A 51,794-nucleotide genomic window follows, 5' to 3' on the forward strand; every position below is an offset into this window, starting at 1 on the left:
GCAATGTTTTAATTCTCTTCGATTCAAGATCGAAGACCCTATCACATTTACGAAACTTTGTTCAGTTTTCAAAGGACTACTTTGCCTTGCGACAACTTTTATATTATATCAAGTTGTGCAAGTCGTTGTCAACAACAAGTTTGAAAAACTTATTTGGCGAACGTTATGTTTCGTTCGCGACAACTTTTGTATCTTACCAAGCGCGGCGCCCTCTGTCAAACACTTTTTTTATGTTTTAGAAGGCGGCGCCGGTGTTATCAAAAAGACAACTTTGATATCATACCAAGGGAGGTGGCGTGCGTCAACCACTTTTCATCAAGAAATCAAAGAAGGTGTTTATGTTGGATGATCCTCACACATGGGACGACTTTGCGCCGACCTACGCCGCAGTGCAGCGGGAGTCGCGCCTCCCCATCGAACAGGACGTCACCGCCGCGCTGGCCGCCCGATGGCCGCTGACTGGCTGGACCGTGGCCGATGTCGCCGGTGGCACCGGCCGCTACGCTCGCCCCCTGGCGGCCCACGCCCAGCAGGTCACGCTGATCGATTGGTCGGCCGGGATGCTGAAAGAGGCGCAGCACGCCCTGTCTGATCTGCCCAACGTCCACTACCGCCAGGCCGACTGGCGCACACTGCCCGCCGCGCCACTGGCGGACTTGGTGTTCGTCAGCCAGCTGCCCACCCTGACGGCCGCGCAGCTGCCGCGGCTCACCGGACTGGCCCGGCATGCGGTGGCGCTCAATGTTCAAAGCGCGGCCTGCAACAGCTTGCTGGTCGCCATGGCCGCGGCGCTCGGGCTGCCCGTGCCGGTGACGCCCCAGGCCGACCCACAACATGTCGCTACGCTGCAAGCGGCCCTGCCGGTTGCTGCCGAGACGCGCACCTTCAGCTATCAGCTGACCGACCAATACGCGGTCAGCGACTTACTGGCCGCCTTTGCGCGCCCCTTTTCGCTTCGGGAAGCCCGGGCGCTTGCGCAAGCGGTCAGCAACCAGCCTGACGCGAATCTGTTGTTGCCGGTGACGCTGACCTACACGTTTCAGTTGTGGACCTGGGCCACCGATAAGTGACCGCAAAAAGCTCGCGATGCCGCCAACCACTTGGGCGCACCGCGAGCTTTTTGACTGCTTACTTGTTCTGCAGGTTCTCGATGTTGATGCGGGTATCGACCCAGCTGTCATCGTAGAAGCCTGTTTCATGTGAAACCAGCACCACCGCCCCAGGAAAGGCCTTGAGCCCCGCCTGAAGCGCGTGCTTGGTATCATCGTCCAGGTGGTTGGTCGGCTCGTCCATCACCAAGATGTTGCTGGGCTGCAGCATCAGGTCGGCGAGCTTCACTTTGCTTTGCTCGCCCCCGGACAGCAGCTGAAGCGGCTTATCCATCTCCTCACGGGTCAGGGCGGTGCGCGCCAGCACCTGACGCAGCGGGCGCTGACTCAGCGCCGGGTACTTGCCCATCAAAAACTGCAACGGCGTCTGCTTAGGGATCGCCCAGTCCAGCTCCTGCTCAAAGTACCCGAAGTGAACGTTGTCGGCGATCGACACGCCCCCTCCCAGCGCCTTCAGCTGGCCGAGGATGGTTTTGAGCAGCGTCGACTTGCCGATCCCGTTGAACCCCTCCAAGGCGATCACCTCATCGCGGGCGATGGAAAAATTGATCGGGGCCAGCAACGGCTGATCGTACCCGACCACCAGGTTGTTGACGTCCACCAGGATCTGGCGCTGCCCCTCCTGGTACGGAAAGGTCAGGTGGGCCTTGGCGCGGTTGCCTGGCGGGGTGAGGCGCTCAACGTGGGCCAGCTGCTTCTCGCGGCTGCGCGCCGCGGTGGCGCGGGAACCCGCTTTGAACTTACGGATAAAGGCCTCGGTTTTTTGGATCTGCGCCTGCTGCTTGGCGTAAGCCTTCAGGTAGGTCTCGTGGTCGGCCTCCTTTTGGCGCATCGCCTGGTGCAGGGCGCCCGTGTACTTCGTGATCTGGCCGAACTCGATGTCCAGGATCGCGTTGGTGACGTTCTCCAGAAAATCAAAATCATGCGAGATGACAATGAAGGCGCCCTCGAAGTTCTGCAGCCACTCGGTCAGCCAGGCGATGTGGCTGACGTCTAGGTAGTTGGTCGGCTCGTCCAGTAGCAGCATGGCCGGTTTCTCCAATAGAAGCTTCGCGAGGATGATCTTGGAGCGCTGCCCACCGGACAGCGCGTCCACCGGGTGATCCAGGCCGATGGCATCAAGCCCCAGCCCGGTGACCACGGTCGCGATGCGCGTATCCACTTCATAGAAGTCGTTGGCCTCCAGCTCCTGTTGCAGCGTGCCGGCCTTGGCCAGCAGCTCGTCGTCCATCGTGGTCGCGTAGTCGGCGTAGATCTGATTCATCTTGGCTTCCTTGGCGTACAGGGCTGCGAAGGCCGTGTGCAAAAACGCCCCGACCGTCTGGCCCGGTTGCAGGTTGACGTACTGATCCAGGTAGCCGATGTGCAGGTGCCGCTGCCAGATGATCTTGCCGGCGTCTGGCTCAAGCGCCCCGGTCAAAATTTTGATCAGCGTGCTTTTGCCGACCCCGTTCTGCCCGACAACCCCGAGGTGATCGGCTTGGTTCACTTGAAAACTGGCGTCTTGGTAAAGCTGCTTATCTAAGAAGCGTTGCGATAACCCGGTCACGGTCAAAACACTCATCTTGCGGCCCTCTTTCATTGAAATTTTCAGAAAAACATTCGATCCACCCTACCATACCCCCTGTCACTTTGCAATCGTCCGCGCCTGCAGATGGTCGGCGCCGCCCTTGCCAGCCTTGGCTCAAGCACATTCTTTGCCTTTTTCATTCGTGACTTAAATAATGGCAGTAATCACTGATGAAGGAAGTGGCAAAATGGCTCTCACAGATTCACGCTTGACCCATGGCATCATCGGCGCGGCGATCGGCGATGCGCTCGGCCTCCCGGTGCAGGGGCAAACCGCTGCCGAGCTGGCGCTCGACCCGGTCACCAATATGCGCAGCTATGGCACCTACGCACTGCCCGCCGGCGTTTACTCCGACGAAACGGGGCTCAGTCAGGCCAGCCTGGCGGCGCTTGCCACCGGTTTTGACCCCGAGATCCTGATGGCGGCCTACCGCGACTGGGCCAAGGCCACCGCCTACGCGCCGGTTAACGGGCCCAAAACCGACATCTGGCCCAGTGTGGCCGCGGCGGTCGCTGGTCGCACACCCAGTGCGCCGGACGCCGATCCCGGCGGCTTGATCCGCACCCTACCGCTGGGCTATTACCTGTTTCACCACTACGGCCCGGACCTGTACGCGGACCCCGCGGCCTTGCCGGTCCTCACCGCCTTCGTCGCGCTGACCAACCCAGGCCCAGCCAATCAGCTGGCCAGTGCCATCTACGCGCAAAGCGTTATGCGCCTATTGGCCGGGGACCCGCTGCAGGACGCGTTGAAGCAAAGCCTCGCCAGCGTTTTGGCGCACAACGAGGCGGTGCCCGCCGCGCTCGACTTTCGCATGCTGACCCTGCTGGATGCGCCCACTGCGGCCACCATGGCGGAAGCCGCGCCGACGCCACGCAACGTGCTGGGCGTGGTGCTGTACGCGCTGCAAAGTACCACGGACTACGCGTCGGCCACACTGGCTGCGGTCAATGCGGGGCACTTCACGGATACGTTCGGAGCGCTGACGGGCGGCCTTGCCGGGCTCGGCTATGGCTACCTGAGCATCCCCCACCACTGGTGCCTGCTGCTCACCAAGTACGGCGAAATCGTTGCACGGGTTCGCACCGCAGAGCGCTCCGGCAATTTCCCGCGCTATGATTGACCCGTTAAATTAATCGGCCAATGTGTTATGCTTAAAAAAACTGGTTGTGAGGTGTGGCTTGTGGATAAGGAAAAAGGCGGCTTTGGCCGTTGGTTAATTGAATTCGTCGTCCTGGTTGTCGTGGTGGTGCTGGGCACCCAACTGCTGATCAAGTACGTCATCAGTAAGGACATCGTGCAAGGCACCTCGATGCAGCCGACGCTGCAGGACGGCGACCGGCTGTACTCCCTGCGGCACAAGACCGTGAAGCGCAATGACATCGTGGTGATCGACGCACCGGACGCACCGGGTGAGCTGTACATCAAGCGCGTCATCGCGATGCCCGGTGACACCGTCAGCGTCAAAAACGAGACGCTGTACGTCAACGGCAAAGTCCAAAAGCAACCTTACCTCAACCAAAAATTCATGAAACAGGAGATCGCCGCCTGGGCCAAGGCGCAAGGCGTGATCGCCAGCAGCGTGAAGTTCACGCAGGACTTCAACATCCAGACGCTGGCCGCGACCAAGCGCGCCACCGTGCCGGCCAACAGCTACTTCGTGATGGGCGATAACCGCCTAGTGTCCCACGACGGCCGGGCGTTTGGCTTTATTAAGAAGAACAAAGTGCAATCCGTCGTTGTTTGGCGTTACTGGCCGCTAAACAAGATGACCATTTACTAAAACCATTCAGACGCGCCTCGGAGCGCGTTTTGTTTTGCGCCAAAACCCGGGTCCACCGCAGAAATCCAGCAAACCGCTTTCATTTTTAAGTCAATTCTGCTAAGCTACACCTATCTTAATGACACTAGGGGTGCCGCCATTAGCGGCTGAGATGTGCCTGTTCGGTGCGATCCCTTCGAACCTGTAAGTTAGCACTTACGTAGGAAAGTGTCGCACACGCCTTGGCGCCGCGACTCTTTGTGGCGCCTTTTTTGATGCCGCGCCCCGGGTTCGGGTCACAGCCGCTGTTGTCTCACCACCCTGAGGAGGTTTCCCATGAATTCCGAGTTACTCGCACAATTGCAGGCGCAGCACCCACTCGTGGTCAACTACGCCAACTTCGTCACCCCCGGCTTCGTTGCCAACGGCCTCAACGCCTTGGGGGCCAGCCCCATCATGACCTTGGCTCAAGAGGAGGCGCTGGCCTTGATGATCCCGGCCAACGCCTTGGTCCTCAACCTCGGCACGATCAACACCGCCGATATGCCACTGGTGCTGGCCTTGGCAGAAGCCGCCGCCAGCTTGGCCAAACCCATCGTCTTGGATCCGGTGGCGGTTGGGGCCACCGCGTTTCGCGCCCAGGCGGCTGAGCGCCTGCTGCGCGACTACCCGATCACGGTGATCCGCGGCAATGCCGGTGAGATCGCCTTTTTGGCCGGTATCGAGGCAACCGCCAAAGGCATCGACGCCGGCGCGACCGCCGAGGCACCAGCCACGCTCGCGCAACGCTGCGCCGCACGCTACGACTGCACCGTGGTGGTCAGCGGTCCCATCGATGTCATCGCCACCGGCCACAACTTGGCCACCGTCTACAACCAGACGCCCCTTTTGCCGGCCGTCGTGGGCTCCGGCGACCTGCTCTCCAGTCTCATTGGGGCCTACCTCGGGCTGACGACTGACCCCTTCGAGGCCGCGTTGGTCGGTGCCGCCACGCTGGGGGTTGCGGGTGAAATCGCCGCCAGCCACCTGCAAGCGACGCAGGCCGGCACCTTTGCCGCCAACCTGATGGACGCGCTGGCCGGCATGACCACTGAAACGCTCAACCAGCGGGCCCGCTACGAAGCCGCCCGACACGCCTAACCCCTTGGGCGCAACGCCCACACCAAGAAAGTGTGATCTCGATGAAACAATTTCCGCAAGCATTAACCATTGCCGGTTCCGACTCCGGCGGCGGTGCCGGCATGCAGGCCGACCTCAAAACGATCCAGTCCCGCCACGTCTTCGCGACCACGGTGCTCGTCGCCGTCACCGCGCAAAACACGCTCGGCGTCCAAGATGCGCTCGCTCTGCCCCCCGCGCTGATCGATGCGCAGTTCGCCGCCCTGGCTGACGACCTCGCCATTCGCGCGTGCAAAACCGGCATGCTCGCTGACGTGCCCACCGTGCAGGCCGTGGTCGCCAACCTCAAGCGCTACGATTTTGGCCCCTTAGTCGTTGACCCCGTGATGATCGCCAAGGGTGGGGCCCCGCTTTTGACCGAAGACGCCATTGCCGTGGTGCGAACGGCACTGTTCCCACTGGCAACGCTGGTGACCCCGAACCTACCGGAAGCCGAAAAGCTGGCCGAGATGCCGATCACCAACCGCGCCGCGATGCAGCGCGCGGCCACGGTATTGATGACGCTGGGCCCCAAAAATGTGATGATCAAAGGTGGCCACCTCGATGACGATGATTCCGCCAGCGACTATGTGCGCCTAGCAGACGGAAGCGCGTTTTGGCTCCCGGCCAAGCGCATCGCCACGCGCCGCACCCACGGCACCGGGGACACCTTGTCCGCGTGCATCACGGCCGAGCTGGCCAAGGGGCGGCCGCTGGCCAGTGCGATCCGCACCGGCAAAGCGTACGTCGAGGCCGCGATCCGCGAGGGCATCATCGTCGGCCACGGGCATGGCCCGCTGAATCACTGGGCTTACCCGGAGGCCGCGAATGAAGACTAGCACGCGCGATAATGCCTTACTCTGGTTCGGCGCCGCCATCAGCCTCGCCGAGATCCTGTCGGGCACGTTGTTGGCCCCGCTGGGCATCGCCCGCGGCCTGCTGGCGATCCTGCTCGGTCACCTCATCGGTGGCGGTCTGATGTACGGGTGTGGCCGCATCGGAGCTCAGCGCCAGCTACCCGCGATGGCCACCACCGCGACCGCGTTTGGCCGGCGTGGCGCCCAGTGGTTCGCCGCGCTCAACACCGTGCAGCTACTGGGCTGGACGGCTGTGATGATCGTCACCGGTGCGCAGGCCGCCCAAGTGTTCTGGCCGCTGTCTCTGAGCTTTTGGGCCGTGGCGATCGGGGCGATCATCGCCTTGTGGCTGCTCATCGGGCTACAGGACCTCGGCAAATGGAACACCGTCGCCGTGGCCGCCTTGCTGATCGCGGTCGTGTTCCTCAGTGCCCGCTTTCTCATCCACGGTGGCGCCGTAACGCCTAGCGGTTCATTAAGTTTCGGGGCGGCGCTGGAGCTAACGATCGCCATGCCGCTGTCGTGGCTGCCCCTGATCGCCGATTACACCAGCCAGGCGGCCCACCCCCAGCGCGCCAACACCGTTAGCGTCTGGGTCTACAACGCGACCAGTAGCTGGATGTTTGCCATCGGCCTGGCCGGGGCCGTGCTGACCGGCCAGACGTCGATCGCCGGGCTGATGCAGGGCTTTGGCCTGGGGCTGGTGGCGCTGGTGGTGATCATCCTCTCGACCATCACCACCACGTTTTTGGACGTCTACTCCGCCGGGGTCAGCGCTGCCTTGCTGACCCACCTGCCGGCCAAATGGCTGGCGCTGGCCGTCACCCTCGGGGGCACCGCCATTGCGATCTTCGTGCCGCAATCGGCCTATGCCGACTTTCTGTACTGGATCTCGGCCGTTTTCGTCCCCTTGGCCGTGATCCAGATCGTCTGCGCTGCGCTGCATCAGCGGACAACGGCCGCCTAGGACTGGCCCAACCTGCTGCTGTGGGCAGTGGGCGTGGCCTTGTACCGCTTCTTTCTCGCCCACATCACTCGCCTGGGCAGCACCCTGCCGACCATTGCACTCATTGCAGCATTGACCTTGATTTTGAACTGGAGGCGTCGCCATGTTAGCTGATGATTTGACCCTTTACGCCGTCACCGACCGTCACTGGCTCAACGGCCGCACCCTGGCCGACTGCGTTCAGCAGGCGCTGGCCGGGGGCGCCACGATGATCCAGCTGCGGGAAAAGCACCGCGACGATGCGGCGTTCATTCAAACCGCACGAACCCTGCAGCCGCTGTGCGCCCAAGCGCATGTGCCGCTGATCATCAATGATAACCTCGCCGTGGCACAGGCCGTGGCCGCTGATGGCCTGCACATCGGGCAAAATGATCAGGCCGCCGTAGCGGTTCGAGCGGCTCTGCAACCGCATCAGTTGCTCGGCGTCTCGGCCCAAACCGTGGCGGAGGCGGTGGCCGCCGAAGCCGCCGGGGCGGACTACCTTGGCGTGGGCGCCGTGTTCGCCACCGCCACCAAACCCGATGCAGTGGACGTGTCGCTCACGACCCTCGCGGCGATCACCGCCGCCGTTTCGATCCCGGTCGTCGCGATCGGTGGGATCAACGAAACCAACCTGAGCCAGCTCGCCGGCCGCGGCATCGCCGGCGTGGCTCTGGTCTCAGCCATTTTTGCCGCCACCGATATCCAGGCCCAAACCGCAGCGCTGCGGCAACAGGTCGCCGCGGTACTGGCCTAGCCGAACCACGCCCAAAAAGCCCGTGAGATGTTTCCCGGGTTTGGCCACAAGCCAAATCTAGGGACATCTCACGGGCTTTTTGCGGCCCATTCATCTGGGTCAGGCGCGCTGGTTGCGGTCGTAATCCGCGCGCACGTTGGCGTAGAAACCGGCGGTGACCAGCTGCAGGTACGGGTTGATCAGCAGGTCAAACAGGTGCAGCGTGAGGTTCTTGAGGATGAACCAGCCCAGCAGGGAGAGTTGCAGGACGAACAGCTCGAACTTGTTGCCGCTCATGATGCGCCAGGAATCACCCAGTGCGGTGAAGATGCCGTACGGTTTGCCGGTTTCACGGCCATCGTAGTAGGCGTAGTACGCCATGCTTAACCCGAACGTCAGCAGGATCCCCGGCACGATCAGGGCCACGATCCCCATGCCGATCAGCAGGCTGGACACGAGCCAAAGCCACAACAGACCGAAGAAGTAGCGGCCATTGAAGGTGCGGAACACCGCCTTGAAGGGGCTGAAGCTGGTCACTTTGCCCCGGGCGACGTCCAGCGCCGTGAAGGCCACCCCTTGGGTGAACCAGAGGCCAACCAGACCCTGCATCATCTGGCGGTTCGCGCCATTGTTTTTCCCCGTGTAATAATCGACAAAGTTTTCGGGGTTGGCCGCGATGTTTTGCACCCCAAACTTGGTGATCGTTTCAAATGCCAGCCAGACGCCAAAAACGGCAAAGGCCAGGCCGATCAGCCATGGGATCAGGTTGGCCATGATGAGGTCGCGGTACACCGTGCCCTCGTGCAGCTGTTGCTTCGCGCGGCGCTTGATGTCGCGCCGCGTCAGTAAATGGTCCTCCATGAATTGCGTTCCTCCTCTATATAACTAGCGGTTGACCTTGATCGGCATTTCCGTCGAAACAGGGCGCTTGGCCCGGATCAACTGTTGAATGCGCCACAGCGCGGACAGCTGCTGGGGCAGCGCGCCCAGCACCCCGAGGGACTGCGTGGCGGAGTCGGCCCGCACCACGTGATGGTACCCGGGCCGGCCGCGGAAGAAAAAGCGGCTGGTCATCAGCGCATACTCGGTGGTGAACAGCTCGTCTTCCATAATGGTGACCGTTTCGTCAAACCGCAAGTGCCCCGCCTCAATGACGCTGCGTCGGTAGATTTTGTTCCATAGATAGCCGCGGATCTGCCCCACCGGTGCCAGCATGCCGCGCAGCAACTGCCGCCGGGACAACTCACGGTCCACCAGCAGGCGTTGCGGCAGCGGCTTGGGCTGCGGGGCATCAATGTAGAACGGGCAGGTCACCAGATCGTACGGTCCGGCCTCAAGCGCCGCAACAAACGCCGCAATGGTGTGCGGGGCCAGCCAGTCATCGCCGTCCATGAAGGCCACGTAAACCCCGGTCGCCACCGCCAGGCCCGCATTGCGGGCCGCGGACACGCCGCGGTTTTGCCCCAGGTACACCGGCACCACCCGCTTGTCCGTGGCCGCCAGCTGCGCAATGATGGCCGCCGAGTCATCGGTCGACCGGTCGTCCACCAGAATCAGCTCCAGTGCCGTGTAATCCTGGGCAATCAGGCTTGCCAGGCTGCGCTTGAGGTACGGCGCAAGGTTGTAGATCGGTACGATGACCGAAACCAGAGGGGTCAAATGCCCACCACCATTTCTTTAATCTGCCCAATCAAACTGGGCCTCGCCTCCACTGTACCAGACTCACCTGTCGGCCGTGTTGCCACGCCCTAAACTTAACGCACGGTTAAGCATTCGCGGCCAACAGGCTGGTGTGCGGAGCAAACCAGCCCCGCTCGCTGGCGGTCAGCGGCCGCTCCGTGATCAGCGTGTCGATCGCATCCAGCGCAAAGCCGCGATACGGCGCCTGGATCTGGAACTTCTGCGTCTCCGACACGACCACGACCTGCCGCGCGGCCTCGGCCAGTGTCGCCTTGACCTCGGCATCATCCGCGTATGGGAAGTACACCCCGTCTTGGGCGATCGCGGTGGCCCCGATGAATGCCGCGTCAAAGGCAATGCGGCTCAGCTCAGCGAGGCTTTGTGGCGCAAAGAAGTAGCGGCCGTGGTGGTTAAGCTTACCACCCAACACCCGCAACGTCACGTCACTTTTGACCGACAGCGCGATGGCGTTATCCAGCGAGTGTGTATAGATGGTAACTTCCCCATCGATGCTTTGCGACAGCTTCAACAGCGTCGTCGAATCATCCACGAAGTACACACCACCCGGCTTGATCAGCGCCAAGGCGCGGGAGGCCATCGCGGTTTTCTCCGCCGAAAAAAGCTTCAGGCGCTCGGAATAGCTCGGCACCGTGTGCCCGAACGTCAGCGAAACGATGCCGCCGCGCGTCCGCCGACCGGCGCCGCTGTCCGCCAAGGCGACAATGTCACGGCGCGCGGTGTCACGGGACACGCCCACCGCGTGCATGATGTCTTCGATGCTCAGTTCCTTGCGCTCGGCCAGCAAGCGTTTGATCTCCTCGAACCGTTTTTCCCGGTACATTGTCACCAAAACCACCCCAAATTCGTCAGTCATGTTACGCCCATTATACCTGAAAACGGTCTTGACGGGGCTCTCGACCGGCAGACTGTACAAATTTGCAATGGGCACAGTTCCCACTTTTGTCATCAAATTGACCCATAAGGGGGACGAATCGGCTAATTTAGTCCCGCAATTTAGTTTTGACGCCCCACTTTGACGAAAAAGCGTCGTGATTCCGGTTACAAAAAAATTTCTCCCAAGCTTTATTACGCTGGTGTAACAATGTGTCAGAAAAACCCGTTTTTGTAAAGTCACTGGTATTTGCGTGACATATCAGCTCGATATACTTCAGTCAGTTAATCAGGAGAAACTTATCAAACGCCTATAGGAGTGACTTTTATCAAAATCACAAAACCGAATCTGATCGCCTTGACCTTTATCACGGTTCTCGGCATGCTGTTCGCCGTTTACGCCAGCACGCAACCCGTTGAAGCGATCGAACAACCCACTGCCGCACAACACCAAATCAACCTCGAAAACCAGACCCCGGCTGCCAAGGCAACCGCTAAGACCCTGGTGGCCAGCCAGAAGTTCCAGGCCGGCCCACACGTCGCCGTCATGAACAACGCCGGCAACCCGTTCAATGAGACGGAGAACCGACTCGCCGCGGAAGCCGCCGCTAAGGCAGCCGCTGAGCAGGCCGCCCAAGAAGCCGCCGCCAAAGCCGCCGCGGAAGCGCAGGCAGCCGCCGAGCGCGCCGCGCAACAGGCCGCAGCGCAAAAGGCTGCGCAGGCCAAAGCGGTTCAACTCGCGGCCGTCACCACGGCCGGGCGCACGCTCAGCCAGACCTTCAAGGTTACCTTCTACGATCCCGCCGTACTGGGCTCCAGCATGGGTTACGGCGGCATCGCGGCGAACCTCGGCGTCCTGCCTCGCGGGACCCGCGTCCGCATCCAGATGTCCAACGGTCAGACGTTAGTTCGCACCGTGAACGATACCGGTGGCTTCGCAGCCGGCAACCCTTACCAGATCGATGTCGCCATGCCGAACAACCAGATCCCGTCTGCCGGCGTCCTGAGCGCCACGATCACCATTCTCTAAGCGAATCGAACCCCAGCCGCGGCTGGGGTTTTTTAATGCGCTGCCCCCGCTTGAAACTTTCTGTGAAAAAGCGCAAATAAATTGCTTGACACACACCGAATTTTAATTTAAAGTCATGACAACACTTAAAGAGACGAAGCGTAGCAGAGTAACAGCGTCACGTCATGTCAGTGAGCCGCGGTCAGTGAGAAGCGGTGATGGCAGCGCTGTGAAGGTAGGCTACAAGTTGTCGCGGTGACTGCGGAAGCCGCGAACGGGATTGCGCCCGTTATAGCAATGGCGTCTCACTGGGATCCGGACCCGGTGGCACGCTTAGAGGTCGGTTTGGTGACGAATCGACGAATTAAGGTGGTAACGCGCAATCGGCGCCCTTAGCAAAAATAATTTGCTAGGGGCGCTTTTTTTGTCTCTTGCACCCACATTCTGGAGGTTAAACACATGACACAGTCAAAATTATCCAAAAAACAGATCATCATGCTCGGCTCAATGCTGTTCGGCCTGTTCTTCGGCGCCGGCAACCTGATCTTCCCCATTCACCTGGGGCAACTCGCCGGCGGCAACTGGCTCCCTGCCACCCTCGGCTTCATCATCACCGCCATCATCCTACCGCTGCTGGCGATTCTGGCCATCTCGATGACCGAAAGCGACAGCATGTACAACCTGGCGCGCCCGGTCGGCCACGCCTTCGCCCTATTCTTCCTGATCGCCACCCACGCCACGCTGGGGCTGCTCATCGCCTCCCCCCGCACGGCCGCGACCTCGTTTGAAATCGGCATCCTGCCCTTCATCCCCAAGGGCAGCGAGCAGATCAGCCTGCTGATCTACTCCGCGCTGTTCTTCCTCATCACCTACTTCATGTCCCGCAACCCCAACAAGATGCCCAGCTACGTCGGTAAGCTGCTCAACCCGCTGCTGTTGATCCTGCTGGCCGTGGTGTTCATCGCCGCCTTCCTGATTCGCGGTGACGGTGGGACGCTGCTTTCAACCACCCACGCCACCGCCGCCACCAGCAACCTGACCAATGGCTTCCTGCAGGGCTACAACACGATGGACGCGCTCGCCGGCCTCGGCTTTGGGGTCACCATCGTTGCCGCGCTCAAGGCCTTTGGCATCGCGAACGCCAAGGAACGCTCCAAGGACGTGGCCAAGGTTGGCGCCATCTCGATGGGACTTGAAGCCATCATTTACGCGCTACTCATCATGCTGGGCGTGATCTCCCTGAACTTCACCAAGCTGTCAGCCAACGGTGGCACCGCCTTTTCCACCATCATGACGCACTACACCGGCACGATCGGTACCGGGATCCTCGCGGCCATGGCGATCATCGCCTGCCTGACCACTTCGATCGGGCTGGTCACCTCATTTTCCCAGGACCTCGGGCACCGGTTCCCCAAGATCGGCTTCCACCGCTTCCTGATCGGGACCTCCATTGGCTCCTTTTTGATCGCTAACTTCGGGCTCGATAACATTGTGGCCCTGTCCACGCCGATCCTGATGCTGCTGTACCCACTGGCGATCGCCCTGATCATCCTTGGCATGCTGCACCCGTTCATTGGTAAAAATCGCCTGATCTACCAATGCACCATCGGCCTGACCCTGATCCCGGCCATCCTTGACGCGATCCACGCACTGCCAAGCTTCATCGGCAACCTCGGCCTGTTCAAGGCCATCAACGGCTTTGGCAGTCACTACATTCCGCTGTTTGACCTCAGCATGGAGTTCCTACCGTTCATGCTGGTCGGCCTGATCGGCGGCATCCTGCTCGCCAAGCTGCTGGGCCAGCCGATGCATGACACCCAGCTGGAACCGCTGGAAGCCGGCCACTAGGCCACCGGGCCGCACCGTTCCCTTCCATATGAAGGAGACGGTGCGGTTTTTGTGTGGCGCACTGTGTTAGAATATGAAGCAACGATGAGAATATGGAGATGATCAGTTTGGAACAATTACCCACCCGCGATGCCGTCCCTGAAGCCCTGACATGGGACCTGACGAAGATTTTTGCCACCGATGCCGATTGGGAGGCGGCCTACACCGCCGTCACCGCGCAGGCTGAGCAGACCAGCCAGCTGGCCGGCACGCTCGGTCAAAGCGCCACGGCGCTGGTTGCCGGCCTGGACGCCGTGTTTGCCACCAGCCGCGCGCTTGAGAATGTCTACGTCTATGCGTCCATGAAAAGCGACCAGGACACCGCCAACGCCCAGTACCAAGGCTACAAGGCCAAGGCGCAGGCGCTGATCGCCAAGGTCTCGGCACAGATCGCCTTCTTGGAACCCGAGATCCTGGCCATTCCGGCAGCCACGCTGACCGACTGGCAGCAGGCCACCCCGGCACTGGCACCTTACGCCCACACGTTGGACAAGCTGACCAAGACTCGCGCCCACGTGCTGTCGGCGCAAGAAGAGGCCCTGCTGTCGGCTGCCGGCGATGCCTTGGGTGCCTCCCGAGCAACCTTCAACGTGCTGAACAATGCGGAGCTGCCGTTCGGCGTCGTCACCGATGACAAAGGCAACCAACGCCAGCTTTCCAACGGGGTCTACGGGCAGCTGATCCGCTCGACCCAGCGGCCGGTGCGCAAGGAAGCCTTCCAGACGCTGTTCAAGGCCTACACCGACTTCAAGGGCACCTTTGCGGCGACCCTGGCCGGCGAAACCAAGCGCCACAACTTCAGCGCAACGGCGCACCACTACCCATCCGCCCGCGCGGCCGCCATGGCGCACAACGACATCCCAGAGGCCGTGTTCGACACGCTGCTGGCCCAAGTCAACGCGCACCTGCCGCTGTTGCACCGCTACGTGGCCCTGCGCAAGCGGCTGCTCGGGCTCGATGACCTGCACATGTACGACCTTTACACCCCACTGACCGGTGAAGCCCCGCTGTCATACACCTTCGAGGAAGCCAAGGCTGTGGCGCTTGAAGCGCTGGCCCCGCTAGGTGACGACTACCTGGCGCATGTGCACGAGATTTTTGACAACCGCTACATTGATGTCGTGGAAAACCAAGGCAAGCGCTCCGGTGCATACTCCGGCGGCGCCTACGACACGCCACCGTACGAGCTGCTGAACTGGCAGGACGGCCTGGATGCGCTGTTCACCCTCGTTCACGAAACCGGCCATTCCGTACACTCTTGGTACACCCGCCACAACCAGCCGTTCGTCAGCGGTGACTACCCGATTTTTGTCGCCGAGATCGCCTCAACGTCTAATGAAAACCTGCTGACGGACTACTTCCTGAAGACGCAACCCGATCCAAAAGTGCGTGCCTACGTGCTCAACCACTACCTCGACGGCTTCAAGGGCACCGTGTTCCGCCAGACCCAATTCGCCGAGTTCGAGCACTGGATCCACGAACAGGATGCCGCCGGTGCGCCGCTGACCGCGGACGCCATGGCCACCTTCTACGGCGACCTGAACGCGCGCTACTATGGGCCAGACGTCGCCCGTGACCCTGAGATCGCGCTGGAATGGGCACGCATCCCGCATTTCTACATGAACTACTACGTCTACCAGTACGCCACCGGGTTCGCCGCCGCGTCCACCCTGGCCAGCCGTATCAGCGCCCAGACGCCAGGCGCAGTCGACAAGTACATCGGCTACCTGAAGTCCGGCAGCTCCAAGTACCCGATCGACACGATGAAAACCGCCGGCGTTGACATGACCCAACCGGATTACCTGGAAGCGGCCTTCGCCGTGTTCGAGGCGCGCCTCGACGAGTTCGAACAGTTGATTCAGGCGAGTGAGCAGGCGTAGACTGGCGGCAAGCTGACGAAATATCGGCGGACATGTATACTGGGGTCTGTTTTAGTATGCCGGACTCCAGTCCAGCCAGTGCCGCTTCCAGCTCCGGCGGGTGGCGGCGGAACGCGTGGGGCTCTCTGGAGCTAAAGTGCGGTCTCCAGACCCGCCCTTGCTGTAAGCCGGCAATGTTCGCGGCCTAAGCAATGCTACCCCTCAAGCCTGATCTCAGACGCAATCGTATTTGCGAGCATTCTGACGAAATTGACTTGTTACCGATCTTTCTGCCTTGCTTCCGTTCGGCTGCGCCTCGCTCCGCAGCAGGGCGTGCTTACTTCTTTCCAGTCTTCGTCGAGCGCCGCAAAGCAACGCAGGCGTGTCTAGCTACGCACAAACACTCGCGCCTAAGTACGGGCGCAAGCACCAGTCCTAGGCTAGCCATCCTGCTAAGTGCGCTTTGCTCTGGATTTCTTCGTCGAGCTACGTGGCGCAACGCGGAAGCGGCTAGCTACGCACAAGCACTCGGGCCTAAGTACGGGCCCAAGCACTTGTGCTAGGCTACCCGTCCCGCTAAATGCGCGCCACTTCGCTCTGGATTTTTAGGAGGTCTCATATGCAAATTGGGTTTATCGGCACCGGGGTCATGGGCACCGGGATTATCTCAAACTTACTCAAGGCAGGGCACTCGCTCACGGTTTACAACCGCACGAAGGCCCACGCGCAAACGGTGCTGGACCGCGGCGCGACGTGGGCGGATACGCCCAAAGCCGTTGCCGAAGCCAGCGAGATCGTGATTTCGATCGTCGGTTTTCCGCAAGATGTCGAGCATGTCTACTTCGATGAAGCCGGCGTGTTCGCTGGCGTTCACGCCGGCCAGGTCGTCATCGACATGACCACCAGCACCCCGAGCCTCGCGCGCACGATTGCCGAAACGGCGGCCCAGCGCGGCGCCATCGGCCTAGATGCGCCGGTGTCCGGCGGCGACATTGGCGCCAAAAACGGCACGCTGACGATGATGCTTGGGGGAGATTCGGCCACGGTCAAGCGGCTGACCCCGATCTTTGAGGCGGTCGCCACCTCCATCAACTACTTCGGCCCCGCCGGCCAGGGGCAGCACGCCAAGATGGCCAACCAGATCATGATCGCCGGCACGATGACCGGCCTGACCGAGATGCTCGTGTACGCCAAGGCGGCCGGGCTCGACCAGGCGCAGGTAATCAAAACCGTCAGCGGCGGCTCTGGCGATAACTGGAGCATGGACAACTACGGGCCGCGCATCTTGGCCGGTGACTACACCCCGGGCTTTTTCATCAAGCACTTCGTCAAGGACCTGCGCATCGCGCTGGCCGAGGCTGACCAGATGGGCCTCGACCTGCCGGCAACGAAACAGGCCAAGGCGCTGTACCAGGCGATGGTCGACAACGGCCAGGGTGATCTGGGCACGCAGGGGCTGATCCTCAGCTACTGACCCAACTAAAAAACGGTGACCGCTTCCGCAAAGGAAACGGCCACCGTTTTTTAATTAGTCGCGCCGCCGGTGCACCAGCAGTGCCGCGAAGTAAAACACGCACTCGATGGCGGCGATGAAGAACGTGACCGGCCAATTGGTGTAGTAACCCAGCACTAGCCCACTCCAGACGCCGATCAGCGCGGCGGCCACGGAGATGACCAGCATCTGTGGGAGCGTGCGGCCGAGGTATTTAGCCACGGCCGGCGGTAACGTCAGCAGGATGAAGACCAGCAGGCTGCCGACGATCTGCGCGCCGATGGAGACGGACACCGCCAGGATCAGCAGGAAGTAGATCCCGATCACATTGCGCCGCAGCCCCTGAGCGGCCGCGCCGACCGGATCGAAGGAGTCAAAGGCCAGGCTGCGAAAGGCCACGCTCATCGTCACCAGCACCAGCGCGGCCAGCGCCACCAACTGCCAGACGTCCGCCCGCGAGATGCCAATGATGCTGCCGAACAGGATCGTGGTCGCGTAGCTGGAGCTTTTGGCCGACAGCGCGAGGAACAAGATCCCAAGCCCCGTGAACAGGCTGGACACCGCACTGATGGACGCCTCCCGCCGGCTGGCCCGCACGGACAGCTTGCCCACCGTCACGCTGCTCAAAATGGTGGTCAACAGCATCCCATCCAGCGGCCGAATGCCGACAAACACGGCAAAGGCCGCGCCGGCAAAGCCGATTTCAGACAGCGTGTGGGCCAGAAAGGACATCCCCCGCGCCGTCACGAAGACGCCGACGATGCCGGTGGTCAGCGCGATGAAGGTGCTGGCCAAAAAAGCGTTTTGCATAAAGTCGTAAGCAAACATTAGCGCACCTCCTCAGCCGGTCGCAGCTCCGCCGGCATGTTGGCCGGTTCCATCAACTGGGTGGACCGGAGCTCGTGGCCGGTGGCCGTCAGCAGCAGGTATTGGTCGGTATACTCGCGCGCCAACTCAAGGTCATGGGTGACGAACAGCACCGTCAGGCCGAACTGCTGGCTGAGCTGGCGCACCAGCGTCATCAGCTCGGTTTTCGTGTTGACGTCTAGACTCGCCGTCGCCTCATCAAGGATCAGGAAGTTGGGCTCAGTGAGGAGCGCCTGCGCCAGGTACGCCTTTTGCTTCTCGCCGCCGCTGGCCTTGCCAAGTAGCTGACCCTGGCGCGCGGTCAGCGCGGTTTTCCGAATCACCGCGTCGAGCTGCTGCTTTTCCGCCTGCGTGTGCCACGGGAACCAGTGGCCGCGCTGGTTGAGCTGGATAAAACTGCGCAGCGACAGCGGATACTCCGGATCGATGTTGCGAAACTGCGGCACGTACCCGAGGCGCATATCCGGCGCGTGGGTGATATGCCCGCTTTGCGGCGTCAGCTGCCCCATCAACAGGCGGATCAGCGTTGTTTTGCCCACGCCATTGGCCCCGATCAGACTCGTCATCGAGCCGCGGGCTAGGTTAAAGCTGAGGTCTGAGTAAAGCTGCCGGTCGTGAAAGCCAAAGGTCAAGTGGTCAACGGTCAGTAAAGGTGATGCCATGGCGCCCTCCAATAACAGTAATGATTACGAATAACAGTGTACACGAGCAACTGGCGCGGCGCAAATGTTTCTGAAAACAGGCGGAACTAAATGCGGTTGCCCCTAACAAACAAGCCGACCGTCCCACCACCCCCACACTGAGGGTTGATGAGGCGGCCGGCTTTTCCAGTCAGAGTGTCGTGTTTTGCGGCGGACGATTCAGAAATGGCGGTAACGCTGCCTATCCCTTCAATTCGCTCAGATCGTTGGCCTTGCTAAAGTCGATGTAAATCGCCTTCGGGTTATCCTTCACGATCAGGATGTAGCCGTGGCCGAGGAAGGCACTTTTATCCCCGTCGTAGTCCAGCGGGAACTCCTGCGCCGGGGCCAGGTTGCCTTGGATCAGGAGCGCGTACAGCTCGTTGTCCGTGTAGTCGTCGGAAAAAGCGATGGCCACCGGCGCGGTGACCAGCTGATCAGCCTCATTCATCAGCTTGATGACGCTGAAAATCTGATCGGTGACGGCTTTCGGGAAAACCGCCTCAACGGTCTGGCTGACGTGGCGGCGCTTCGTTGCTTCGTACATGAGAATCCTCCATTGCGTTGTGATGTATCCTTTTACCTTACCACAACCAATGGCGGGCGCAAGCTACTGCTTATCCACCGCGTGCCCCCCGAACTGGTTGCGCAGCGCCGCGACCACCTTGCCGGTCATCGTGTCGTCAACCTCGGAGCGGTAGCGCATCATCAAGGCGCTAGAGATCACCGGCGTTGGGACGTGTAGCCGCATGGCCTCCTCAACCGTCCAGGCGCCTTCCCCACTGCTGTGCATCACGCCTTTGATGCTGTCCAAGTGCGGATCGGCCGCAAACGCCGCCTGAGCCAACTCCATCAACCAGCTGCGCACGACGCTACCACTGTTCCACATCCGCGCCACGGCCTCGTTGTCGTAATCGAACGGGCCCTTGTCCAGCACGTCGAAGCCTTCCGCAATGGCCTGCATCATGCCGTACTCGATGCCGTTGTGCACCATTTTGAGATAATGCCCCGACCCCGCCGGGCCAGTGTACAGGTACCCGTCCTGCTGAGCGATGGCGTCAAACAGCGGCGCGATGCGTGCAAACACCGCCTGGTCGCCGCCGATCATGAAGTTACCATCACGCCGCGCGCCGCTCATCCCGCCTGACGTGCCCACGTCAAAGAAGTGAACGCCGCGCGCCTGCATCAGCTCCGCGTGGCGCAGGGAGTCGCGGTAAAACGAGTTGCCGCCATCGATCACAATGTCATCAGCAGAAAGTGTCTCCGCCAACGTTGCCAGCGTGCTGTCGGTCGGGGCCCCCGCCGGCACCATCACCCAGACGATCCGCGGCGTCGCAAGCTTTACCAGTAATTCTGGCAGGTCGGCGGCTGGCGTTGCCCCCGCCGCGGCCGCCGCATCGCGCGCCGTCGCGCTCAGGTCCGTGGCCACCACCTCAATGTCGTGGTCCAGCATATTCTTGACCAAGTTCAAGCCCATTTTGCCGAGTCCAATCATTCCAATTTGCATCTCAAACCCTCCAAGTTTTATTTGCCCCTAGTATATGTAAAAAGTTTTCATTTGGCAACTAAAACGATGTAACAATTTTTCTTCGTTCACATGGTATACTGAAGGCAATTACCGCGGGTACATCTAGCTCACCAAGTTGCCCGGGGCCCAACCCGCCCCAACCAACTTGGCCACGCTAGCTGACCCGCTAAACCCGTGCTTCTCTGCGCTCTGACTAAACGCGCCCATCCCCGCACCGCGAGCGCATCTAACGCACCAAGGGACTCGGAGCCTAGACCGCCCCAAGCCCCTTGGTGTCGTTACCTGCCTCGCTAAACCCGCGGTCCTGGACGCTCTGAAAGGATGCCTTCTCATGGCCGCTTTTGCCGTTCAACTGCTTGCCAATCGCCAGCAACTCAGCACCAAGGAACAGGCGCTGGGGGATTACCTCTTACAACATGCCAAACGCGCAAGCACCCAATCGATTTCCGCGCTGGCCGAAGCGACTGGGGTGTCGGTCGCCACAGTGTCGCGCTTCGCCAAGGCGATCGGCTACCCGAACTTTCAGGCGCTACGCGTGGCGCTGGCGCAGACGGCCACGGCCCCGATGTTTGGCGAGATCGAGGCGCACGACGACACGTTGACAGTGGCGCGCAAGCTGTTTGCACTCAACGTGGACGCGCTCACCGCCACCGAGTCGGGCTTGGATGCGACCACGCTGGACGCGGCGGTGCGACTGATCACGCACGCGCACACGCTGGGACTGTTCGGCCTCGGGGCGTCCAACCTCGTGGCCCAAGACGGCTACCACAAGTTTTTGCGCACACCGATCCAGGTCAGCTACACCACCGACTACCACATGCAGCTGATGGCGGCCACGCGGCTGACTGCAGCGGACGCCGCGATCATCATCTCGCACACCGGTACCGACAAGGACGCGCTGGCGCTGGCGAAGGTGCTGCACGCCGCGGCGGTGCCGCTCATCGTGATCACCGGCAGCCCGCGCTCGCCGCTTGCCAAGCTTGCTACGGTGCTGCTGGTCGCCCTGGCCGAAGAGACCCAGTACCGCGCGGAAGCCCTGCACGCGCTGATCGCCCAGATCGCGCTGATGGACACCCTATTCGTCCTCGCCGCCATCGCCACGGACAGCGCCTCCGAGGCCATTCTGGCGCGAATTCGCACCACCATTCAGCAGACACGAGAGTAAAAAATTACCTCACCGCTTGTCACGATCAAGCAGTGAGGCTTTTTTTACCCCCGCGGCCAGGCATGGGTCCGTTCAAACGTCTCGGCCAAGTTCCGGGCCTGTTCAATGATGGTCGCCGGATAGTTCAGCGTCGCCAGCAGCGCGATGGCGTTGTGTGAGGTCGCCGGCCCCTGATGCAGCAGGTAGTCGAACGCCACCCCGGTTGCCGACACGGTTTCTTGGAAGTGCCAGTTCACCACCGCCGCACCGAGCAGGCCGGTCAGCTCGCTGTCGTGCGTTGCCACCATCACCAGCGCCTGCGTCGCCGTCAGCCACTGCACGACACCGGCACTGGCCGCGATGCGCTCAACAGTGTTGGTGCCCTTCAGGATCTCATCGATGAACCCGTACACCGGCGCCCCGCCGGCCGCCAGGGTCAGTACACGCTGAATCGCCTTGATCTCCGCGATAAAGTAGCTGTCGCCGCTGGCCAGGTCGTCTTGGATCGCCATCGCAGTGATGACGTGCCCGGGGGCCAGCGCAAACGATTCGGCGGTCGCCACCCCCAGCGTTTGGGCCAACACAGCGTTGATCGCCACACTTTTGACATACGTCGACTTGCCCGAGGCGTTACTGCCGGTGATGAGCGCCGACTGCCCCCAGTCGATCACGTTGGCCACCGGCTGCTTCAACAGCGGATGCACGACGCCAGCCGCCGTGATGCCCGTGGCCTGGCGTTGCGGGTGGCACACCACCGGCGCGGCCAGTTGGTAGTTGGCCACGGCAATGGCGACCTCCAGCTCGCCGAGCGCCTGCCACAGAGCCAAGGCGTCCTCGTGGTGCGCGCTCAGCGTCGTCAACACCTTGTTGTACGCGCGAAACGGCAGCATCAGCATCACGCCGAGGTAATCCGCGATGATCTCGGTTTCACTGCCCGTCTTGGTCCGGAACACGAAGGCGTGACGGGTGATCGGCGCGAGTTTGACTAGCGCCCGCTTCAGCGCGGCCTGCTGCGGGGTCGCCAGCCGCGCCAGGCGCTGGGCCGTCGCGATGGTTTGCACAAGGTAGCGCAGCGCGTTCAGCTCAACGGCCAGGCGCTCGCGGTGCTGCTGGTAGACGACCACGTTGGTGACCAGACTGCCGATGAGCAGCAACACCCCCGCCAAAGGCGCAAGGACGATCAGCACGATGGCCGCCAGCGGGAGCCACCCGAGCACCGTATAGCGCCAGGTGCCGCTCAGGCGATAATGCGCCGTGTCGAGCAGGTAGCGCCGCGACTGGTTGTCATCGCTTTTGCCCAAGTGCGCAAAGGCGGTGCGAACTTGCAGCCGCACGGCATCCTGTTCGGTGAAAAACGCCACCAGCTTGGCTGACACGTTGGGTCGATCGAAGTCAAATCCGCGCAGTGCCGCGTACAATGCCTCGGCCCCCACGCTCGACTCCGTCTGGTTCAGATGCTTGAACACCGCCATCAGGTTCAGGTCGTGCCACGTCAGGTCGTCCACCTGGCTTGCGGTGGGTCGCAGCTGCGCGGCCGCCTGCCACGCCGCCTTCAAGCTGGCCTCACTGTCCTGCCGCCGCGCCTCGGGGAACTCCCCCCAAGATGCCAACAGTCGCCTGCGCAGGCGCTGCCGCGTGCGCCAGCCGGTCACCACCACCATCCCCACGATTGCTGCCAAGAACAGCCCTAGCCATAGCCAGTTATTACCCGTCATCGCACTGCCTCCGCCCTCAATATAAGGCCAATTATAGCACCGCGCCCACGCAAAAACGCCGGCCACTTGCCCTTCGCGAGAGGGGCAAGCGACCGGCGCTTCGTCAAGCCTACCAGTCTGGGGTATCCGGATCGAGCGCCACCCCGGCGACCCCGTGAAGGTCGTCGATCAGCGCCATGTCGTGGTGCGACAGCTCAAAGTCAAATAGCTGCGTGTTTTCGCGGATGCGGGCCTCGTGCACCGACTTCGGCAGCGGCAGGAAGTCGTGCTGCAGGGACCAGCGCAAGACGAGCTGGGCCACGGTTTTGCCGTAGCGCGCCGCCATTTTCTGCAGGGCCTTGACCTCAAAGATCTTGCCGGTGCCAAGCGGGCTGTACGCCTCGCTCAGGATGCCGTGCGCCTTGTTGTAGGCGACCACTGCCGGCTGCAGGTCGGACGGGTTGAGGAAGATCTGGTTGACCATCGGCGTGATGGTCGCCGTCTTCAGCAGCTCATCGAGGTGGTGCGGGCGGAAGTTGGACACGCCGATCGCGCGCATTTTGCCGGCCTTGTAGGCCTCCTCCATCGCCCGCCAGGTCTCAGCGTTGACTTCTTCCCAGTGGTCGCGGAACTTCGCCGGGTTCGGCCAGTGGATCAGGTACAGGTCGACGTAGTCCACGCCGAGCTTTTGCAGGGACAGATCCAGCGCCTTTTTCGTCGCATCGTACCCGTGGTCTTGGTTCCAGAGCTTCGTGGTCAAAAAGATGTCGCTGCGCGCCACGCCGGACTGGCGTATGCCGGCCCCCACGCTTGTCTCATTGCCATACGCGGCGGCCGTGTCGATGTGGCGGTAGCCAGCGGCCAAGGCAGCGGCCACGCTGCTTTGGGCCACCACACCGTCCGGGGTCTGCCAGGTGCCGAAACCAACAATCGGGATCTGCACGCCGTTAGCCAGGGTGTAGGTGTCCGTCAATTGCGTCAGATGTGCCATTCATACCACTCCTTTGATATTGACTTACCAATTATCAGTATAACAAAAAAACAGTCCGCCGTGACAGCTCGCCGGCCACTTCCTGAACCGGGCTGAATCGATCAAGGCTGAGCCTCTCGCGTCATGCGCAAGCGCAGCCTTTTCCCCGCGGGCGATCCGCTGAGATCAGCGGTCCTCCGCCTCATAGTGAATCTTCAGGTATTTATCTTCGCTGGTGAGTTCAAAGAAGTGATCGATCTGAAAGGGCTCGGTCAAGGCGTAAAACCCATTGCTCGCCAAATATCTTAGGTTACGCTCATTGGGTCGGTAATCCTCGACGCCGTAATGATTAAACGTCGCGTCAAACTGCTGCTCACCAGCGCCGAGGATGTAGGTCAGGTGAAACCATAAATCCCCGAACCGCTTGGCCGTCACCCACATTCGCCGGATATTGGCGCGCCGGATCACCACGGCATCTCGTGCCATTTGCTCAGGGTCAACGGCACCAAAAGAAGCGGTGCTCGGTGCCAGCACCACGACTTGCGGCAAGAAAAACACAGCGACCGTCTGCTGATCGGCTTGCGCGAATAAATCTAACACAGACTTGGACGTCACCGCGTCAGCTACGCTACGCCAGAGCCGTTGATTAGGATGAAGCGTTTGAATCATCAACAGAAAATTAGGCACGTCTGGTAGTTCCATCGTCGTTATCAGTGAACGCATCAACTGTGAATCCGGAAATTTCATGACTTTCCTCCGTTTACAGACGCTTTAAGTGATCCACAAGAAGCCCGCTGGTTCGCGCGCCTTATTCTCCTGCGTGGCCTAATGGCACCAGGCCAGCAGCCATCGCCACTGCTAACGAAATGAAGTTGGCGCGCTCGTTAACAAACCCAAAAGCCTTGACCGATGCCCCAAGTCTTCCAGACGACTGACTAACTCAGATTCTCGTAAATTCGATTGCTGGAACAATGACTTGGTGGCCGAAAGCCGAAACCGATCGCCTGCCGTCAACAACCGTGTGATTTTACTGTATCTCGTTATTCCAAAGAACGATTGACTGATATTTTCTATATGGTACGCTAGTTTGGCGGCTGACACACCACTTTATCAACGCCAAATTGTATATTATTTTATTTCTATAAGGAGAATATCCATGAAGAAAATAAAAACGGCTATAACAATCCAAGTTGCCGACGTACTAGTCATACTGTTTAGGCCTGAAAGCTGATGAAAGCGCTGTGTACTAGAACAATTTTGTTCCTGAAGTTACACCATCTACTTGGAATCCTCAGCTTCAATTTTATCATCGGACTAATATTTGTTGTATCAAAAAGTTGGCCTTGGTTATTAGCGCAGACATTCTTTTTCTTTTCTTAAATTAAGTTACATCTTATTCGCAAGCAGCAAAACAAATAAAAAGCCGAAAAAAACATCCAATCTAAAGTGAGTACAGGTGATGGCGGCCGCTCACCGACACGACAAGTCAAAACGGGAACCCAGCGACGGGTTCCCGTTTGTGTCTGTTATCTCCCGCTACTCGGCCATCACACTTGCCAGCAGCTTGGCCGGCGCGTAAGCGTTGAGCAGCCGCACGAGCTCTCCGTGGCGGCGTTGCCCATACCGCCTAAAACAGTGAAGAAGTGTTCTGGGCGTTAATCCTCCAATTGTGCTGCGACTTGCTTGACCACATTGAGGTCGCCGGCCCACGGCGTGTCCACGCCGCGCACCTTCTGGTAGTTGTCCGCGCCCTTGGCGGCCACGACGAGGATGTCGGTGGCCCCGTTGGCGGCGATGGCTTGGGCGATCGCCTTGGCGCGGTCCAGCTCGGTAACGACCTTCACGTGGTCGTGTTCGATGCCCGCATCAATGGCGGCGGCGATGGCGGCGGGGTCTTCGAAGCCCGGATCATCGGTCGTCAGGTAGGCGGTGGCGACACTTTCGTTGATCACCTTGGCAAACCCTGGCCGGCGCGAGACGCCCTTGTCACCCGGCGAGCCGAGGACCACGTTTAGGGCTGATTCTGGGAACTCCTTTTTCAAGAAGCTAAACAGGGCCTTAAGTGAGCCGTAGTTGTGGGCATAATCCACGAACACGGTGCCGTGGCCCGGTACCGTCAGGGATTCCATGCGGCCGGGGATCAGGACATTCGCCAGCCCCGGGGCGGCCTTGCTGCCATCGACACCGGCCAGGCCGGCGCCGATAATGGCGGCCGTGGCGTTGCTTTCGTTGAAGTCGCCGATGAGGCTCAGCGTGTAACGGTTGCCGACGTTCAGCGCCGCGGCCTTGTCGGTCACCGGCACCAGCTTAAAGGTGCTTTCGTTCGTGTCCAGCTTGAGGCTTTCGAAGCGAAAATCGATGGTGATGTCCGACCGTTCAGGCTGAAACTCGGCACTGGCGTACAGGAAGATACTGTCCGGATTCGTGGTGGTCGTGGCAGCCGCGTAAACCTCATCGAAGTTCGCGGTTTCAGCGTTCAAGACCACCTTGCGCGAGTTCACCACCAGCTGCAGCTTGTTGTGCAGGTAGTTGGCAAAATCGGGGTGCTCGTTGGGCCCGATGTGATCCGGCGTGATGTTCAGGAAGAAGCCGACATCGTAGGTCAGCCCGAACACGCGGTTTTTGAGGTACGCCTGGCTGGACACCTCCATCACCATGTGCGTCATGCCGTTGTCAACGGCGGTACGCATGTCACGGAACAGGTCGGTGGACTCCGGCGTCGTCAGCTTGGAGCGGAAGTGCTGGTCGGGGTTCGGCCCAACGATGCGCTCGATGGTCGAGGACAGCGCCACATGCTTGGGGTGCGCCTGCTCCAGGATCCCGCGGGTGAAGTAGGCCGAGGTCGTCTTCCCCTTGGTGCCCGTGAAGGCGATGACGAACAGGTCGTCTTGCGGAAAATCGAAGAACGCCGCACTCAGGATCGCCATCGCTTTTTGCACGTTAACGACGATCAGCGCGTTCATCCCGTTGCCTTCGACGTACGGCTTCTCCGCCACGTAGGTCGTTGCGCCATTATCCCGGGCCATGGCGAGATAGATCGGCCGAAAATGCGCGCCGCGGCAGAAGAACAGGGTAGGGCCGGCGACCTTGCGGCTGTCGTAGGAGATCCCGGTCATGTCCGTTCCGATGTTATTTTGGACCGCACTGCTCTTCAGGAGGTGGTGCTCCTTCAATAACAAAATACATGCACTTAATGATAATGACATTGTGTTCTCTGCTCCTTAGTGCGAATTTGCGTCTATTATACCATATCGCCGGCCACGGTCATGAGCGTCACCGCATATGCACAGGCCGGGGCCTGGACCGTCACCGTGGCGCCCGGGGTCTGGTGCATCAAGGCGCGGCCCAGCGGCGAGTCGCTGGCCAAGTTGGCCGGGGCCAGGCTGGCCTCATGCGGCCCGACCAGCCGGTACTGCTCGGTGGTGCCATCGTCAAAGGCGACCGTTACCCACTTGCCGATGTCCGCCGCCGGGCTTGCGTCCGGCGTCACCACCTGAGCGTAGCGGATCAGCTTGTCGAGGTAGCGCAGGCGCCCTTCCAGCTGGCGTAACTCGCGCTTGGCGGTCGTGTAGTCAGCGTTTTCGGAGCGGTCCCCTAACGCCGCGGCCGCCGCCAGCGCTTTGATCTTCGCTGGGCGCGCGGCCTTGAGCGCCGCCACCTCCGCGTGCAAGGCCGCGACCCCAGCCGCGGTCATGTCGTGGTACTGCATCGCAAAGCCCCCTTCGGCAAAAAAGGAACCGCGACCGCGTGAAAGCGCCAGCCCCAGTTCCTCACGTGTCATGATTGTCACGGTCATGTCTAAATCAAGCCAAGCTTAGAACAGATTTCCGAAGAACTCCGCGATGCCGCGCCCGATCAGGACGAAGAAGTTGGCTTTATCAACGGTCTTGGTGGTCTTGACGGCCACGGGTTCACCGGTGGTGCCGTTCAGGTAGCCGAGGTCATCCCCCTTGGCCGCAAACGTCGCGGTGCCCACGGTGGTGTCGGCCTTGATCGGGGCCTCCACCTTGGCCTTGATGCCCTTAGCTGCTTGGTAGGTGGTGGTGATCGTCTTGCTCGTGGTGCCGGTTGGGACCACCAGGGTCAGGTCCTGGGCGGCGGCCAGCTTAACGCTGGTCTGCTTGCCCTTGTCGACCGCCAGCTTGGTGTGGCCGGCTACGGCTTGACCCTTCGTGGCAACCTTGAGCGTCGTCCAGTTGCTCAGGGCGTAGCGCATCAGCGTGGCCGTCTGGTCAAAACGCTTTGTGGCTGCGGTTCCGTTGGCGTGGAGCACCACCGTGATGATGCGCATGCCGTCTTTTTTCGCCGTGCCGGTAAAACAGTCGCCGGCCTTATCGGTGGTCCCGGTTTTTAGCCCGTCCACCGGCAGGTCGGACTTGGCGGCCACCAGCCCCGGCAGCATCCAGTCGTAGTTGTCCATCTTGGTCGCATCGCTGGTGCCTTCCCGGAAGGTCTTGGTGGTGATGGTCGTGGTCTTGAGCACCTCTGGGTAATCCTTGAGCAGGTGCTGGGCAACCACGGCGACGTCCTTGGCGGTCATGGCGTTCTCGTCGGTCGCCGCGCTACCCGGGTAGACGTCCGCCTTCAGCTCGCTGTTCGGCAGGCCGGTGGCGTTGACGATCGTGGCATCCTTGATGCCCCAGGCGGTGAGCTTGGCCTTCATCAGGTCAACGAACTTGGTCTGGGTGCCTGCCACGGCGTTGCCCAGTAGCATCATCGCCGCATTGGCGGAGTAGATGAAGCTGGCCTGGTAAAGTTCCTCCACCGAGTAGCTGTCATCCAGCCGCAGCGGCACGTTCGACAGGGCGGTGTCTTGGGAGATCGTGTGGATCGCCTCATCCGGCGTGATTTTTTGGTCCCACGTCAGCTTCTTGTTGTGGATGGCCTCTAAGACCAGGTACAGCGACAGCATCTTGGTCATCGAGGCGATCGGCAGTTTCGCTTCCGCGTTCTTGTTGTACAGCACCTTTCCGGTTTCGGCCTCGACCGCCACGGCGGCGCTGGCATCGATATCGACGCTTGCGGCGGCGCTCACGCCGACCGCCGGTGCGACCCCTGCCCAGACACTGATGACCGCAATGACCGTAATCAGGCCACGCCAAACTTTTTTCATGTTAAAACTCCTATTCTGCTTGATTGGATGGAACTTGCGGCGTGCGGGTCAGGGTGGTCCCGACCTTCAGCGGCAGGTGAAGCACAAAACTGGTCAACGCCGGGCTCGACTCGGCGTAGATGTAGCCGCCGTGCAGGGTCACGATGCTCTGCGCGATCGCCAGACCGAGGCCGGTGCCGCCGGTTTCCTGCGAGCGCGACTCCTCGACCCGATAGAACCGGTCGAACAGCTGGTTCAGCGCGTCGTTGGGGATCTGAGGGCCGTCGTTGGACACCTTGACCACCACCTCCGAGCCCACCTTCTCGGCGTTCAGGTAGATGTGCTGGCCGCCCTTCCCGTACTTCAAGGCGTTGGCGATCAGGTTGTTGAACACCCGCCCGAGCTTCTCGGTGTCGGCGTTCATCATCAGTGGATCCGGCGACCCGCTGACCACAAACACCATGCCCTTCTTCTCCCCTTCCAGCTCAAACGAGGCGGCGAGCTGCTCGAGCATGGCCACCATGTTGAAGGTGCTGGTGTTCAGTGGGGTCGTGGTTTGACGCACCTTGGTGTACTCGAACAGGTCCTCGACCAGCACCTTCATCTGCTTGGCCTTCAGGTACGCCGTGTGGGTGTACTTGAGCAACTCGTCCGTACTGCGGTACTGGCGGTCCTCGATCAACCCCAGGTACCCGATGATGGAGGTCAGCGGCGTGCGAATATCGTGCGACACGTTGGTGATCAGCTCGTCTTTGCTCTGCTCGATCTTGCGCTCCTCTTCCATCGAGTTGACGGTGGAGTCGACCAGCGCGTTGATGCTGTTGATGACCTTTTGCAGATCAGTATTGACCGCCAGACGCACCCGGTGATCCAGGTGGCCGTCTGCGATGTAGTGCAACTCCGCGATGACGTGGCGCATCTGCATCTGCCGATAGCGCCGGATCAGCCGCCAGTAAAGCACCATCAGGTCCAGAACGATCATGGCCCCAACGAACACGTTGCGCCAGCTCCACAGGTGCGCCTTGTTTTGCCCGAATGTCAGGACGTTCTTGACGCTCCAGATCGTGTCTTGCAGCGTCGGGTTCGTCGCGATCATCTGCTTGAGCAGCACGAACAGCGCAAAGTTGAGCATCAACAGGAGCACCAGCGTGACTAGGCCCTCGAACCAGAGCTCCGATTTTTCCTTGCCGGACAGGCGGACCTTCTCGCCCATCTTAGGCCTCGACCTTGTAGCCGACACCCCAGACGGTTTCGATCACTTTTTCCCCGCCTGTGGCTTCCTCGATCTTGTCGCGCAGGTGCGACACGTGGACCATGACCGTCTTGGCGGACACGATCGACTCCTGCTGCCAGACGCGCTCGAAGATCTCATCAGCCGAAAAGACGCGGTTCGGGTGCGATGCCAGCAGGTACAAGATCCCAAATTCCAGCGCTGTCAGCTGAATGCTCTTGCCGGTCAGCGTGGTGACCTCGTGGCTGTCCTTCTTGATGACCAGTGGGCCCACTTCCAGTTCGTCGGGCTCCGGATTGGTCACGTTGTTGGCACTGCGGCGCAGCAAACTCTTGACCCGCGCCATCACCTCAAGTGGGTTGAACGGCTTGGTGACGTAATCGTCCGCACCGGTGATCAGGCCCTGGATCTTATCCATATCGCCCGTCTTGGCCGACACAATGATGATCGGGATCTGGGAGTCCTTGCGCACCTGGCGCACCACTTCGATGCCGGACATGTTCGGCATCATGATATCAAGGATCATCAGCGCGATGTCTGGGTTCGTGGCGAGGCGCGTGATGGCCTCCTTGCCACTGTACGCCAGGATCGGCTCGTAGCCCTCGTTTTTGACATAGATACTCAGCAGTTCAACGATTTCTTTGTCGTCGTCTACAATCAGGATTTTCATAGTTCGCTCTCCATCTGGTGAAGTTTCACGTCGCTCCCATTGTACCAAACCTGACGCGCGCCCGCTTGGCCCGAACGGCACGACTTAGAAAAGTTTAAGGACCGTTCATGCGCCCGGACTCCGGTCCAGCCAGCTCCGCTTCCAGCGTCACCGGCTGAACGGCCGTTTTTCGACTGACAAACGATCGCATTATCGACAGAGACGACGCTGTCATTCAGTGGCGATCAAGCGGCAAGGTAACGTCAACTTTTCTCGCCCACAAAAATAGGACCGTGACAGCGGCCACGCTCCTAATTGTCTCACGCTTATTCCACTGAGTAGTTCGGGGCTTCCTTGGTGATCTGAACGTCATGCGGGTGGCTTTCACGCAGGCCCGCGCCGGAGATCTGGATGAACTGGGCGTTGTCTTGCAAGGCGGTGATGGTGCCGGCCCCCACGTAGCCCATGCCGGAGCGCAGGCCGCCATCCATCTGGTAGATGACATCGGCCAGCGCGCCCTTGTAGGCGACGCGGCCTTCGATGCCTTCGGGAACCAGCTTCTTGGCTTCGTTCACGCCGCTTTGGAAGTAACGGTCCTTACTGCCGTGGGCCTGTTCCATGGCGCCAAGGCTACCCATGCCGCGGTAAGTCTTGAAGCGGCGGCCTTGGTAGATTTCGAACTGGCCAGGGGCTTCGTCGGTCCCGGCAAGCATGGAGCCCAGCATCACGGCGGTGCCGCCAGCGGCCAGCGCCTTGACGATGTCACCACTGTACTTGATGCCACCATCGGCGATGATGGCCTTACCGCGCTTGCGGGCTTCGGTGGCCGCTTCGTAAATCGCGGTCAGCTGTGGCACGCCGACACCGGCCACGATCCGGGTCGTACAGATGGAACCAGGGCCGATGCCGACCTTGACCACGTCGACGCCGGCGTCGTACAGGGCCGCGGCGCCTTCAGCGGTGGCGACGTTCCCGGCGATCAGGGTCGCTTGCGGGAAGTGGGCGCGGATCTCGGCGATTTTGCGCAAAACGCCGGCGGAGTGCCCGTGCGCGGTGTCGATGACGATCGCATCGGCACCGGCGTCCAGCAGGGCTTGGGCGCGGTCGAAGGTGTCACTGGTGACCCCAACCGCGGCGGCAACAAGCAGGCGGCCGTGGCTATCCTTTGCGGCCTGTGGGAACTCAACGACCTTCTCGATGTCCTTGATGGTGATGAGGCCGGACAGGCGACCATCTGCGTCAACGAGTGGGAGCTTCTCGATCTTGTACTTCTGCAGAATGGCTTCGGCTTCCTTGAGATCGGTGCCGGCCGGGGCGGTGATCAGGTTATCCTTGGTCATCACGCTACCGATGTCGGTGCTGTGGTCTTCAACGTAGCGCAGGTCCCGGTTCGTGATGATGCCGGTGAGCTTGCGAGAGTCCTTGGAGTCAACGATCGGCACCCCGGAAATGCGGTACTTCTGCATCAACTTGTGGGCTTCAGAGACCGGATCGCTTGCGGTGAGGAAGAATGGGTTGAGGATCACGCCGTTTTCAGACCGCTTCACGGTCAGCACCTGATCGGCCTGATCGGCAATCGTCATGTTCTTGTGGATGACCCCCAGACCGCCTTGGCGCGCCATCGCGATCGCCATATCAGCGGTCGTGACGGTGTCCATCCCAGCGGACAGGATCGGAATGTTCAACTTCAGATTCGGGGCCAGCTGAACAGATAAATCAACGTCCTGCGGTAATACGTGGCTTTCGGCCGGTACCAACAGCACATCATCAAAGGTAAATCCTCGCCGTGCAAACTTCGTCTCCCAATTGCTCAAGTGGATAGCCCTCTTTCATTTTTGATTGTCGTTTACCTTAGCATTTCAGCGCGTATCCGTCAATTGTTCGGGTCAAAAAGCTCACCAGCCTTGATATGACGGCGTTTCTAAATGAAAGAATTCTCATCTTGTCGATCCAGTTCCGAACAAAAATTTCAGGGCGTGACTTTCCGCAAAAGTGAATTCGGAAATCACCCGCGAAACGCCCGATAAAAGAAAAAAAGGTTCGGCTTTTCAGCCGAACCTTTCGCCGCTCGCTTACGCGGCCATGATGCCTTTCAAATTGTACCGGCGCTTCAACCAGAAGTGCCCACCGTAACCGATCACGGCCACTGCGGCATAACCCGGCCACGGCATCTGCTGGGTCAGCGGGGTGTTAATCATCGACAACGCGCCGGACACGGCGCTGGCCGCAAAGATCAGCACCATGCCGATCAGGAGCACGATCCAAGTCTTGCCGCGCTTGGCCTTAGGCGTGCGGCTCCAGTCGTTGTAGTAGGCGAACATGAAGCCGGCCGCGCTGGCCATCACGATCAGCGACAGCAGCCCGTTGCCGGTGCTGACCTGATCTGGGCGCATGTAAGTCATCACGCCATACACCAGCGCAAAGACGCTGATGAAAAACAGGCTCAGGTCCAGGCCGCTCAGCCAGACGTTCGTCCGCTTTTGGGCCTTCGGGGCGTGCACGAGGCTTTGCGCCTTTTCCGTCACGGGCCCGTACAGCTGGTTCGCCGGCTTGCCCTGGTGTTGCGCATCGATCATCTCTGGAAGCAACTTTGCCAGCGTGCGCCGCTGCTTTTCCTCTGGCCACTGGTGCTCGGTCAGAATGCGCCGCAACTTAAAGACGTAATCCGCGTTCTTCTTGGATAATTGGGCCACCAAGTCGTCGACGTCGACCGTCTCCGTTGGTGCTTCTACTTCTTTAACCGCTTTAACAGCCAAAATGCTTCCCCCTAAACGTTGAACCGGAACTCGATGATATCCCCATCTTGTACCAGGTACTCTTTGCCTTCCGACCGCAGGCGGCCGGCCTCACGCACTGCCTGCACCGATCCGTACTTGTCGAGGTCGGTGAACGACATCGTCTCCGCACGAATGAACCCGCGCTCAAAGTCGGAGTGAATGACCCCGGCGACTTGTGGCGCCTTCATCCCCTGCTTGAACGTCCAGGCGCGCGTCTCCTTGCCCCCGGCCGTGAAGAATGTAGCCAGGCCCAGCAGGTGGTAGCTTGCCTTGATCAGCTTGTCCAGCCCCGACTCGCTGACCCCTTCCGCGGCCAGGAAGTCGGCCTTGTCGGCGTCATCCAGCTCCGCGATTTCCTCCTCGGTGCGCGCGGACACCGCGATCACTTCCGCGCCTTCCTTGGCGGCGAAGGCTTCGATCACCCGCACGTACTCGCAGGCCTCAGGATCCGCCATGTCGTCTTCGGCGATGTTGGCCACATACAAGACCGGCTTGGTCGTGAGTAAAAACAGCCCCTTGACGATTTTCTGCTCGTCCGTGCTGAACTCGATCGAGCGCACCATGCCGCCTTCTTCGAGCACCGGCTTGATCTTCTTGAGCACTTCAAACTCGGCAACGGCGTCTTTGTCCTTGGTCCGCGCGACCTTTTCGACCTTGGCGTAGCGCTTGTTGACAGACTCCAAGTCGGCCAGCGCCAGCTCCAGGTTGATGGTCTCGATGTCGTCCAGCGGGTCGACCGTCCCGGTCACGCTGGTGATCTCATCATCATCAAACGCGCGCACCACATGCACGATCGCATCGACCTGGCGAATGTTCTCAAGGAACTTGTTGCCCAGCCCTTCACCCTTGGACGCGCCCTTGACGATCCCGGCGATGTCGGTGAACTCAAACGTCGTGCGGATGATCTTCTTAGCCGGGATCAGCTCATCGATGCGCGCCAGGCGGGCATCGGGCACTTCGACCATGCCGACGTTTGGATCGATCGTTGCAAACGGGTAGTTCGCCATTTCGGCACCCGCCTTGGTGATCGCGTTGAACAGTGTGGACTTACCGACGTTGGGCAAGCCGACGATTCCTGCAGTTAACCCCATAAGGCTGTTTCACTCTCTTCCTTTACTGGTTCGCGTCCGCTTTTACGAGGACTTTTTTCATTTTCTTGTCAAAATCGCGCCGCGACAACATCACGATGTGGCCGCAGCCTGTGCACCGGATCTTGATATCCATGCCGAGGCGAATGATCTCCCAATCATTCGTCCCGCACGCGTGCGGCTTCTTCATCAGCACGCGATCGTGTAAGTCATACATCACGTTCTCTCCTTCACGACTCTGGGTGACAGCCTAACCATCCCGGGCGCCAGCCCAGTCAGCGACACTTCCAGCTCCAGCGGGTGGCGGCGTGCGTGCCAGCGCAGCTCGCACGCTGCTGGAGGAAGCGTAGCGACCGGAAGCACATGGCGCGCCACCCGCTTCCAGTGTCACCGACTAGGCTTCCGTCCTTCGGCTGTGAAATACGCGATTGCGCACAAAGTCTGATTGACCCTATACGACAATCATCACATGATTTCCACAACGTTCTGCTTCCTATTGTGCACCAGCACGGCATGGTTGCGCAATCATGGGTTTAATCCAGATTGACGTCCAGCAGGGCCAGGATGCGGTTGAGGTCCTGGGCGGTGGCAAAATCGATCTCGATTTTGCCTTTGCCCTTGGGGCTTTGGGCGATGTTGACCTTGGTGCCGAACTTATCGCCCAGCTGGTTCTCGCTGGCGCACAGGTAGGGCGACTTCGGCCGTTCCTTGGGCTTGGCCTTCTTGGCCCCGGCGTTCATCTGGGCGATCAGGTGCTCCAGCTGGCGCACGGTCAGATTCTCCGCGACCGTTTTCTTGGCCAGTGGGGTCAGCTTCTTCTTGTCCTTGAGCGACAGCAGCGTGCGGGCCTGACCCATCGATAGCTGGTTGTCGTTCAGCAGCTTTTTCACCTCGGCCGGCAGGGCCAAGAGGCGCAGGTAGTTGGCGATGTACGGCCGACTCTTGCCCAGGCGCTTGGACACTTCTTCCTGCGTCAGGTTGAGCTTCTTGATCAGCGTATCGTAGGCCTGCGCCTCGTCCAGCGGGGTGAGGTCTTCACGCTGCAGGTTTTCCAGCACCGCGATCTCCATCATGGCCGGATCATCGAAGGTGCGCACGATGGCCGGCACGGTGGTTTTGCCGGCGAGCTTAGACGCCCGGAAGCGCCGCTCGCCGGTGATGATCTCGTAACCACTGACGCTTTGGCGCACGATGATCGGCTGGAACACCCCGGTTTGGCGGATGGATTCCGCCAGGTCGTTCAGCGCGGCATCGTCAAAAATCTTGCGCGGCTGGTAGGGGTTGGGCCGGATGTCTTCCAGCGGCAGCTCCTCCACATTGGCCAGTGCGATATCCGGGCTTTCGAAGTCTTTGAAAATGGCTTCGATGCCGCGCCCTAGGCCTTTATTATTCTTATTCACCATGAGCAGCTAACACTTCCTTTGTGAGTGCGGCGTAAACTTCCGCCCCTTTGGACTTGGGATCGTAGTCGATGATCGGCATCCCATAGCTTGGCGCCTCGGCCAGGCGGGTGATGCGCGGAATGATGGTGGTGTAGACGCGCTCGCCGAAGTACTTCTTCACTTCCGCGATGACCTGGGCGCCCAGGTTCGTGCGCCGGTCGTACATCGTGAGCAGCACCCCTTCGATACTGAGGCTCGGGTTAAAATGCTTTTGCACCAGCCGCACCGTGTTCAGCAGCTGGCTCAGGCCTTCCAGCGCGTAGTACTCGCTTTGCACCGGGATCAGGATCGAGTTGGCGGCGGTGAAGGCGTTGATCGACAGTTGGCCCAACGACGGTGGGCAGTCGACCAGCACATAGTCGTAGTCGTCCTTGACCGCGTCGAGGCCCAGCTTCAGGCGCATCTCGCGGGCCATCTGGTTGGTCAGCTCGATCTCCGCGCCAGCCAGCTGAATGGTCGCAGGCACAATGTCCAGGCGCTCATGTTTCGTCTTAATGATGGCGTCTTGGATCGGGTCCTCGTTGACCAGCACATCGTAGATATCCTTGCCGACTTCTGCCTTGGAGACCCCGATGCCACTGGTCGCATTCCCTTGCGCATCGGCGTCCACGATCAGGACGCGCTTGCCCGCACTGGCCAGGCAGGCCCCCAGGTTGATGGTTGTGGTCGTCTTGCCGACCCCGCCTTTTTGGTTCGCAATCGCAATGACGTGTGCCATGCCGTTACCTCTTTTCCTTCGGCAGCTCAACAATGAACCGGTAAGCGTCCGCTGTCTCGTCCTGTGTGACGGTCGCCTTCAAGCCGCTTTTTTGGATCAGTTGCACGGACTGCTTGAGCGTGTTGAGCGCCATGCGCGTGTCGTGCGTCTTGATCATCTTGCGCTGCCGCTTGGCCGGCTTATCGGCCGCGTCGTCAGTCGGTGCGGGCGTGGCTTGGGGCTCAGGCTCAGGGGTCGCTTCGGGTTCCGGCTGCGGATTCACCATCGCGTCAACAGCGGCCTGTGTTTCCTTCACGGTCAGCGAATCGGTCAGGATCTCGTGCAGCAAGAGCTGTTGCTGGTAGTCGTCCGCCTTGAGCAGCGCGCGGCCGTGGCGCTCGGTCAGGTCACCGGCCATGATGGCCTCCTGCACCGGGGTCGACAGCTTCAGCAGACGCAGCTTGTTGGCCACGAACGACTGGCTTTTGCCCAGCTGCTGGGCCAGCGCCTGCTGGGTCATCTCATTGAGCTGCATCAGCTCAACATACGCCCGCGCCTCTTCGATCGGTGACAGGCCCTCACGCTGCAGGTTCTCGATCAGCGCCATGGCGGCGGATTCCTCATCCGTCATCTTCTGCACCAGCGCCGGCGCCGTTTCAAAATGCAACGACTGCATCGCCCGAAAGCGCCGCTCGCCGGCGATGATCTCGTATTGCCCCGGCGCGTACTCGCGCACGACGATCGGCTGGAGCAACCCGTGCGCCTTGATGGTCGCCGCCAGTTCCGCGATCGCTTCGTCGGTGAAGACCTTGCGCGGCTGGAACCGGTTGGGCACGATCGCCGTTAAGGGCAAGTCCCGCACGACAGTTTCTGCCGGTGCGGTTGGTTTTTTCTTATTAAAGAACAATGCCACGATGTCTGACCTCCTCAGATGACTCAGTGTGCGCCCAGCGGTGCCTTGCTTGGGGTCCCGGGTTTGCGCGGAAATTGTTTCGGGGTGGCGGCAACTTTCTGGATCACCACCAGCGAGCGCGGATCGCCCGTTTCCGGTAGCGTGGTGTCGATCGTCTCGACCAGCTTGCCACCGAGTTGCGCGATGGCGGATTTCGCCTGCGCCAGCTCGCTTTCGCCGCGGCTCCCCTTCATGGCGACGAACTGACCGCCCACTTTGACCAGCGGCAGGCACAGCTCTGCGAGCACATTCAACGGCGCCACCGCACGGGCGGTCACCAAGTCGTAGGCCTCGCGGTGGGGACTCTTCTTGCCCGCAAACGTCTCGGCGCGGTCATGGAACAGGTGCACCCGTTCCAACCCGAGCTGGTGGCACAGCAAGTCGAGAAAGCCGATGCGCTTGTTCAGCGAGTCCACAATGGTCACATCCAGGTCCGGGTAAAGGATCTTCACAGGCAGCGACGGGAACCCAGCGCCGGCACCCACATCGCACAGCTTCAGCCCTGGCGTGGCCACCTGCGGCGCCGCCTGCGTCAGCAGAATGGAATCCAAAAAATGCTTGAGGTAGACGTCCCCGAGCGCGGTGATCGCCGTCAGGTTCATCTTCTCGTTTTCTGCCACCAGCACCGAATAGTACGTCTTGAATTGCGCCAGTTGGGCGGGGCTGTTCGGCAGCCCACGCGCGGCCAGTTCCTGCTGGAATTGGTGCTCATCCATGCGCCTGTCCCCCTCATCATCTCGTGTTTCTGTGAAACAGCAAGCCGTTTCACGGCCACGTCTAGTTTAACGTAAAACAGGCATTCCCACAACTGCCAGGCCGGGCCTGTTTCACATGAAACATCCGGCTGTTGCATTGCCCACAACTGTGTTAAACTCTATCGTAATTACCGGACGCATCCAGATGGAGGACCTCATGACTGAAACAATCAAAATCGCGTACCTGTACGAAGACCTCATGAACACTTACGGTGACAGCGGTGATGTCAAGATCCTGCGCTACTGGCTGGAACAGGCGGGCTACGCCGTGGCGGTCGATAACATCAGCCTCGATGCCCCGTTTGACGCGATGACTTACGATTTCGTTTTCTTCGGTGGCGGCCAGGACTATGAGCAGACGGTCGTGGCCAAGGACCTCCCGCGGCTCAAGGACACGCTCACCGATTACATCGAAGCCGGCAAGCCGATGCTCGCCATCTGTGGCGGCTATCAGCTGCTGGGCAGCTACTACAAGACCGCGACCGGCACCGTGATCCCGGGGCTCGGCATCCTGCCCCTGCACACCGTGTTCAAAGCCGACAGCCGCATGATCGGCGACACCGAGTTTGAAACCGAGTTCGGCCTCGTCCGCGCCTTCGAGAACCACAGCGGCCGCACCTACTTCGATGACAAGGCCCAGCTCAAGCCGCTGGGTAAAATGGTTCAAGGCTACGGCAACAACCCCGATGACGGCGTCGAAGGCATGCGCTACAAGAACACCTTCGGCAGCTACGCGCACGGCCCGATCCTGCGCAACGACAACATCGCCAAAGCGATCGCCCAGCTGATCATTGACAATCGGGCAGCCGTCACCGCCTGAGCACACAAAAGCGCCGACCTTTTTCTTCAAAAGGCCGGCGCTATTTTGATGTTCAAATGGCCTCGCCGTCGATCAAATCGCCGGCGTTCGGGCCGGCGTCCAGCTTGTAGATGCGCTGCACCGGAATGACCACGGCCGCCACCGCTGGCGGCAACTGGTGCGCCTTCGCATACGCCAAGGCGTCTTCATATATCTGGTCATCCGTGTGAAACTCGGCCAGGCCCTCGAAGCGGTACCCCTTGAACTTGGCGTGATCCACGACCGCCACGGCCGCCTTGTGACTCGCCTGAAGATTCGCCCACGCCTGCTTGGCCGTGTGCTCGTTGTAGATCAGGTGGTGGGCATCCAGTACCCGCATCGTGCCTTTCGGGCCGACCTGCGGATCGCCGGCCGCATCCGCGGTCGCCAAGAAGCTGAGCTGGTCCTTTAACATCTGTTGCATGTCCTCTGTCAGTGTTGCCATTGTTGGTCAGATCCTTTCACCATTAAACTCACAACGACATTCTAACAAAAAGTAAGTAACAATGCGAGGGCTTGGCCTCAATTCGACTGATGCGGCCACCAGGTGACAATGAGAAGCGCTAGCCCGGCACCCATCAGGACCCCGAGCGCGCCGACGCCAAACACATTGGGCACCGGCTGCTGCCAAAGGGCCCACAGCCCGACTGCGGCTGCCAATACGCCGACGACGAGCATGCCTGTAAGGGTGAAACGTCGCATGGAAAGCCTCCTTTCAAGCGAACGGGCTGCCCCCAAGTTGGGGCAGCCCGCCGTTTTATAAATGTGCCAAAATCGTGTAGCGCGTTGCTGGCGCCTCACCAGCCTCTGGATCAACATCCGCGCCTTCGTAGAACACGGCGAACTTGCCGGTTTCGTCCTTCGCCACAACAAGGCCCTGATCGGCGGCGTGCTGCACCTTGAAGATCTCGGCGCTGCGCCGCGCGGCCTGAAAGTCAAAATCACGGGCGATCGCATCGCCGGGATTGAAGAAAATTGTCTCGTCCATCTGTCGCATCTCCTTTACTCAGGAGGGCGGCCCACCGCCATCAGGCTTGGCCGTGCAACTCCTGAAGCTTGGCCATGACACTCTTTGTGAACTGGGCAAACGCCGGCATATCGGCGTCTGTTGCGTTTTGTTCGATTTTAACGGTAGCGGCACCACGCACCGCGCCGCTCGCGCGCAAGGCGGCGGTGAACAGGTCTGGGGCGGTATTGTAGTCATCCCCGTAGAACGGGTCACCGGTGCCGACCACGCCAAACACAACGGGCCGCGCCGACAGATCCACCGCGGTAAGGTCGGCGTAAAAGTCCTCCGCCTCCTCTGGGGTCGTGCCGCCAGACCACGTGTAAGTCGCCAGGATCACCGCATCATAATCCGCCAGCGTTGCCGCATCGGTTTGCTGCATGGTCCCGGTCGTCACCGTGGCGCCCACGTGTTTGAAGAACTGGGTCAGGATCCGCGCCATTCCTTTGGCGTTCCCCGTAATTGACGCATACAAAATCAAGACCTTCATCGCACTCACCTTCCTGTCTTAATTATACCCACTCCGCGCCCATTGGAAAAGCGTTCATGCGCGCAACCACAAAAGGTGCCGGGCCAGCCGCATCGCTGCGGGCCAACTCGGCACCTTTTTCATCGCTTAGTCCGTATAACTGAAATGCGTCAGTGGGGCGTGCTTGACGTCTTCAATCGTCTTGGTGCCGGCCAGCTGCATCGTAATTTCAAGCTCGTGGTTCAGCGCCTCAAAGACACTCTGCACCCCTTGTGCCCCACCAAGTGCCAAACCGTAAACCACTGGCCGCCCGATGGCCACCAGGTCCGCGCCGCTGGCCAACGCTTTGAAAACGTGGCTCCCGCGCCGCACGCCAGAGTCAAAGATGATCGGTACCTGATGGTTGACCGCCTTGGCGATGGCCGGCAGCACATCAAAGGAAGCAGGGCCCCCGTTGAGCTGACGACCGCCGTGATTGGACACGTAGATGCCAGCCGCCCCGGCCCCAATCGCACGCAAGGCGTCTTCTGGGGACTCGATCCCCTTCACGATCACCGGCAGGTCGGTGTACTCGGCAATGCGCCGCACATCGTCTGGGCCGATCTTCTGGGCCGCCGCGGCGTAAATCTCGCCGATGCCCTTCCCTTTGCCGTCGCCATCCGAGAACTTCTGGAGGTTCGCCATTGGGATCGGGAACTGGAAGTTGTTGATGATATCTTGCTCGCGGTAGCCATCCACCGTTGCGTCCACCGTCAGCAGAATCGCCTTGACACCGGCCTTTTTCGCCTCATCCAGCAGGCTGTAGTTAAAGTCCCAGTCCTTGCTCATGTACAGCTGGAAGAATTGCGGGGCGCCCGCACCGGCCGCCGCGGTGTCAGCGATCGACGTTGACGCGTACGTGCTTTGGCTCATCAGGCCGCCGACCGCGGCGACCCCCTTAGCCGTATCCGTTTCCCCCTTGGCGTGCGCTAGGCCCTGCGCGGCCACTGGCGCCATCATGATGGGCGTCTTCAGATCCAGCCCGAAGACCGTGGTCGCGGTGCTCGGGGCCTCAATCTCGGACAACGCCTTAGGGACGATCTGAGCGTGGGTGAACGCCTTGGTGTTTTGCGCTAAGGTCCAATCATCCTCTGCACCGCCAACGATGTAGCCGAAGCCACCGGTTGGAATGATGGCCTGCGCCTGCTTCTCCAGGCTCGGCAAGTTGACGATAGCCAGCTGTTTCTCGTTATCACTTTGTTCATAACCATTCACGATTGTCATGATGAGACCTCCCAATGATCGACGCCTGCGCGTCGTTTATGGGATCACTATAACACTTACAAAAAGAAAGTAAACAGTTAGGCTTGTGAAATTTACACGGCCACGGGGTCATCGACGCGCAGAATGTAGTGCACCGCCTCCGCCAACTGGCGTTCCGAAAAAAAGCGCACGTCCTTTTTGGCACCCAAATTATCGATCTCGATCACCGGTTCAAACCCGCCAAAACTGCGCAGCTCCCGCCGCAGCCAGGCATCCCACACCGCGGTGATCAGCCCCTGGTCGTTGGCCAGGTTGCGCCGAATGATCACGTTCTTGTTCTCAAAGCGCCGCACCCGAAGCGGCGTTTCCTGCCGGTCAGCCAATTCACTCAAGTAAGCAAAATGATCCATGAGGGCACATCCTTTCAGAGCGCAGAGAAGCGCGGTCTTAGCGGTTAGGTGGCAAAACTCGGATACTTGAGCATTCGTAGACGGGGCACTATCGCATCGACCTCATCGAATCCTAATCGCTCCCAATCCTTACCTCCATTATACAAACAAACGTTCGCTTACGCAAGCAAAGTGTGTGCCGACCGATCAACCCAATTATGAGAACCTAGCCGCCCGTTTTTCGCGACTTTTTAGCTTTCCTGCGATACTTTCATCAGCAGAATAAGTGAGATGAACGGTGGTACACCCAACGAAGGAAGGTGATGCCGATGGTGGATTAGCCATGGTGTCCGAATCGTCGAGTTCCGTGGCGCATGAGGGTGCCGTCCAAGACAGCCTACCACTCGCGCCTAAGTGCGGGCGCAAGCGTCAGGCTGTCTTAGCCCAACCCTCATAACCGCGCCACTCCACTCTGGGCCCGGAAGGAGTACAGCTATGTGGTTGATCGCTGAAATTTCAACGATCACCTTCGTCATTTCAGCGCTGGTTGGAACGACTAATGTGCTAACGTATTGGGTCGAAGCAATCGAACGGCTGCTCAGAGCGGCCGTTAAGCTGGTGACATACTTTCGTGAAATAACGAAAAGGTAGCAAAAAAGCCGCATCCCATTCACCCGGCGATTGCGGCTTGATTGCTAAAATTTCCTGGCCACCGTTCAGAGAACGGTATTCTGCGGAGGGGCGACGTGTGCAAACGTCGCCCTTTTGCATAGCCACATTATATCATGCAGACTAGATTGTGCCAAATTCATTGCATTTCAAGCCGGAGTACTTTCTCTGCGCTTTTCGCCCAAAGTTCGGTATACTAGGGAGGAAGTTAATCGAGGAGGTTCATTAACAGTGAGTGAAAAAGAGCAAGTGAACAGTTTCTCGCGTGAGATCATTGAATTTCAGCGGAAGAACGATCTGACTGATACCGAAATGGCGCTCAACAGTCACGTGTCTGTCGAACACATTCACAACATCAAGGCAATGCGCGAGGCTCCGGATCCAACCATCATCGCGAGTCTCCGCGATTACATGGAACACAAGCCCAAGGGTAAATAGACACACATAAAAACTCGCTGATGCGCATCAGCGAGTTTTTATGTGTCTCAGTTAATTCCGGTCCAGCGGCAACACCTTGATCACGGTGTCGTTGGGCACGCGGATCAGGTCGAAGCGCTCGGCGCTGTGGCCGACGTGCATGCCGAGGCCGTTCAGGAAGGTGGGCTTGTACGTGCTGGTCAGAGACGCCACCCAGGCCTTTTCGGCGGTGCGGTCGAGCTCGGCCAGCCGCTTGGTCTGCCACGGGTAGGCACTGGCGCGGATCGTCAGCGGGTTGGTGCCGGTCGACAGGTCCGCGTTTTGGCTGGTGATCTCGGTTTTGGCGCCGGCGGTCCAGTAGGTGAAGTGGCGCACGGGCACCTTGCCGTTGCCGGACTGCACGGTGACATAGTAAGAGGAACTGGCATCGGGCTGGATGATCAGCTTATCGTACTGGTAGTGCACCGCAATGCTACTGGTGTCGGTAAAATCGACCGGCCGCAGCCAAGTGACCCACGCCATACCGTAAGCCGCAGCGGCCAGCACCACAAGCTCCAGCGCGTCAATCATCAGCGTGCGCGCGGGCTTTTGGCGCATCACCACCATTTTGAGGTGGCGACTGCGAATGTTCATCATCACGAAAATCAGGTATGCAATCAAGACCACCCAGGCCCCGATGCCAATCAAGTTCCACATAGTGTCCTCCAGTTCAGGGCTAGGCGCGCTGATCCGCCTGGGTCACCGCCGCCTGCCCGAGCAAGTTGAGATAGTTCCACGGCTTATCGTAGTGCGGATTGAACAGCATGTCCACGTAAGCCAGGTCATCGATCGTGTTCTTGTTTTGGATCATCACCGAAAGCAGATTCGCCGACTGGGTGATGTCGTATTGGCTAAACAGTTGCGCGCCAACGATCTGACGCGTGTCGGTACGGTACACCAGCCGGCCCATGATCGGGGTGGTGGTCGGCATGAACTCCGGCCGGTAGTTGTCCGTGAACGTCACGGCCGCCACCGGCAGGCCCGCCTTTTGCGCGCGGGTTTCAGTCAACCCCGTGCAGGCCAGCGTCTTGTCGTAAAGGCGCAAGGCGCTGGTCGCCTGCGTGCCCATGTACTTGACGCGCTTGCCGAGCACGTTGAGCCCAGCCAGCTTCCCTTGGCGCACCGCGTTGGTGGCCAGCGGCGTGTACGCATCGGTGCCGGTCGGATTGAAGTGCACCGCCACCGCATCCCCCGCGGCAAAAATGTCCGGGTCGCTAGTTTGCATGTAGTCGTTGACGTGAATCGAGTGGTCGGCGTTCATCGCCACCTGATCGTCCAAAAGCTCCGTCATCGGCTGAAACCCAACGCACACGATCGCGATGTCCGCCACCCGCTCCGCCACATCCGTGGTGATGTAGACGTGGTGAGCATCGGTGTCAAACTTCAGCGCGGTTTCCGTCAGGCGCGTCACCACCCCGTGGGCTGCCAGCTCCTGGGCCACCTGCGTTGCCATCACCGGATCGATGTAATGGCTGAGCAGCGCGTGCACCCCGTTGATCAAAAGGACCTCGTGGCCGGTGTGGCTGAACGCCTCCGTCAGCTCAACGCCGATGTAACCCCCACCGACGATGGCGATGGTCTTGGCGGTCTTGGCCGCCGCTTTGATGGCCGTTGCGTCATCCGCGTTTTTGCACATGAACACCCGTGGCTGGCTGATGCCCTGAATCGGCGGCACCACCGGGTAGCTCCCGGTGGTCATGATCAGCTTGTCGTACGTCCGCGTGTAAATATGCCGGGTGGTCATATCCTGCACATCGAGGCGGTGCGCGGCGGCGTCGATCGCGAGCACGTCATGGTGCAGGTGCACGGTGACGTTAGGGCCCAGCGCCTCAAGACCGGCCGCATCGGCGTAAAACATCGACTCGAGTTTCGGGACAAGGCCCTCCAGGTACAGGGCAATGCCACACGACAAAAATGAAATATCTGTGCGCCGCTCGTACACATCGACTTGGGTGGCCGGTGCCGCGCTCAGGATCTCGCGGACCGCCGCCGTGCCGGCATGGGTGCAGCCTACCACTGCGATTCTCATCAGTTGTGCTCCTTTTGGGTCAAATAAGCCGACCAAAGCCGACCGAATGCGCGCGACCCCCCATCACAACGCCAAGTTGTTACCAACTGTTCACATGTTATTATCGCACGAATAAATAGAAAGCAAAAGTCATCTTATTGCGGATCTCCCTGCCGCACCCCCCCACCGTGGGACCCTGCGTCCCTGGCGGTTCCCTCTGGAGGTTCCGGGTCACCGGGGGTCAGGTCGCGGTCTGGCCTGACCCCAATTGTCCTAGGCCGATTTGTGAGAAAGCGTTTTTTCGACGGAACGGGTTATGGTATCATGGGTGTAACATATTCGCACAGGAGGCGCGTGCCATGTTCCCGTATGACAAGCTACGGACACTGAACGGACTAGAGTCTGCAGTCTATACCTATATCAACCAGCACCAGGCCACCGTCGAAAAGATGACCATCCGCGAGCTTGCCGAAAAGGCTCACGTCAGCACGACGACGATTCTGCGCTTCGCCAATAAGATGGGGTTCGAGGGCTACTCGGAGCTCCGCTACGCCATCAAGCAGCACCGCGCCAGCCTGATGCAGGCCAAAGAAGAGGTTGGCTACGACATCACCGTGCCGATCGCCGAGTTCTTCGAGAACGTCAACACGACCGACTTCGCGAACCTGATCGACCAGGCCCTCAAGCACATCGTCTCCGCACCGATGGTCCTACTGTGCGGTATCGGCACCGGTCAGGCGTTGGCCGAGTACGGGGCGCGCTACTGGTCCAACGCGGGCAAGTTCAGCCTGTCGATCACGGACCCGTACTACCCGTTCCCGACGCACAACCCGATCCTCAACAACACGGTCATGATCGCCCTGTCGGTGTCCGGCGAAAGCCATCAGGTGATCGAGATGGCGACCCGCGCGCAGCAAAACGGCGTGTACGTGATCGCCGTCACCAACCGCGCCGATTCGACCTTGGCGCACATGAGCGACCTCGTCATCGCCTACTACATGCCGGAGATCAAGCACGGCGACCTCAACCTGACCACTCAGGTCCCGATCATCTACCTGATCGAGCTGATCGCCCACCGGCTGGCGGAACAAACCACCGATTAGCGCATGAACCAATAAATAAAATTGCACATTTCGTCGTTGGAACATGTCATAATTTTATGACATGTTTTTGTTTTGGCGCCTTGTTATTTTGTGCCCTTAAATCCTATACTTTCCTGCTGAAACCGATTACACTAGCGTTGTGATTGTGAGTCAATCACGGATTCTGGCCGGAATCGCCGTCACCCGGCCGTCTTGCCCGGGGGGACAAGACGGCCACCAACCGCTGTGCAGACGTGCACCCCGGTTGCGCCCGGTGACGATCCCTGACCAGTTTGTGCCCACCAGTGGGTCGCGGTGCCTACCAATTCGAAACATGTTCTGGCACCGCGCCACCGGCCACGGCCCAAGCACGGTCAACTCATCCATTTTGGGAGGTCAACTATATGCAAGCAATTATGAATTGGCTTGAAAAGTACGTTGTGCCTGTCGCGGCAAAAATCGGCTCAATTCGCTGGTTAGTCGCGCTGCGTGACGCCTTTATTGCCACCTTGCCGATCACGATGGCCGGCTCCTTGTCCACGCTGTTGAACGCCTTACTTCAGACGTATCCAACACAGTGGGGCTGGACCGGCTTCGTTAACGCGGTTCAACCGATCATTACGATCGACAACACCGTTGGGACCGCATCTCTGACGATTTTCGCCATCTTCTTTGCCGCCATGTGGGGCTACAACTTGTCCTCACAGTACGACGTTGATGGCGTTGCCGGGACGCTGATCTCACTGGCTGCATTCTTCATGGGCATCAACGGGACCACGAGCCTCACCCTGGGCAAGAACCTGACCAAGGGCGCGACCAAGGTGCTGACCGATGCCGGCGCCGTCGTTGGCGACAAGACCCTGACGGTCAACAGCGCCTTCTCCACGGCCAACTTAGGTTCTGCCAGTCTGTTTACTGCCATGATTTTCGGTGCGCTGGCGCTGGTGATTTACATTTTCCTGATGAAGAAAGACATCTCCATCAAAATGCCAGACACCGTTCCACCTGCTGTGTCCAAGGCCTTCACGTCCCTGATCCCGGGGATCGCGGCCCTGTACGCTGTTGCGATCGTTAACTGGCTCTTCACCAGCCTCACCGGGAACGTCTTCGGCGACTGGCTATCCGCGACCATTCAGGCGCCGCTGCTGCACGCGGGCCAAAGCGGCTGGATGGTGCTCCTCGTGTCCCTGCTCGTTCAGGTCTTCTGGTTCTTCGGGATCCACGGCCCGAACGTCTTGGGCCCTGTCCTCGAATCCATCTGGGGCACCTCTCAGATCCAAAACATCCAGGCCCTGGCGGCTGGCGATCCGCTCCCATTCAAGTGGGTCCGCGGCTCCTTTGACGCTTACGTCTGGTACGGGGGTTCCGGTGGCACGATCGTTCTGTTGCTCGCCATCCTGCTGTTCTCCAAGCGTGCGGACGAAAAGACTGTCGCAAAGCTCGCCTTTGCCCCTGGCCTCTTCAACATCAACGAGCCGGTGATGTTCGGGCTGCCGATCGTGTTGAACGCGATCTACTTCATTCCGTTCATCGTGGCACCTGTCCTGAACACCGCGATCGCTTACTTTGTCACGATGGCTGGCTGGGTCAACCCGGTTCAGATCGCGGTGCCTTGGATCACACCACCGATCCTTAACGCGTTCATGGCCACCAACTTCGACTTCCGGGCAGCGCTGTTAGCCCTCGTCAACATGGTCATCGCCTTTGTCATCTGGCTGCCGTTCGTGATGGCGTCCAGCAAGATGCAAGAGGACGAAGAGGCTTAGGCCTCACCGCTTTGCTTGAGCCGTTGGTTGCGCTTACGCGAACCAATGGCTTATTATGATTAAAGATAGAAATAACGCATAAAGGAGCTCATGCCATGATTTTTATTAACGCACCCATTTCTGGCGACAAGATGATTGAGACACTCGAGGCTTACAACGACAACGGCGTGACGTTCAAGTTCGTCTCCAAAAACGGGATGAAGCTTCTGTTTGAGACGAACATGGATGATCTGGAAGCCGCCGCTAAGTTGGCCAAGGCCACCATCAAGGCGCAACGCTGGGCGTCTGTCCTTTACTTCCAAGTCGGAGTCGAGGCCTGATGGGCAAGTCCAACAGCACTTGGGGCAGCACCGCTGGCCTCTTGTTTCTCGCGATCGGCTTTTACACCATCATGGTGTCGCCGGCAGGCCCTGGCGTGACCAACATCCGGCCGGGCCTGCTGACGCTGGGCGTTGCCTTTGTCCTTTTGGGCTTTTGGGTGATGACCCGCCGGCGCAAGCACCACCACTCGACTGATAACAGCGATCAGTCGTGAGCAACAGCCGTCTTCGGGCGGCTGTTTTTGCGTGCAACACACTTAGGATCGCGCCGATATCCAGCGTTCACGGTTCCTCGCCACTGACCGAACCGGCGTCCGCGCTTGAGGCGTTCTGACTTCGCGCGTCGGGACGCCTTATTTGTGTACGCGGCATGAGTCAATCAGTTACGATAAAACTGTGGCAAGTTGCCACCAAGTCCTGATCAGGCTGATCCCCAACCGGTGCACGGGGGGAACTTGCACCGGCGCGTCACCGGGCTCATCCACGAGCCCAGTCAACCAAGGGAGGAACGCAATGGAAATTATGATGAACTGGCTCGAAAAATATGTCGTGCCAGTAGCCGCTAAGATCGGCTCAATCCGCTGGTTGGTTGCGCTGCGCGATGCCTTCATCGCCACGATGCCAATCACCATGGCCGGCTCTTTGGCCACTCTGTTTAATGCTATTTTAGGGACCTATCCCGCCCAGTGGGGCTGGACCGGGTTCGTGAATGCCGTTCAGCCGTTCATTGCCGTTAACGGCACCATCGGCACGGCCAGCCTGAGCATATTCGGCGTCTTCTTCGCCGCAATGTGGGGCTACCACCTGTCGACACAGTATGACGTGGACGGCGTGGCCGGGGCCCTGGTGTCCCTGGCTGCCTTCTTCATGGGCATCAACGGCGCAACCAGCGTGACGCTCAACGAAGGGCTGTCCAAGGCAGCTACGAAGCTTTTGACCGATGCCGGGGTCGTGGTGGGCGACAAGTCCATCACCATCAACTCCGCATTTTCCACCGGGAACCTGGGCTCCACGAGCCTGTTCACCGCGATGCTCTTCGGCGCGCTGGCGCTGGTGGTGTACATCTGGCTGATGAAAAAAGACATTACCATCAAGATGCCAGACACCGTCCCGCCTGCTGTGGCCAAGGCCTTCACGTCGCTGATTCCGGGGATCGCGGCCCTGTATGTGGTGTCCATCGTGAACTACCTGTTCACCAGCCTGACCGGCCACGTGTTCGGCGACTGGCTGTCGGCCACCATTCAGGCGCCGCTGCTGCACGCCGGGCAAGGCGCCGGAATGGTGATCCTGGTGACCTTGCTGGTGCAAGTCTTCTGGTTCTTCGGGATCCACGGTCCGAACGTGCTGGCGCCGATTCTGGAATCCATCTGGGGCACCTCTCAGATCCAGAACATCCAGGCACTGGCAGACGGCAACCCACTGCCATTCCAGTGGGTGCGCGGCTCCTTTGATGCGTACGTGTGGTACGGCGGCTCCGGTGGGACCATCGTGCTGCTGATCGCGATCCTGCTGTTCTCCAAGCGGGCCGATGAAAAAACGGTCGCCAAGCTGGCGCTGGCGCCAGGGCTGTTCAACATCAACGAACCCGTGATGTTCGGCCTGCCGATCGTGCTGAATGCCATCTACTTCATTCCGTTCCTGGTGGCACCGGTGGTCAACGTGACCATCGCCTACTTCGTGACCATGGCCGGCTGGGTGAACCCCGTTCAGATCGCCGTCCCATGGATCACGCCACCTGTACTGAACGCGCTGATGGCGACGAACTTCGACTTCCGTGCCGCGCTGCTTGCGCTGTTCAACATGGTCGTCGCGTTCGTCATCTGGCTGCCGTTCGTCATGGCTTCCAGTCGCATGCAGGACAAGCTCGAGGCCTGACGCCTCACTAGGGCATCGCTCAGCGGTGCCCTTTTTGCGTGGCGTCAGTGCTTGTGCGGTGGTACACTTGACGCATTGTGAACGCGTTGGAGGTGCCCTATGTCTGATTCCGTTACTAAAGTGTTGGCCGGCCTGCTCTGGGTCGTCCTCATGCTCATCGTGCTGGTCCCGCTGATAGGGATCCAGCTTCTCGCGTTCCACCTGCTCGGCTGGGCAGTGCACCCACTGTTTTGGTACGTCATCGGCGTCAACGTGGTCGGGATTTTGCCCGGCACCTTCACAGACGGCCTGACCACCGTGATGCAACACGCCGGCGTGCGCTGGGCCACGCAGCAGGCCGTCAACCTGGTGCTCGATATCCTGATCACCTGGGGGCTGTTCCACGCGCTGGCCGCCTGGCCGTTTCACCTGCCGCTTCCGGCGGTGGACCTGCTGCTGGTCAGCATTGCCAGCGGCGTGGTGTCTTGGCTGGTTGCAAGCTTGCTGGATCACGCCAACGGGGACGACAAGTAGGCCGGCTTGATTGAAGCGGTTGCACCTTGTTTGCCCGCACGCGCCGTGAGACAATTGCGCCAGGGAGATGAGGAGAAAAATGAAACGTCGAACATGGGTGATTCTGGACTGGGTGGTGCTGATCGCGGGCTATGGCATCTTGACCAGCATCACGGCTGACTTATTCGGGACGAGTTCGTTGTTATCACGGGGCATCGCGTTAATTGTTTGGTGCGCCCTTTACTGGGGCATCAGCACCGTCGTCATGCGCCTGCGCACGAACCAGCTGGCGCACCTTTGGCAGCTGGCTGACCAGCTCGGGTACGGGCCGGCCGAGCTCAAGGCCAAAAGCACCGCCACATATGGCGTCATCGACTGGTCGCTGTCTCGGCCGGAGAACTTGCAGTTTCTCCCGCGCGATATCGTGGTCAGTCGGCTGATCAAGCAGCTCACGGCGGAGGTGCGCGGTGAACAGGCGGGGCAATGAGTAACGGCCAGCGCCGACTAAAAAAGCAACTCACGGCGGTGAGCTGCTTTTTTGCGTGACGGATTTACAATGTAAGTGCAACAAATTAACCAAATAGAAAAGACTCACAGCCTGAGTCCTTGTAAAATGAAATC

General features: G+C 60.0%; 54 protein-coding genes and 1 riboswitch. Of the genes, 22 read left to right on the forward strand and 32 right to left on the reverse strand.

All coding sequences use genetic code 11. The features are described from left to right. Both EKM88_RS13515 and EKM88_RS11800 read left to right on the forward strand, forming a co-directional pair. The coding region (locus tag EKM88_RS13515; RefSeq protein ID WP_225418478.1) for a hypothetical protein at positions 1-349 on the forward strand (349 nt) is incomplete at its 5' end. Then, on the forward strand, positions 339-1,070 hold the full coding sequence (locus EKM88_RS11800) for a class I SAM-dependent methyltransferase (protein WP_125706405.1): 732 nt from the start codon (positions 339-341) through the stop codon (positions 1,068-1,070). The genes EKM88_RS13515 and EKM88_RS11800, both read left to right, overlap by 11 nt. 58 nt (positions 1,071-1,128) lie before the next feature. On the opposite strand, the gene EKM88_RS11805 is transcribed toward EKM88_RS11800, so the two are convergent. Beyond that, the gene (locus tag EKM88_RS11805) at positions 1,129-2,673 is read right to left on the reverse strand and encodes an ABC-F family ATP-binding cassette domain-containing protein (RefSeq protein WP_125706407.1); all 1,545 of its coding nucleotides are present in this window, start codon (positions 2,671-2,673) and stop codon (positions 1,129-1,131) included. A gap of 193 nt (positions 2,674-2,866) precedes the next feature. Between EKM88_RS11805 and EKM88_RS11810 the strand changes: the two genes are divergently transcribed. The 6 genes from EKM88_RS11810 (at position 2,867) to thiE (ending at position 8,198) form a co-directional block, all read left to right on the forward strand. Continuing rightward, positions 2,867-3,802, forward strand: a complete 936-nt coding sequence (locus tag EKM88_RS11810; RefSeq protein ID WP_164512095.1) for an ADP-ribosylglycohydrolase family protein — start codon at positions 2,867-2,869, stop codon at positions 3,800-3,802. 27 nt (positions 3,803-3,829) lie between these two features. Further along, complete coding sequence (lepB, locus tag EKM88_RS11815; RefSeq protein ID WP_125706411.1) at positions 3,830-4,462, forward strand: signal peptidase I; 633 nt, start codon at positions 3,830-3,832, stop codon at positions 4,460-4,462. Positions 4,463-4,578: 116 nt separating this feature from the next. After that, a riboswitch (TPP riboswitch) is annotated at positions 4,579-4,685 on the forward strand. 92 nt (positions 4,686-4,777) lie between these two features. Further along, positions 4,778-5,581: a hydroxyethylthiazole kinase gene (gene thiM, locus EKM88_RS11820; RefSeq protein ID WP_125706413.1), complete on the forward strand. Its 804-nt coding sequence runs from the start codon at positions 4,778-4,780 to the stop codon at positions 5,579-5,581. A gap of 41 nt (positions 5,582-5,622) precedes the next feature. Further along, complete coding sequence (thiD, locus tag EKM88_RS11825; RefSeq protein ID WP_125706415.1) at positions 5,623-6,438, forward strand: bifunctional hydroxymethylpyrimidine kinase/phosphomethylpyrimidine kinase; 816 nt, start codon at positions 5,623-5,625, stop codon at positions 6,436-6,438. Next, positions 6,428-7,423, forward strand: coding sequence for a cytosine permease (locus tag EKM88_RS11830; RefSeq protein ID WP_125706417.1), 996 nt, complete (start codon positions 6,428-6,430; stop codon positions 7,421-7,423). The genes thiD and EKM88_RS11830 overlap by 11 nt, the downstream gene beginning before the upstream one ends. A gap of 142 nt (positions 7,424-7,565) precedes the next feature. Continuing rightward, positions 7,566-8,198 (forward strand): thiamine phosphate synthase, encoded by a 633-nt coding sequence (gene thiE / locus EKM88_RS11835; protein ID WP_125706419.1) that lies wholly within the window; start codon positions 7,566-7,568, stop codon positions 8,196-8,198. Between the two features lie 99 nt (positions 8,199-8,297). Here the strand turns inward: thiE and EKM88_RS11840 are convergent, their stop codons facing one another. The 3 genes from EKM88_RS11840 to EKM88_RS11850 all read right to left on the reverse strand — a co-directional run bounded on the left by EKM88_RS11840 (position 8,298) and on the right by EKM88_RS11850 (position 10,704). Beyond that, a complete protein-coding gene (locus tag EKM88_RS11840) occupies positions 8,298-9,038 on the reverse strand; it encodes a DUF975 family protein (protein ID WP_125706421.1) in 741 nt (246 codons plus the stop codon). A 24-nt stretch (positions 9,039-9,062) separates the two neighbouring features. Further along, positions 9,063-9,836, reverse strand: coding sequence for a glycosyltransferase family 2 protein (locus EKM88_RS11845; protein WP_125706423.1), 774 nt, complete (start codon positions 9,834-9,836; stop codon positions 9,063-9,065). 106 nt (positions 9,837-9,942) lie between these two features. Further along, complete coding sequence (locus tag EKM88_RS11850) at positions 9,943-10,704, reverse strand: DeoR/GlpR family DNA-binding transcription regulator (RefSeq protein WP_125706504.1); 762 nt, start codon at positions 10,702-10,704, stop codon at positions 9,943-9,945. Positions 10,705-11,067: 363 nt separating this feature from the next. Here EKM88_RS11850 and EKM88_RS13690 point away from each other — a divergent pair, with 363 nt between their 5' ends. The 4 genes from EKM88_RS13690 to EKM88_RS11870 all read left to right on the forward strand — a co-directional run bounded on the left by EKM88_RS13690 (position 11,068) and on the right by EKM88_RS11870 (position 16,977). Continuing rightward, entirely contained in the window at positions 11,068-11,778 is a 711-nt protein-coding gene (locus EKM88_RS13690) for a hydrolase (RefSeq protein ID WP_125706425.1), read from the forward strand. 438 nt (positions 11,779-12,216) lie between these two features. Then, positions 12,217-13,605, forward strand: coding sequence for a branched-chain amino acid transport system II carrier protein (gene brnQ, locus EKM88_RS11860; protein ID WP_125706427.1), 1,389 nt, complete (start codon positions 12,217-12,219; stop codon positions 13,603-13,605). Between the two features lie 107 nt (positions 13,606-13,712). After that, positions 13,713-15,524: an oligoendopeptidase F gene (pepF, locus tag EKM88_RS11865; RefSeq protein ID WP_191988720.1), complete on the forward strand. Its 1,812-nt coding sequence runs from the start codon at positions 13,713-13,715 to the stop codon at positions 15,522-15,524. Between the two features lie 598 nt (positions 15,525-16,122). Beyond that, positions 16,123-16,977 carry an NAD(P)-dependent oxidoreductase gene (locus tag EKM88_RS11870; RefSeq protein WP_125706431.1) on the forward strand — a complete coding sequence of 285 codons (855 nt, stop codon included), beginning with the start codon at positions 16,123-16,125 and terminating at the stop codon, positions 16,975-16,977. A 54-nt stretch (positions 16,978-17,031) separates the two neighbouring features. Here the strand turns inward: EKM88_RS11870 and EKM88_RS11875 are convergent, their stop codons facing one another. The 4 genes from EKM88_RS11875 to gnd form a co-directional block, all read right to left on the reverse strand. Beyond that, on the reverse strand, positions 17,032-17,823 hold the full coding sequence (locus EKM88_RS11875) for a metal ABC transporter permease (RefSeq protein ID WP_125706433.1): 792 nt from the start codon (positions 17,821-17,823) through the stop codon (positions 17,032-17,034). Beyond that, positions 17,823-18,524 carry a metal ABC transporter ATP-binding protein gene (locus tag EKM88_RS11880; RefSeq protein WP_125706435.1) on the reverse strand — a complete coding sequence of 234 codons (702 nt, stop codon included), beginning with the start codon at positions 18,522-18,524 and terminating at the stop codon, positions 17,823-17,825. Before EKM88_RS11880 ends, EKM88_RS11875 begins: the two co-directional genes overlap by 1 nt. A 220-nt stretch (positions 18,525-18,744) precedes the next feature. After that, a complete protein-coding gene (locus tag EKM88_RS11885; protein WP_125706437.1) occupies positions 18,745-19,089 on the reverse strand; it encodes a hypothetical protein in 345 nt (114 codons plus the stop codon). Positions 19,090-19,152: 63 nt separating this feature from the next. Next, the gene (gene gnd, locus EKM88_RS11890) at positions 19,153-20,049 is read right to left on the reverse strand and encodes a phosphogluconate dehydrogenase (NAD(+)-dependent, decarboxylating) (protein WP_125706439.1); all 897 of its coding nucleotides are present in this window, start codon (positions 20,047-20,049) and stop codon (positions 19,153-19,155) included. Between the two features lie 352 nt (positions 20,050-20,401). On the opposite strand from gnd, the gene EKM88_RS11895 reads away from it, so the two are divergent. Continuing rightward, positions 20,402-21,235: a MurR/RpiR family transcriptional regulator gene (locus EKM88_RS11895; RefSeq protein WP_125706441.1), complete on the forward strand. Its 834-nt coding sequence runs from the start codon at positions 20,402-20,404 to the stop codon at positions 21,233-21,235. 44 nt (positions 21,236-21,279) lie between these two features. Here the strand turns inward: EKM88_RS11895 and EKM88_RS11900 are convergent, their stop codons facing one another. The 16 genes from EKM88_RS11900 to rsmG form a co-directional block, all read right to left on the reverse strand. Continuing rightward, positions 21,280-22,929, reverse strand: a complete 1,650-nt coding sequence (locus tag EKM88_RS11900) for a MutS-related protein (RefSeq protein WP_125706443.1) — start codon at positions 22,927-22,929, stop codon at positions 21,280-21,282. A gap of 109 nt (positions 22,930-23,038) precedes the next feature. Then, on the reverse strand, positions 23,039-23,899 hold the full coding sequence (locus tag EKM88_RS11905) for an aldo/keto reductase (RefSeq protein WP_125706444.1): 861 nt from the start codon (positions 23,897-23,899) through the stop codon (positions 23,039-23,041). A 165-nt stretch (positions 23,900-24,064) separates the two neighbouring features. Next, positions 24,065-24,580 (reverse strand): hypothetical protein, encoded by a 516-nt coding sequence (locus EKM88_RS11910; RefSeq protein WP_164512096.1) that lies wholly within the window; start codon positions 24,578-24,580, stop codon positions 24,065-24,067. A gap of 953 nt (positions 24,581-25,533) precedes the next feature. Then, on the reverse strand, positions 25,534-27,084 hold the full coding sequence (locus EKM88_RS11915; protein ID WP_125706448.1) for a UDP-N-acetylmuramoyl-L-alanyl-D-glutamate--2,6-diaminopimelate ligase: 1,551 nt from the start codon (positions 27,082-27,084) through the stop codon (positions 25,534-25,536). 35 nt (positions 27,085-27,119) lie between these two features. Further along, positions 27,120-27,587, reverse strand: a complete 468-nt coding sequence (greA, locus tag EKM88_RS11920; RefSeq protein WP_125706506.1) for a transcription elongation factor GreA — start codon at positions 27,585-27,587, stop codon at positions 27,120-27,122. A 105-nt stretch (positions 27,588-27,692) separates the two neighbouring features. Next, on the reverse strand, positions 27,693-28,991 hold the full coding sequence (locus EKM88_RS11925) for a serine hydrolase (protein WP_125706450.1): 1,299 nt from the start codon (positions 28,989-28,991) through the stop codon (positions 27,693-27,695). A gap of 10 nt (positions 28,992-29,001) precedes the next feature. Further along, a complete protein-coding gene (locus tag EKM88_RS11930; protein WP_125706452.1) occupies positions 29,002-30,183 on the reverse strand; it encodes a sensor histidine kinase in 1,182 nt (393 codons plus the stop codon). 1 nt (position 30,184) lies between these two features. Further along, complete coding sequence (locus EKM88_RS11935) at positions 30,185-30,871, reverse strand: response regulator transcription factor (protein WP_125706454.1); 687 nt, start codon at positions 30,869-30,871, stop codon at positions 30,185-30,187. A gap of 305 nt (positions 30,872-31,176) precedes the next feature. Next, positions 31,177-32,664 carry an IMP dehydrogenase gene (guaB, locus tag EKM88_RS11940; RefSeq protein ID WP_125706456.1) on the reverse strand — a complete coding sequence of 496 codons (1,488 nt, stop codon included), beginning with the start codon at positions 32,662-32,664 and terminating at the stop codon, positions 31,177-31,179. A 258-nt stretch (positions 32,665-32,922) separates the two neighbouring features. Continuing rightward, a complete protein-coding gene (locus EKM88_RS11945; protein ID WP_164512097.1) occupies positions 32,923-33,606 on the reverse strand; it encodes a DUF1129 domain-containing protein in 684 nt (227 codons plus the stop codon). Positions 33,607-33,617: 11 nt separating this feature from the next. After that, on the reverse strand, positions 33,618-34,718 hold the full coding sequence (gene ychF, locus EKM88_RS11950) for a redox-regulated ATPase YchF (protein WP_125706460.1): 1,101 nt from the start codon (positions 34,716-34,718) through the stop codon (positions 33,618-33,620). Positions 34,719-34,740: 22 nt separating this feature from the next. Then, positions 34,741-34,932: a DUF951 domain-containing protein gene (locus EKM88_RS11955; protein WP_125706462.1), complete on the reverse strand. Its 192-nt coding sequence runs from the start codon at positions 34,930-34,932 to the stop codon at positions 34,741-34,743. Between the two features lie 316 nt (positions 34,933-35,248). Next, positions 35,249-36,118 (reverse strand): ParB/RepB/Spo0J family partition protein, encoded by an 870-nt coding sequence (locus EKM88_RS11960; RefSeq protein WP_125706464.1) that lies wholly within the window; start codon positions 36,116-36,118, stop codon positions 35,249-35,251. Then, positions 36,108-36,875 carry a ParA family protein gene (locus EKM88_RS11965; RefSeq protein ID WP_125706466.1) on the reverse strand — a complete coding sequence of 256 codons (768 nt, stop codon included), beginning with the start codon at positions 36,873-36,875 and terminating at the stop codon, positions 36,108-36,110. The genes EKM88_RS11960 and EKM88_RS11965 overlap by 11 nt, the downstream gene beginning before the upstream one ends. A 4-nt stretch (positions 36,876-36,879) precedes the next feature. After that, on the reverse strand, positions 36,880-37,770 hold the full coding sequence (noc, locus tag EKM88_RS11970; RefSeq protein WP_404819979.1) for a nucleoid occlusion protein: 891 nt from the start codon (positions 37,768-37,770) through the stop codon (positions 36,880-36,882). A gap of 20 nt (positions 37,771-37,790) precedes the next feature. Beyond that, positions 37,791-38,522 (reverse strand): 16S rRNA (guanine(527)-N(7))-methyltransferase RsmG, encoded by a 732-nt coding sequence (rsmG, locus tag EKM88_RS11975; RefSeq protein ID WP_125706468.1) that lies wholly within the window; start codon positions 38,520-38,522, stop codon positions 37,791-37,793. Between the two features lie 196 nt (positions 38,523-38,718). Here rsmG and EKM88_RS11980 point away from each other — a divergent pair, with 196 nt between their 5' ends. Then, positions 38,719-39,381, forward strand: a complete 663-nt coding sequence (locus tag EKM88_RS11980) for a type 1 glutamine amidotransferase (protein WP_125706470.1) — start codon at positions 38,719-38,721, stop codon at positions 39,379-39,381. Positions 39,382-39,433: 52 nt separating this feature from the next. On the opposite strand, the gene EKM88_RS11985 is transcribed toward EKM88_RS11980, so the two are convergent. From EKM88_RS11985 to EKM88_RS12010, 6 genes are all read right to left on the reverse strand, one after another. Beyond that, positions 39,434-39,844 (reverse strand): pyridoxamine 5'-phosphate oxidase family protein, encoded by a 411-nt coding sequence (locus EKM88_RS11985; RefSeq protein ID WP_125706472.1) that lies wholly within the window; start codon positions 39,842-39,844, stop codon positions 39,434-39,436. Positions 39,845-39,921: 77 nt separating this feature from the next. Further along, positions 39,922-40,101 (reverse strand): hypothetical protein, encoded by a 180-nt coding sequence (locus EKM88_RS11990; RefSeq protein WP_125706474.1) that lies wholly within the window; start codon positions 40,099-40,101, stop codon positions 39,922-39,924. A 55-nt stretch (positions 40,102-40,156) separates the two neighbouring features. Then, the gene (locus EKM88_RS11995) at positions 40,157-40,387 is read right to left on the reverse strand and encodes a hypothetical protein (RefSeq protein WP_125706476.1); all 231 of its coding nucleotides are present in this window, start codon (positions 40,385-40,387) and stop codon (positions 40,157-40,159) included. A 40-nt stretch (positions 40,388-40,427) separates the two neighbouring features. Then, on the reverse strand, positions 40,428-40,895 hold the full coding sequence (locus tag EKM88_RS12000; RefSeq protein ID WP_125706478.1) for a flavodoxin domain-containing protein: 468 nt from the start codon (positions 40,893-40,895) through the stop codon (positions 40,428-40,430). A gap of 126 nt (positions 40,896-41,021) precedes the next feature. Next, entirely contained in the window at positions 41,022-42,137 is a 1,116-nt protein-coding gene (locus EKM88_RS12005; RefSeq protein WP_125706480.1) for a lactate oxidase, read from the reverse strand. Positions 42,138-42,229: 92 nt separating this feature from the next. Next, the gene (locus EKM88_RS12010) at positions 42,230-42,526 is read right to left on the reverse strand and encodes a hypothetical protein (protein ID WP_125706482.1); all 297 of its coding nucleotides are present in this window, start codon (positions 42,524-42,526) and stop codon (positions 42,230-42,232) included. 879 nt (positions 42,527-43,405) lie between these two features. On the opposite strand from EKM88_RS12010, the gene EKM88_RS12015 reads away from it, so the two are divergent. Beyond that, a complete protein-coding gene (locus tag EKM88_RS12015; RefSeq protein ID WP_125706484.1) occupies positions 43,406-43,612 on the forward strand; it encodes an LBP_cg2779 family protein in 207 nt (68 codons plus the stop codon). A 51-nt stretch (positions 43,613-43,663) separates the two neighbouring features. Here the strand turns inward: EKM88_RS12015 and EKM88_RS12020 are convergent, their stop codons facing one another. Then, a complete protein-coding gene (locus tag EKM88_RS12020) occupies positions 43,664-44,287 on the reverse strand; it encodes an LVIS_2131 family protein (protein ID WP_125706486.1) in 624 nt (207 codons plus the stop codon). Positions 44,288-44,306: 19 nt separating this feature from the next. Next, a complete protein-coding gene (locus EKM88_RS12025) occupies positions 44,307-45,659 on the reverse strand; it encodes an FAD-dependent oxidoreductase (protein ID WP_125706488.1) in 1,353 nt (450 codons plus the stop codon). A gap of 338 nt (positions 45,660-45,997) precedes the next feature. Here EKM88_RS12025 and EKM88_RS12030 point away from each other — a divergent pair, with 338 nt between their 5' ends. From EKM88_RS12030 to EKM88_RS12060, 7 genes are all read left to right on the forward strand, one after another. Next, positions 45,998-46,741, forward strand: coding sequence for a MurR/RpiR family transcriptional regulator (locus EKM88_RS12030; RefSeq protein WP_125706490.1), 744 nt, complete (start codon positions 45,998-46,000; stop codon positions 46,739-46,741). A gap of 383 nt (positions 46,742-47,124) precedes the next feature. Then, positions 47,125-48,486, forward strand: coding sequence for a PTS sugar transporter subunit IIC (locus EKM88_RS12035; RefSeq protein WP_125706492.1), 1,362 nt, complete (start codon positions 47,125-47,127; stop codon positions 48,484-48,486). A 95-nt stretch (positions 48,487-48,581) separates the two neighbouring features. Next, a complete protein-coding gene (locus EKM88_RS12040) occupies positions 48,582-48,806 on the forward strand; it encodes a hypothetical protein (RefSeq protein WP_125706494.1) in 225 nt (74 codons plus the stop codon). Then, positions 48,806-49,021 (forward strand): hypothetical protein, encoded by a 216-nt coding sequence (locus EKM88_RS12045; RefSeq protein ID WP_125706496.1) that lies wholly within the window; start codon positions 48,806-48,808, stop codon positions 49,019-49,021. Before EKM88_RS12040 ends, EKM88_RS12045 begins: the two co-directional genes overlap by 1 nt. 298 nt (positions 49,022-49,319) lie before the next feature. Continuing rightward, positions 49,320-50,681, forward strand: a complete 1,362-nt coding sequence (locus tag EKM88_RS12050; RefSeq protein ID WP_125706498.1) for a PTS sugar transporter subunit IIC — start codon at positions 49,320-49,322, stop codon at positions 50,679-50,681. A 99-nt stretch (positions 50,682-50,780) separates the two neighbouring features. Then, positions 50,781-51,194: a hypothetical protein gene (locus tag EKM88_RS12055; RefSeq protein ID WP_125706500.1), complete on the forward strand. Its 414-nt coding sequence runs from the start codon at positions 50,781-50,783 to the stop codon at positions 51,192-51,194. A 79-nt stretch (positions 51,195-51,273) separates the two neighbouring features. Further along, positions 51,274-51,660, forward strand: a complete 387-nt coding sequence (locus EKM88_RS12060) for a hypothetical protein (RefSeq protein WP_125706502.1) — start codon at positions 51,274-51,276, stop codon at positions 51,658-51,660. Positions 51,661-51,794: the final 134 nt, after the last annotated feature.

The sequence above is a fragment of the Lacticaseibacillus daqingensis genome (assembly GCF_003946115.1).
Lineage (GTDB): Bacteria > Bacillota > Bacilli > Lactobacillales > Lactobacillaceae > Lacticaseibacillus > Lacticaseibacillus daqingensis.

Bases quoted from the DNA above. Each gene is read 5' to 3' on its own strand.
- EKM88_RS11800 (WP_125706405.1), top strand. From the start codon at position 339: ATGTTGGATGATCCTCACACATGGGACGACTTTGCGCCGACCTACGCC.
- EKM88_RS11805 (WP_125706407.1), bottom strand. From the start codon at position 2,673: ATGAGTGTTTTGACCGTGACCGGGTTATCGCAACGCTTCTTAGATAAG.
- EKM88_RS11810 (WP_164512095.1), top strand. From the start codon at position 2,867: ATGGCTCTCACAGATTCACGCTTGACCCATGGCATCATCGGCGCGGCG.
- lepB (WP_125706411.1), top strand. From the start codon at position 3,830: ATGCTTAAAAAAACTGGTTGTGAGGTGTGGCTTGTGGATAAGGAAAAA.
- thiM (WP_125706413.1), top strand. From the start codon at position 4,778: ATGAATTCCGAGTTACTCGCACAATTGCAGGCGCAGCACCCACTCGTG.
- thiD (WP_125706415.1), top strand. From the start codon at position 5,623: ATGAAACAATTTCCGCAAGCATTAACCATTGCCGGTTCCGACTCCGGC.
- EKM88_RS11830 (WP_125706417.1), top strand. From the start codon at position 6,428: ATGAAGACTAGCACGCGCGATAATGCCTTACTCTGGTTCGGCGCCGCC.
- thiE (WP_125706419.1), top strand. From the start codon at position 7,566: ATGTTAGCTGATGATTTGACCCTTTACGCCGTCACCGACCGTCACTGG.
- EKM88_RS11840 (WP_125706421.1), bottom strand. From the start codon at position 9,038: ATGGAGGACCATTTACTGACGCGGCGCGACATCAAGCGCCGCGCGAAG.
- brnQ (WP_125706427.1), top strand. From the start codon at position 12,217: ATGACACAGTCAAAATTATCCAAAAAACAGATCATCATGCTCGGCTCA.
- EKM88_RS11870 (WP_125706431.1), top strand. From the start codon at position 16,123: ATGCAAATTGGGTTTATCGGCACCGGGGTCATGGGCACCGGGATTATC.
- EKM88_RS11875 (WP_125706433.1), bottom strand. From the start codon at position 17,823: ATGTTTGCTTACGACTTTATGCAAAACGCTTTTTTGGCCAGCACCTTC.
- EKM88_RS11880 (WP_125706435.1), bottom strand. From the start codon at position 18,524: ATGGCATCACCTTTACTGACCGTTGACCACTTGACCTTTGGCTTTCAC.
- EKM88_RS11885 (WP_125706437.1), bottom strand. From the start codon at position 19,089: ATGTACGAAGCAACGAAGCGCCGCCACGTCAGCCAGACCGTTGAGGCG.
- gnd (WP_125706439.1), bottom strand. From the start codon at position 20,049: ATGCAAATTGGAATGATTGGACTCGGCAAAATGGGCTTGAACTTGGTC.
- EKM88_RS11895 (WP_125706441.1), top strand. From the start codon at position 20,402: ATGGCCGCTTTTGCCGTTCAACTGCTTGCCAATCGCCAGCAACTCAGC.
- EKM88_RS11900 (WP_125706443.1), bottom strand. From the start codon at position 22,929: ATGACGGGTAATAACTGGCTATGGCTAGGGCTGTTCTTGGCAGCAATC.
- EKM88_RS11905 (WP_125706444.1), bottom strand. From the start codon at position 23,899: ATGGCACATCTGACGCAATTGACGGACACCTACACCCTGGCTAACGGC.
- EKM88_RS11910 (WP_164512096.1), bottom strand. From the start codon at position 24,580: ATGGAACTACCAGACGTGCCTAATTTTCTGTTGATGATTCAAACGCTT.
- EKM88_RS11915 (WP_125706448.1), bottom strand. From the start codon at position 27,084: ATGTCATTATCATTAAGTGCATGTATTTTGTTATTGAAGGAGCACCAC.
- greA (WP_125706506.1), bottom strand. From the start codon at position 27,587: ATGCAGTACCACGACATGACCGCGGCTGGGGTCGCGGCCTTGCACGCG.
- EKM88_RS11925 (WP_125706450.1), bottom strand. From the start codon at position 28,991: ATGAAAAAAGTTTGGCGTGGCCTGATTACGGTCATTGCGGTCATCAGT.
- EKM88_RS11930 (WP_125706452.1), bottom strand. From the start codon at position 30,183: ATGGGCGAGAAGGTCCGCCTGTCCGGCAAGGAAAAATCGGAGCTCTGG.
- EKM88_RS11935 (WP_125706454.1), bottom strand. From the start codon at position 30,871: ATGAAAATCCTGATTGTAGACGACGACAAAGAAATCGTTGAACTGCTG.
- ychF (WP_125706460.1), bottom strand. From the start codon at position 34,718: ATGGGGTTAACTGCAGGAATCGTCGGCTTGCCCAACGTCGGTAAGTCC.
- EKM88_RS11955 (WP_125706462.1), bottom strand. From the start codon at position 34,932: ATGTATGACTTACACGATCGCGTGCTGATGAAGAAGCCGCACGCGTGC.
- EKM88_RS11960 (WP_125706464.1), bottom strand. From the start codon at position 36,118: ATGGTGAATAAGAATAATAAAGGCCTAGGGCGCGGCATCGAAGCCATT.
- EKM88_RS11965 (WP_125706466.1), bottom strand. From the start codon at position 36,875: ATGGCACACGTCATTGCGATTGCGAACCAAAAAGGCGGGGTCGGCAAG.
- rsmG (WP_125706468.1), bottom strand. From the start codon at position 38,522: ATGGATGAGCACCAATTCCAGCAGGAACTGGCCGCGCGTGGGCTGCCG.
- EKM88_RS11980 (WP_125706470.1), top strand. From the start codon at position 38,719: ATGACTGAAACAATCAAAATCGCGTACCTGTACGAAGACCTCATGAAC.
- EKM88_RS11985 (WP_125706472.1), bottom strand. From the start codon at position 39,844: ATGGCAACACTGACAGAGGACATGCAACAGATGTTAAAGGACCAGCTC.
- EKM88_RS11990 (WP_125706474.1), bottom strand. From the start codon at position 40,101: ATGCGACGTTTCACCCTTACAGGCATGCTCGTCGTCGGCGTATTGGCA.
- EKM88_RS11995 (WP_125706476.1), bottom strand. From the start codon at position 40,387: ATGGACGAGACAATTTTCTTCAATCCCGGCGATGCGATCGCCCGTGAT.
- EKM88_RS12000 (WP_125706478.1), bottom strand. From the start codon at position 40,895: ATGAAGGTCTTGATTTTGTATGCGTCAATTACGGGGAACGCCAAAGGA.
- EKM88_RS12005 (WP_125706480.1), bottom strand. From the start codon at position 42,137: ATGACAATCGTGAATGGTTATGAACAAAGTGATAACGAGAAACAGCTG.
- EKM88_RS12010 (WP_125706482.1), bottom strand. From the start codon at position 42,526: ATGGATCATTTTGCTTACTTGAGTGAATTGGCTGACCGGCAGGAAACG.
- EKM88_RS12020 (WP_125706486.1), bottom strand. From the start codon at position 44,287: ATGTGGAACTTGATTGGCATCGGGGCCTGGGTGGTCTTGATTGCATAC.
- EKM88_RS12025 (WP_125706488.1), bottom strand. From the start codon at position 45,659: ATGAGAATCGCAGTGGTAGGCTGCACCCATGCCGGCACGGCGGCGGTC.
- EKM88_RS12030 (WP_125706490.1), top strand. From the start codon at position 45,998: ATGTTCCCGTATGACAAGCTACGGACACTGAACGGACTAGAGTCTGCA.
- EKM88_RS12035 (WP_125706492.1), top strand. From the start codon at position 47,125: ATGCAAGCAATTATGAATTGGCTTGAAAAGTACGTTGTGCCTGTCGCG.
- EKM88_RS12040 (WP_125706494.1), top strand. From the start codon at position 48,582: ATGATTTTTATTAACGCACCCATTTCTGGCGACAAGATGATTGAGACA.
- EKM88_RS12045 (WP_125706496.1), top strand. From the start codon at position 48,806: ATGGGCAAGTCCAACAGCACTTGGGGCAGCACCGCTGGCCTCTTGTTT.
- EKM88_RS12050 (WP_125706498.1), top strand. From the start codon at position 49,320: ATGGAAATTATGATGAACTGGCTCGAAAAATATGTCGTGCCAGTAGCC.
- EKM88_RS12055 (WP_125706500.1), top strand. From the start codon at position 50,781: ATGTCTGATTCCGTTACTAAAGTGTTGGCCGGCCTGCTCTGGGTCGTC.
- EKM88_RS12060 (WP_125706502.1), top strand. From the start codon at position 51,274: ATGAAACGTCGAACATGGGTGATTCTGGACTGGGTGGTGCTGATCGCG.